The organism is Cutibacterium sp. (assembly GCF_030525615.1).
GTDB lineage: Bacteria > Actinomycetota > Actinomycetes > Propionibacteriales > Propionibacteriaceae > Cutibacterium.
Map to the genome: position 1 here is coordinate 217,725 of NZ_JAUNEJ010000003.1, position 57,671 is coordinate 275,395.

General features: G+C 60.5%; 44 protein-coding genes, 1 tRNA gene, 1 other RNA gene and 1 pseudogene (2 of these 47 cut by a window edge). 22 read left to right on the top strand and 25 right to left on the bottom strand.

Annotation, left to right across the window (positions count from 1 at the left end):
* The 7 genes from Q4B98_RS06430 to Q4B98_RS06460 all read left to right on the top strand — a co-directional run.
* Positions 1 to 582 carry the 3' portion of a (Fe-S)-binding protein gene (locus tag Q4B98_RS06430; protein WP_303196389.1) on the top strand. It extends 225 nt beyond the left edge of the window, so only the last 582 of its 807 coding nucleotides appear in the window; the start codon falls outside the window, past its left edge; the stop codon is at positions 580 to 582.
* Between the two features lie 3 nt (positions 583 to 585).
* Positions 586 to 2,121, top strand: a complete 1,536-nt coding sequence (locus tag Q4B98_RS06435; protein WP_303196293.1) for a LutB/LldF family L-lactate oxidation iron-sulfur protein — start codon at positions 586 to 588, stop codon at positions 2,119 to 2,121.
* Positions 2,118 to 2,798 carry an LUD domain-containing protein gene (locus Q4B98_RS06440; protein WP_303196294.1) on the top strand — a complete coding sequence of 227 codons (681 nt, stop codon included), beginning with the start codon at positions 2,118 to 2,120 and terminating at the stop codon, positions 2,796 to 2,798. The genes Q4B98_RS06435 and Q4B98_RS06440 overlap by 4 nt, the downstream gene beginning before the upstream one ends.
* Positions 2,799 to 2,965: 167 nt before the next feature.
* Positions 2,966 to 3,367: a hypothetical protein gene (locus tag Q4B98_RS06445; RefSeq protein ID WP_303196295.1), complete on the top strand. Its 402-nt coding sequence runs from the start codon at positions 2,966 to 2,968 to the stop codon at positions 3,365 to 3,367.
* Positions 3,368 to 3,379: 12 nt separating this feature from the next.
* Positions 3,380 to 4,096, top strand: a complete 717-nt coding sequence (locus tag Q4B98_RS06450; protein ID WP_303196296.1) for an ABC transporter ATP-binding protein — start codon at positions 3,380 to 3,382, stop codon at positions 4,094 to 4,096.
* On the top strand, positions 4,093 to 5,331 hold the full coding sequence (locus Q4B98_RS06455; protein ID WP_303196297.1) for a hypothetical protein: 1,239 nt from the start codon (positions 4,093 to 4,095) through the stop codon (positions 5,329 to 5,331). The genes Q4B98_RS06450 and Q4B98_RS06455 overlap by 4 nt, the downstream gene beginning before the upstream one ends.
* The gene (locus Q4B98_RS06460) at positions 5,328 to 5,918 is read left to right on the top strand and encodes a hypothetical protein (protein WP_303196298.1); all 591 of its coding nucleotides are present in this window, start codon (positions 5,328 to 5,330) and stop codon (positions 5,916 to 5,918) included. Before Q4B98_RS06455 ends, Q4B98_RS06460 begins: the two co-directional genes overlap by 4 nt.
* 290 nt (positions 5,919 to 6,208) lie before the next feature.
* On the opposite strand, the gene cydC is transcribed toward Q4B98_RS06460, so the two are convergent.
* From cydC to Q4B98_RS06495, 7 genes are all read right to left on the bottom strand, one after another.
* Positions 6,209 to 7,813, bottom strand: a complete 1,605-nt coding sequence (cydC, locus tag Q4B98_RS06465) for a thiol reductant ABC exporter subunit CydC (protein ID WP_303196299.1) — start codon at positions 7,811 to 7,813, stop codon at positions 6,209 to 6,211.
* Positions 7,810 to 9,432, bottom strand: coding sequence for a thiol reductant ABC exporter subunit CydD (gene cydD, locus Q4B98_RS06470; RefSeq protein ID WP_303196390.1), 1,623 nt, complete (start codon positions 9,430 to 9,432; stop codon positions 7,810 to 7,812). Before cydD ends, cydC begins: the two co-directional genes overlap by 4 nt.
* A 27-nt stretch (positions 9,433 to 9,459) precedes the next feature.
* Positions 9,460 to 10,533 carry a cytochrome d ubiquinol oxidase subunit II gene (gene cydB / locus Q4B98_RS06475; RefSeq protein WP_303196300.1) on the bottom strand — a complete coding sequence of 358 codons (1,074 nt, stop codon included), beginning with the start codon at positions 10,531 to 10,533 and terminating at the stop codon, positions 9,460 to 9,462.
* A 13-nt stretch (positions 10,534 to 10,546) separates the two neighbouring features.
* The gene (locus tag Q4B98_RS06480; RefSeq protein ID WP_303196301.1) at positions 10,547 to 12,067 is read right to left on the bottom strand and encodes a cytochrome ubiquinol oxidase subunit I; all 1,521 of its coding nucleotides are present in this window, start codon (positions 12,065 to 12,067) and stop codon (positions 10,547 to 10,549) included.
* Between the two features lie 207 nt (positions 12,068 to 12,274).
* A complete protein-coding gene (locus tag Q4B98_RS06485; RefSeq protein ID WP_303196302.1) occupies positions 12,275 to 13,801 on the bottom strand; it encodes an APC family permease in 1,527 nt (508 codons plus the stop codon).
* A 103-nt stretch (positions 13,802 to 13,904) separates the two neighbouring features.
* Positions 13,905 to 15,899: an ABC transporter ATP-binding protein gene (locus tag Q4B98_RS06490; RefSeq protein ID WP_303196303.1), complete on the bottom strand. Its 1,995-nt coding sequence runs from the start codon at positions 15,897 to 15,899 to the stop codon at positions 13,905 to 13,907.
* Complete coding sequence (locus Q4B98_RS06495) at positions 15,896 to 17,632, bottom strand: ABC transporter ATP-binding protein (RefSeq protein WP_303196304.1); 1,737 nt, start codon at positions 17,630 to 17,632, stop codon at positions 15,896 to 15,898. Before Q4B98_RS06495 ends, Q4B98_RS06490 begins: the two co-directional genes overlap by 4 nt.
* Positions 17,633 to 17,806: 174 nt before the next feature.
* Here Q4B98_RS06495 and Q4B98_RS06500 point away from each other — a divergent pair, with 174 nt between their 5' ends.
* Both Q4B98_RS06500 and lysS read left to right on the top strand, forming a co-directional pair.
* Positions 17,807 to 19,066, top strand: a complete 1,260-nt coding sequence (locus Q4B98_RS06500) for an ABC transporter substrate-binding protein (RefSeq protein ID WP_303196305.1) — start codon at positions 17,807 to 17,809, stop codon at positions 19,064 to 19,066.
* Between the two features lie 94 nt (positions 19,067 to 19,160).
* Positions 19,161 to 20,693 carry a lysine--tRNA ligase gene (lysS, locus tag Q4B98_RS06505; RefSeq protein ID WP_368492318.1) on the top strand — a complete coding sequence of 511 codons (1,533 nt, stop codon included), beginning with the start codon at positions 19,161 to 19,163 and terminating at the stop codon, positions 20,691 to 20,693.
* 78 nt (positions 20,694 to 20,771) lie between these two features.
* Here the strand turns inward: lysS and Q4B98_RS06510 are convergent, their stop codons facing one another.
* Positions 20,772 to 21,053 (bottom strand): cell division protein CrgA, encoded by a 282-nt coding sequence (locus Q4B98_RS06510; protein ID WP_303196306.1) that lies wholly within the window; start codon positions 21,051 to 21,053, stop codon positions 20,772 to 20,774.
* A 346-nt stretch (positions 21,054 to 21,399) separates the two neighbouring features.
* On the opposite strand from Q4B98_RS06510, the gene Q4B98_RS06515 reads away from it, so the two are divergent.
* A complete protein-coding gene (locus tag Q4B98_RS06515) occupies positions 21,400 to 22,095 on the top strand; it encodes a DUF881 domain-containing protein (protein ID WP_303196392.1) in 696 nt (231 codons plus the stop codon).
* A 66-nt stretch (positions 22,096 to 22,161) separates the two neighbouring features.
* On the top strand, positions 22,162 to 22,791 hold the full coding sequence (locus tag Q4B98_RS06520) for an aminodeoxychorismate/anthranilate synthase component II (RefSeq protein WP_303196307.1): 630 nt from the start codon (positions 22,162 to 22,164) through the stop codon (positions 22,789 to 22,791).
* Position 22,792: 1 nt separating this feature from the next.
* Here the strand turns inward: Q4B98_RS06520 and pknB are convergent, their stop codons facing one another.
* The 15 genes from pknB to Q4B98_RS06595 all read right to left on the bottom strand — a co-directional run bounded on the left by pknB (position 22,793) and on the right by Q4B98_RS06595 (position 42,500).
* Positions 22,793 to 24,655: a Stk1 family PASTA domain-containing Ser/Thr kinase gene (gene pknB, locus Q4B98_RS06525; protein WP_303196308.1), complete on the bottom strand. Its 1,863-nt coding sequence runs from the start codon at positions 24,653 to 24,655 to the stop codon at positions 22,793 to 22,795.
* Between the two features lie 75 nt (positions 24,656 to 24,730).
* Positions 24,731 to 26,158 (bottom strand): penicillin-binding protein 2, encoded by a 1,428-nt coding sequence (locus Q4B98_RS06530; protein ID WP_303196309.1) that lies wholly within the window; start codon positions 26,156 to 26,158, stop codon positions 24,731 to 24,733.
* Positions 26,155 to 27,561, bottom strand: a complete 1,407-nt coding sequence (locus tag Q4B98_RS06535; protein ID WP_303196310.1) for an FtsW/RodA/SpoVE family cell cycle protein — start codon at positions 27,559 to 27,561, stop codon at positions 26,155 to 26,157. The genes Q4B98_RS06530 and Q4B98_RS06535 overlap by 4 nt, the downstream gene beginning before the upstream one ends.
* Complete coding sequence (locus Q4B98_RS06540; RefSeq protein ID WP_303196311.1) at positions 27,561 to 29,012, bottom strand: PP2C family serine/threonine-protein phosphatase; 1,452 nt, start codon at positions 29,010 to 29,012, stop codon at positions 27,561 to 27,563. The genes Q4B98_RS06535 and Q4B98_RS06540 overlap by 1 nt, the downstream gene beginning before the upstream one ends.
* Before the next feature lie 3 nt (positions 29,013 to 29,015).
* Entirely contained in the window at positions 29,016 to 29,513 is a 498-nt protein-coding gene (locus tag Q4B98_RS06545) for an FHA domain-containing protein (protein ID WP_303196312.1), read from the bottom strand.
* Between the two features lie 2 nt (positions 29,514 to 29,515).
* Positions 29,516 to 30,205 (bottom strand): DUF3662 and FHA domain-containing protein, encoded by a 690-nt coding sequence (locus Q4B98_RS06550; protein WP_303196313.1) that lies wholly within the window; start codon positions 30,203 to 30,205, stop codon positions 29,516 to 29,518.
* Between the two features lie 172 nt (positions 30,206 to 30,377).
* Positions 30,378 to 31,424 carry a glycosyltransferase gene (locus tag Q4B98_RS06555; RefSeq protein WP_303196393.1) on the bottom strand — a complete coding sequence of 349 codons (1,047 nt, stop codon included), beginning with the start codon at positions 31,422 to 31,424 and terminating at the stop codon, positions 30,378 to 30,380.
* A gap of 131 nt (positions 31,425 to 31,555) precedes the next feature.
* Positions 31,556 to 32,560: a dTDP-glucose 4,6-dehydratase gene (rfbB, locus tag Q4B98_RS06560; protein WP_303196314.1), complete on the bottom strand. Its 1,005-nt coding sequence runs from the start codon at positions 32,558 to 32,560 to the stop codon at positions 31,556 to 31,558.
* Between the two features lie 137 nt (positions 32,561 to 32,697).
* Positions 32,698 to 34,416 carry a malto-oligosyltrehalose trehalohydrolase gene (gene treZ, locus Q4B98_RS06565; protein ID WP_303196315.1) on the bottom strand — a complete coding sequence of 573 codons (1,719 nt, stop codon included), beginning with the start codon at positions 34,414 to 34,416 and terminating at the stop codon, positions 32,698 to 32,700.
* A complete protein-coding gene (treY, locus tag Q4B98_RS06570) occupies positions 34,413 to 36,938 on the bottom strand; it encodes a malto-oligosyltrehalose synthase (protein ID WP_303196316.1) in 2,526 nt (841 codons plus the stop codon). Before treY ends, treZ begins: the two co-directional genes overlap by 4 nt.
* A 105-nt stretch (positions 36,939 to 37,043) precedes the next feature.
* The gene (locus tag Q4B98_RS06575; protein ID WP_303196317.1) at positions 37,044 to 38,006 is read right to left on the bottom strand and encodes an aminoglycoside phosphotransferase family protein; all 963 of its coding nucleotides are present in this window, start codon (positions 38,004 to 38,006) and stop codon (positions 37,044 to 37,046) included.
* Between the two features lie 479 nt (positions 38,007 to 38,485).
* The gene (locus tag Q4B98_RS06580; RefSeq protein ID WP_303196318.1) at positions 38,486 to 40,687 is read right to left on the bottom strand and encodes a hypothetical protein; all 2,202 of its coding nucleotides are present in this window, start codon (positions 40,685 to 40,687) and stop codon (positions 38,486 to 38,488) included.
* A gap of 30 nt (positions 40,688 to 40,717) precedes the next feature.
* Positions 40,718 to 41,599 (bottom strand): hypothetical protein, encoded by an 882-nt coding sequence (locus Q4B98_RS06585; protein WP_303196319.1) that lies wholly within the window; start codon positions 41,597 to 41,599, stop codon positions 40,718 to 40,720.
* 382 nt (positions 41,600 to 41,981) lie between these two features.
* Positions 41,982 to 42,066: transfer RNA gene (locus Q4B98_RS06590), tRNA-Ser, on the bottom strand.
* A gap of 71 nt (positions 42,067 to 42,137) precedes the next feature.
* The gene (locus Q4B98_RS06595) at positions 42,138 to 42,500 is read right to left on the bottom strand and encodes an RNA-binding S4 domain-containing protein (RefSeq protein WP_303196320.1); all 363 of its coding nucleotides are present in this window, start codon (positions 42,498 to 42,500) and stop codon (positions 42,138 to 42,140) included.
* A 128-nt stretch (positions 42,501 to 42,628) separates the two neighbouring features.
* Here Q4B98_RS06595 and ffs point away from each other — a divergent pair.
* The 6 genes from ffs to Q4B98_RS06625 all read left to right on the top strand — a co-directional run bounded on the left by ffs (position 42,629) and on the right by Q4B98_RS06625 (position 47,837).
* Positions 42,629 to 42,725: signal recognition particle sRNA small type (ffs, locus tag Q4B98_RS06600), an RNA gene on the top strand.
* Positions 42,726 to 42,774: 49 nt separating this feature from the next.
* On the top strand, positions 42,775 to 43,131 hold the full coding sequence (locus Q4B98_RS06605; RefSeq protein WP_303196321.1) for a hypothetical protein: 357 nt from the start codon (positions 42,775 to 42,777) through the stop codon (positions 43,129 to 43,131).
* A 95-nt stretch (positions 43,132 to 43,226) separates the two neighbouring features.
* Positions 43,227 to 46,133, top strand: coding sequence for a DNA polymerase III subunit gamma and tau (locus Q4B98_RS06610; protein ID WP_303196394.1), 2,907 nt, complete (start codon positions 43,227 to 43,229; stop codon positions 46,131 to 46,133).
* Positions 46,134 to 46,256: 123 nt separating this feature from the next.
* On the top strand, positions 46,257 to 46,580 hold the full coding sequence (locus Q4B98_RS06615) for a YbaB/EbfC family nucleoid-associated protein (RefSeq protein ID WP_303196322.1): 324 nt from the start codon (positions 46,257 to 46,259) through the stop codon (positions 46,578 to 46,580).
* Positions 46,581 to 46,601: 21 nt separating this feature from the next.
* Positions 46,602 to 47,207 (top strand): recombination mediator RecR, encoded by a 606-nt coding sequence (recR, locus tag Q4B98_RS06620; RefSeq protein WP_303196323.1) that lies wholly within the window; start codon positions 46,602 to 46,604, stop codon positions 47,205 to 47,207.
* Positions 47,208 to 47,315: 108 nt separating this feature from the next.
* Positions 47,316 to 47,837: a PadR family transcriptional regulator gene (locus Q4B98_RS06625; protein WP_368492319.1), complete on the top strand. Its 522-nt coding sequence runs from the start codon at positions 47,316 to 47,318 to the stop codon at positions 47,835 to 47,837.
* Between the two features lie 75 nt (positions 47,838 to 47,912).
* On the opposite strand, the gene Q4B98_RS06630 is transcribed toward Q4B98_RS06625, so the two are convergent.
* On the bottom strand, positions 47,913 to 49,385 hold the full coding sequence (locus tag Q4B98_RS06630; RefSeq protein ID WP_303196395.1) for a threonine/serine exporter ThrE family protein: 1,473 nt from the start codon (positions 49,383 to 49,385) through the stop codon (positions 47,913 to 47,915).
* 457 nt (positions 49,386 to 49,842) lie between these two features.
* Here Q4B98_RS06630 and Q4B98_RS06635 point away from each other — a divergent pair, with 457 nt between their 5' ends.
* From Q4B98_RS06635 to Q4B98_RS06655, 5 genes are all read left to right on the top strand, one after another.
* Entirely contained in the window at positions 49,843 to 50,643 is an 801-nt protein-coding gene (locus Q4B98_RS06635) for an HAD hydrolase family protein (RefSeq protein ID WP_303196324.1), read from the top strand.
* Between the two features lie 9 nt (positions 50,644 to 50,652).
* Positions 50,653 to 51,468, top strand: a complete 816-nt coding sequence (locus Q4B98_RS06640) for a Cof-type HAD-IIB family hydrolase (protein ID WP_303196325.1) — start codon at positions 50,653 to 50,655, stop codon at positions 51,466 to 51,468.
* Between the two features lie 290 nt (positions 51,469 to 51,758).
* Positions 51,759 to 55,055 carry an isoleucine--tRNA ligase gene (gene ileS, locus Q4B98_RS06645; protein WP_303196326.1) on the top strand — a complete coding sequence of 1,099 codons (3,297 nt, stop codon included), beginning with the start codon at positions 51,759 to 51,761 and terminating at the stop codon, positions 55,053 to 55,055.
* A 342-nt stretch (positions 55,056 to 55,397) separates the two neighbouring features.
* Positions 55,398 to 56,279, top strand: a complete 882-nt coding sequence (locus Q4B98_RS06650) for an ABC transporter ATP-binding protein (protein ID WP_303196327.1) — start codon at positions 55,398 to 55,400, stop codon at positions 56,277 to 56,279.
* A 37-nt stretch (positions 56,280 to 56,316) separates the two neighbouring features.
* Positions 56,317 to 57,075, top strand: coding sequence for an ABC transporter permease (locus Q4B98_RS06655; RefSeq protein WP_303196328.1), 759 nt, complete (start codon positions 56,317 to 56,319; stop codon positions 57,073 to 57,075).
* Positions 57,076 to 57,238: 163 nt separating this feature from the next.
* On the opposite strand, the pseudogene Q4B98_RS06660 reads toward Q4B98_RS06655, so the two are convergent.
* Positions 57,239 to 57,671, bottom strand: a pseudogene (locus Q4B98_RS06660) (hypothetical protein); it runs 129 nt beyond the window's last position.

Consider the following 57,671-nt stretch of genomic DNA (forward strand, 5'->3'; position numbering starts at 1 on the left):
TTCGACGAGAGCGTTCCCACCGTCCGCCAATACGTGCGGGCCTTCGGGGATTACGACTATGTGGTCGCCCCGTCGGGTTCCTGCGTCGCTGCCGTTCGCGACCAGCACCCAATGCTCGCCGAACACGCCGGTGACACCGGACTGCTCAAGGAGGTAGAGCAGACCAGCCGGCGCACCTACGACCTGCCGGAGTTTCTCGTGGACATTCTCGGGGTTACTGATGTCGGCGCTTACTTCCCGCACCGCGTGACGTATCACCCATCTTGCCACGGAAAGCGTCTGCTCAACCTGGGAGACCGCCCCTACGAGTTGCTCAAGAACGTTCGCGGCATGACCCTGGTTGACCTGCCGATGGCCGATCAGTGCTGCGGGTTCGGTGGCACTTTTTGTATCAAGAACCCTGACATGAGCGCGGCAATGGCCAATGACAAGGCCCGCCACGTTCGTGAGACGGAGGCGGAGTACGTCGTCGCCGGCGACAACTCCTGCCTCATGAACATCGGCGGTGTGCTGTCTCGCCAGAATTCGGGCGTCAAGCCGATTCACATCGCCGAAATCCTCGCCAGTACTGAGGAGGACTGACCCATGGGTACAGAATTACGTCGCGTTACATACGGAAATCACGGCGTCGCCCGGCTGACCCCAGCTCCCGACAAGCCCGGCCCATATATGGGTATGCCGAAGTTCTCGAAGGCGGTGAAAGGGGAACTGAACCTGTCGGTGCAGCGTAAGAATATGCGCAATGCCACGACGACGATTCGCAACAAGCGCGCCCTGCGTGTTTCCGAGTCCCCGGACTGGGAGGATCTGCGCGACGCCGCCGAAGCCATCAAGAACCGTGTCGGTCGTCATCTGGACCACTATTTGGTCGAGGCTGAAAAGAACCTCACCGCCAACGGCGTCCATGTTCACTGGGCTCGCGACGGTGAGGAGGCCAACCGTATCGTCGCCCAGATCGCCAAGGACAAGGGTGTCGATGAGGTCGTCAAGATCAAGTCGATCACCAGCCAAGAGACCGATCTCAACGAGTACCTCGAGGAGCAAGGCATTGCGGCGTGGGAGACTGACCTGGCCGAACTCATCGTGCAGCTTGGACATGATCGCCCGTCCCACATCGTCGTGCCAGCCATTCATCGTAACCGTGCTGAGGTCCGCGAGATCTTCCTGCACGAGATGAAGAACTATGGTCGTCCGGCACCTGAGAACATTTCGGAGAACCCGCCGGAATTGGCCAATGCCGCTCGTCTGCACCTGCGCGAAAAATTCCTGCGCGCCAAGATGGCGATTTCGGGTGGTAACTTCGTCCTTGCAGACACCGGGTCCCTGGTGATCGTTGAGTCAGAGGGTAACGGTCGGATGTGCCTGACTTTGCCCGATACCCTCGTTTCCATCGTCGGCATCGAAAAGGTGTTGCCGAGCTTCGATGACCTCGAGATTTTCCTCAAGTTGCTGCCGCGCTCGGCTACCGGTGAGCGGATGAACCCGTATAACTCGGTGTGGAGCGGCGTGACGGACGGTGACGGGCCGCAGGAACAGCACGTCATCTTCTTGGACAACGGGCGTACCAATGTTCTGGCTGACACCCTCGGTCGGGAGGTGCTGCGCTGTATCCGATGCGCCTCCTGCATCAATATCTGCCCGGTATACGAGCGGGCCGGCGGCCATGCGTACGGGTCGGTGTACCCCGGGCCGATCGGTGCGGTGCTCAACCCGCAATTACGCGGCGTCGAGCACCCGGTTGACCGGGGTCTGCCGTACGCCTGCTCCCTCTGTGGCGCCTGTACCGAGGTCTGCCCGGTGAAGATCCCCTTCACCGACATCCTCCTCAAGCTGCGTAACAAGGTCGTTGAGTCCGAGAAGGCCGACAAGATTCCGCAGGACTACGAGGTCGCTGGCGAGATGGGTCTCATGAAGACCGCCTCCTGGGCGTTTAGCGATTACAGGCACTTCGAGGCGATCCAGGTCGGTTCGCGCGGTGTGGGACGTGTACTACGCGGTAAGAAGATGGGACCGATTCCGGTGCCGGTGGCTGAACGGTGGCTGAAGTACCGCGATGTCGACGCACCCCCGACAGACACGTTCCGTACTTGGTGGAAGAAGAACAGGGAGGAAAAGCGATGACAACCATCAGTACTGATTCGGTCGCGCGTACCGAGATCCTTTCCCGGATTCGCCGCGCCACCCAAGACATCACAAACCCCGACCCGGTTGCCGATGTGCCGATTGAGTGGGAGTACGGCACCGGTATCGAGATGGACGATGTTGTCGGAACTTTCGTCGAGAAGGTCACCGATTACAAAGCCACTGTCGTGCGAGTCAAGGGGGCTGATGTCCCCAGGGCTGTCGTTGAGGGGCTCAGAGCTACCGGCGCCGAGCACAGTGCGGTCATCCCGGTCGGACTGGACAAATCCTGGGTCGAGGCGATCGGGGGCGCTGGGATCGAGGTTCGCCTTGATGAGCCTCAGCTATCCAAAAAGGAGCTCAACGAGACCGATGCCGTTGTCACCGCTTCGGCAGCCGGCATTGCCGATACCGGCTCGATCGTCCTGACCCATGTTGAGGACCAGGGGCGTAGGGCCATTACCCTCGTTCCGGATCGTCATGTGTGCGTCATCAAGGCCAGCCAGGTCGTCTCGGATGTTCCGGAAGCCATTCAGCTGGTCAAGCCGGCGGTGCATGATGGTCACCCGTTGACCTTCATCTCGGGTAGCTCGGCCACCTCCGACATCGAGTTGTCGCGGGTCGATGGGGTGCACGGACCTCGCCAGCTTTACGTCATCGTGGTTGACGACCAGTGATGGTGTAGCCGTCAATTACTTCCACTGGACTGAGCAGAGAGCCAAAACATAGCTCAGTCGATTCTTCGAATCTCATGGCGCTCCGTGACAGGAATAGGGGACGATAGGTAAGGTTTGGCTAGGCTTAGGTTATGATGGTGAAACCCGTGTACTCAAAGGAGATTATGATGATTCCTTCGAAACAAACTGCCAGAGTAGCGGCAGTCGCTGCGGGTCTCGTTGTAGCTGCATCTGTGGCAGTTCCGGCATTCGCCGAAGGCAGTATCAACAGTCACATATCGAATGGGAGAGTGGGATTTGAGACTCGAAGCTGGTGGGACGGCGATTCTGATGGAGTCTCAACTAGCGTTTCACACTATTCGAAGTGCAACGCCAAATCAGTGAGCTATGAGCTCATACATGAGTATTCGTGGCGTCCTGATGCCAAGTTGGGTACTAAGACGCTGTCATGCTCAAAGACGGGATCGCTGTACTGGGGACGTCAAGTCAAGGGCGACTACCATGTGGTCATCCGCGGTATCGGGGGGAAGGCCTCGGTCTCGGTCAACGACTTCCGCATTAAGTACTGACAATTAGTGGCCATGATTGTCCGTGACGTCTCTTTCTCCTACCGGAGAAATCATGAAGTCTTGCATGGTGTGAATATCGAGTTCACGCCGGGTAGGACGGCATTGCTTGGTCCTAATGGGGCGGGTAAGTCCACCCTGTTTGCGCTGTGTTCGGGAGTCACGGTGCCTCAGTCAGGGAAGATCACATTGGGAACCGTTGAGGCTTCATCTCGGACGTTGCGTCGTCGCGTGGGATTCATGAGCCAGGCCGTCCGGCCCATGCCGGGGCTGACAGTGCGCGAGCAGGTGACGTACTGCGGGTGGCTCAGGGGATTGAGCGTTCGTGAGGCTTCCGTCAAGGCTGAGCGGGTGATTGAAGACGTCGATCTGATGGAGAAGGCCGACGAGCGCTCCTCCCAGATCTCGGGTGGCCAGCTGCGCCGGGTGGGCTTGGCTCAGGTCCTCGTTGGACAGCCAGAAGTATTGCTGCTCGATGAGCCGACTGCTGGGCTCGATCCGTCTCAGCGAATGCGTTTTCGTGAGGTTCTTGAGCGGATTCCAGATGATCGGGTCACCGTCGTCTCAACTCATCAGGTTGATGATCTCGCTAACGGGTACGACAGGGTGATTGTCTTGTTCGCGGGGCGAGTTGTCTTTGATGGGACTCCTCACGAGTTCCTCGATCTCGCACCGGAGGATTCGCAGCATCGTGCTGAGGCGGCTTATCTGAGACTGGTGACCGGCGAATGAGGTTTACGACACGACTGCGAACTGCGCCTGGGATCTGGCTGGCACCTCTCGTCGCGCTCGTGTTCATCATGGTCGACCAGAATGCTTCTAGCGAGCCGTACTGGCTTGCCGAGGTGGTTCAGGACACGGCCAGGGTCATGGTCGCCAATGGGCTATGTGCTTTTGCGGGTGCTTTGGAGGGTAGACGACTTAACGCTGTTGCCCTTACGGGTAACCGAGCGAGGCCGTGGTGGCGTGTGTTGGCGGGGCCCATAGTGGTTTCGGCGACAGTAACTACCGTGCTGACGGTAATCTTCATGGGCAAGCATGGATTTGCCTCACATCCTTTGGGGTGGGCCATCCTCGGCGTGACCCTGTTGTCGGTGTGGTCCTGGACGATTGTCGGGGTCGCGTTGGGGATCTGGCTGCCCGTTGCCGTGGCCGCGCCATTGGCTCTGGCGATACCCGTCGCGTGGATGATCTTCCCGCCTGGGATGTCGATTTACTGGCTCCGTCACCTCACTGGCACGTGGATGAGCTGCTGCACCATCACGCAGACACTGAATCCGGTCGTCGTGACAGGAACCCTGGCTGTTCAGCTTGGTCTTCTGGTCGGAGGTGTCATCGCTGCATCGGCTCGGGTGGTACTGCGTGGACGCTGGCTGTTTCTGTACCTAGGAGTGGTGGTCCTCGTCATGGGGTTCATCGTCGGTGCCGTCCAGGTCAGAGGTCTCAACGCCTTTCCGACCCTTGCGCGTGAAACTGCCGTGAACTGCCATGTGGTAGACGACGTGGGCATCGACCTGTGTCTATTCCCGGAGCACGAATCTGAGCGGACGACGATTGAGGCAAGCGCCAAGCGTGTATTTCCAGTCTGGAGGCGTGCCGGAATAACTCTCCCGGATGTGTATTCCGAGCAGGCCCTTCCAGGACGCACGGACGTCGTCGACCTCAGTGTTGCCTCAGGGATGACGGGAGAGTCGGAAGTCGTTACCCGCCTCGCGGCAGCTACGGGAAGCCCGTTCTGCTCGACCCCAGATGACGAGGGGACTTCGCCCATCGAGATCATCCAGTCCAGCGGTCGTATTGACGCGTGGCTGCGGCAAGTGGCGCATACGGCTGGAGTTGAGGTTACGCAGGCGGGGGTAGCGGCAGATGATTCTGCCTGGGCCACACAAATGCGGACCAAGGACGCCGCAGTTCAAGCCAGTGCAATACGGAAGATGCAAGAATACCTGCGTGGGTGTCCTCGATGAGGTACTGGTTCCGCAATCGGATGGCAGGACTTCAGCTTGCCGTGACCGGTGTCCTCGCGACGGTGTGTATTCTCACCGACCCGGGGGAGGTGGCCGTGCCTCCCATTTTCGGCAGTATCAGTGCGGTGATGGTGTTGAACAACGTGTTCGGCCTGGTACTTGCGATTATTTACGCTATCGGTCTTGCTCGGGCTGATCTGACTGTCGAGGACAGATCTGTGCGTGGCACAGGGGTTCTTGACGCCAGCTTGGGGGTGACGATGTCAGCGATCATGCTGCTGGGGCTCCTCGGCGGGCCGGGAAATGCCAGTGTTGTTCGCGATGTCCCGATACTCCTTGGCATCACGATGGTCGCGGCCCGCTGGATGCCGCGCAGTCTGGCCTCACTGCCTTCCATCGCCTACTTCTTCGTTGGCCTCCTCGTGGGTCGCAATTACGATGGCGAAACTTGGTGGAACTGGCCAGTGTCCAGTCCATCGGGATGGGTGAGCCAGGGATGGATTATTTCCTCGGTTGTCCTCGGGGTGCTTGCCCTCGTGATTCCGACTCGGAGAGTTCGGCAACATTTCGGCGCGGATGCCGATTGAGCAGCCGTGGGGCTGGGTCACCCTGTGAGTTGTTTTCTTGACGGCGGATCGTGTCGCAGAAAAACCGATGCTGATCTGTCGGTGCTGACTAGTCATCGGGTGCCGTGACGCTCATGCCACTGGCGTTTGGGTTCGGAAAACGACGTGTGTCAGTTGAGGTGGCAGCGCTGGGCTTTGTGCACCGGTTTTCCACGGCAGGGGTCGGGGGGACATCGCCTCGGTGGGCACGGTTGATTAGCGGGGTGGCATGGGCCGGTGTGACGAGGGTGCGGACAGCTGGATCAGCGCCGTCACCTGATGTGCCACACCCGATCACACCGAGCCATGACGGCCGGGTCGTGGGTGATGACGAGTTTGGCGGCTTTGGGGGTGGACGCCCACAGATCGTCCATAATCGCGGTGGCCGTCTCGACGTCGAGGTGCTCACTCGGCTCGTCGAGGATGAGGACATCATGGGCCGAAGGATCTTCGGATGTGTCGTGGTTGACGAGCACCCTAGCCAAGGCGAGCCTTTGCGCCTCCCCACCGGACAAGGTTCCGCCGTCTTCGGCCACGACTCTTTCTGGCGGGATGGTCAATCCGGCCCGATCTAGAGCAGTGACGACCTCGGACTCGGTGGCGTCCTTGCACCCAATGCGCACGTTCTCGCTGATAGAGGTCGCGAAAACGTGGGCGTCCTGGGCCAGATACCGTACCCGCCCAGTTGCCCTCACGGTTCCGGCCAGCGGCGGGATAAGCCCCATCACGGTAGCCGCCAGGGTCGTCTTGCCGACCCCTGATCGACCGACAATCGCCACTGATTCCCCGGCAGCGACGTGTAGATTCACATCGGACAGCACGGGGTGGCCGCCCGGCCACCCGACCGTCAATCCCTCGATGTCGAGGGCGGGTTCCTGCTGTGAGGCTGCCGACGTCGGGGAATCGCCCATCCCGACTTGCGGGGCGTCTAACACCTCGGCGACCCGAAGCAGGGCTGCTTTGGCGCGAGTGTGAGTCTGGGCCGCCCCGGTGAAGGCACCGAAGACCTCGTGCAGGGCCAGCGGGGTCAAGACCAGCACAGCGAGTGTCCGCCCGCCGATCCGTCCATCTGCAACCGCAGTGCCACCAATCCACAGCGCCGAGACGACGGCTAACCCGGCCGCCAAGATCTGACCGGCAGTTCCCAATCCGCGTCCCCAGGCGGCTTTTCTCTCCGCCGCTCGTAGCCGGGTATCAACATCAAGCACCCCGGCCAGGATGGTGTCCTGGGCTCCGTAGGCGACAAGGTCAGGGGCGCAGTGGGCCAGCTCGCGGGTACGGTTGGCCAGTTCACCCCGCAGCGGCACTAGGGAGGAGTCAGCTGCCTTCGAGATCCGCTTGGTGATCGCCGGCATGACGACAGCGGCCAGCAGAGCCGACAGCAGTAGTACCGCCGCCGACGCCAGTGAGAACCGGGCCAGGACAGCGGTCGTCCCAATGATGACCAGGCTCGATGCACACGTCGGCACGACGACACGTACAACCATGTCCAGCACCGCGTCAACGTCAGCGGTCACCCTCACCAGTAGGTCTCCACGACGTCGTCCCAACAAGGTGGTGCGCGAGAGACGGTCGTAGGTCCGCATTCGCAGCGCGCCTTGCATTCGTAGAGCCAGGTCATGGCCAACGAGACGCTCGGTGTAACGGAACACTCCTCGGGAGATACCGAAGAATCGCACCCCGACAGCTGCGGCTTGCAAGTACAGCACCGGTGGCAGCTCCGCAGCCCGAGAGAGCAACCATGCCGAGACCCCCATGAGGGCCACCGACGCGCCTGAGGCACACGCAGCAAGCGCGGTGGACAGCGCAAGTAATGCACGGCCGCGTGGGACATCCTTGAGGAGAGTTTTCAGCAGCCGGGTGGTCCGCGCATTCATGCGACCACCTCCGGCGTGAGTTCGACGACCGTATCAGCCGCTTCAATGACATTGTGGCGATGGGTCACGACCAGAATTGACGCTCCCGTGGCCCGCACGGCTTCGAGAACTTCCGCCTCAGTGGTGGCGTCCAGGCCGGCCGTCGGTTCGTCGAGAACAAGGAGACCAGCTCCAGCCTGCTCCACCCGCACCAGAGCACGTGCCAAGGCGACACGTCGTCTCTCGCCGGCTGACAAACCTTCGGCGTCGTCATCCACCCTCTTGTCCAACGGGATGGAGTCGCCACCGCACCGATTCAAGGCATCCCGCAGTACGGCCTCGGGGGCGCTCGGGCACCCCAGGCGCACATTCTGGGCTACCGTGCCTGCCATCATCGCCGGAATCTGCGGCACATAGGCCAGCTGGCGACGCCACGCCTGCCACACCGACTCATCAGCTCCGACGAGTTCGCGGTCGCCAACGAGGATTGATCCGGAATCGGGGTCGATGAACCCCAGCAGACACGACAGGGCGGTTGTCTTGCCCCCACCCGAATGCCCCGCCAGAGCAACGAGGCTCCCCGGATTAATGCGCAGGGAAAGCCCATCCGGGGCGGGGAGATCGGCTCCCTCATAGGTGTGGGTCAACTGATGAACGACCACCGGTACATTCCTCGGGGAGGGCACCTCGACATCACCGGTGGAATCCTTCCGCCGCCCGGACTCGATGAGGCCGAAGGACACCTCTGCGGCAGCCATGCCGTCGGCAGCGTCGTGGAAGAGGACTCCCACCTGACGTACCGGAAGGTACACCTCGGGGGCAAGAATGAGGATGAACAGAGAGGTTCGCAGGTCCATACCACCGGCGGCTACCCGGAAACCGATGGTCACGGCGACTAGAGCGACTGACAGGGTCGCCAGCAGTTCGAGGACAAACGAGGACAGGAAGCTGATACGCAGGGTCCGCATGGTCTCGTCATGATTGGCCGCTTCGGTGCGGCGCAATCCTTCCAGCTGGGCACGGGCCCGCCCGAAGACCTGCAGGGTCGGCAAGCCGGCCACCAGATCGGCGAAGTGGTTGGCCAGTCTGGTGGCGACCTTGAACCGTTTCGCCACGGCCGCCTCGGTGCGCCAACCGATGAGGGCCATGAAGATCGGAATGAGGGGGATCGTCACGACGACGATAATCAGGCTCTTGATGTCTTGTAAGCCGATGGTGGTGGCCAAGACCACTGGCACGATGGCAGCCAGCACGAGCTGCGGAAGGTACTTGGAGTAGTAGCCGTCGAGGGCGTCAAGACCCGTCGTCACCAGGTTGATGAGGGTTCCCGACGGCATTGTTGCGTCGGTGGGACGCGACAACCTAGCCGCCAGGATGTCTCGGCGCAGCTGGGACTTCACTGACGCCGACGCCCGATGAGCCAGAGACTCCTGCAGCCACCCCAGAGCAGCACGGCCACAGAACACTGCGGCGAGCAGCCCGCACCAACCAGCTACCCCGTCGAGACGGTGAGTGGTGAAGACTGAGGAAATGCCATGGGACAGCAACCAGGCCTGTGCGAGGATGAGCACGGCGGTAGCCACGCCCACCACGCACAGACCTACGAGGAAGGGAAGAGTGGCCCGCGCCCGGCGAACCAGGCGCGGGTCAAGCGGAGCTGCCACGGATCAGGCGGCCACCGCAGTGTCCGGAATGGCCTCACGGGTGAGGCGCTTGCGGAACACCCAGTAGCTCCAGATCTGGTAGGCCAGCACGATCGGCACGAAAATGCAGGCGCAAATCGTCATGATCTTCAAGGTGTACGGGGTCGAGGAGGCGATCCACATATCGAAGGGAATCCCCGACGGGCGGTAACCGAGGTTGCCGTACATGGCGATCATGCTGGCAACGATCATGAGGGCGATACCCAGACCGGTGAACAGAAAGGCCAGACCCTCACGGCCCTTGGCGACGACTGCCGACGCAGCGGCCAGCAGCACGACGACCAGCAGGCAAAGAATCCAAGTGAACACCTGGCGTCCATCGTTGGTGACGTACATGATGTTGAACATCAAGGCCCACACCAGAGCAACAACGGTGGCGATCCAACCCAGCTTGGCCGAGGTCTTGCGAGCCCGGTCGTGCATATCACCCAGTGTCTTGAGAGCGATGAAGTTGGCTCCGTGAGCGCAGAAGAGCACTACGAACAGGATGCCGCCGATGAGGGCGAACGGGGTGAACAGTCCCCAGAAGGAGGTCGTCACCAGCGGTGCGACTCCACCATCAGGAGTGGGGTGGGGGCCGACGGCCAGGCCGCGCACAAAGTTCGCGAAGCCGACACCGAGTACCAAGGTGGGCAGGAACGACCCAATCGTGGCCATCCAGTCGAAGGTGTTGCGCCACTTCGACGACGGGTGCTTCGAGCGGTACTCGAAGGAGACACCACGAATAATGAGGCCGAGCAGCACCAGCAGCAGTGGCAGGTACAGGCCGGAGAACATCGTCGCGTACCAGCCGGGGAAAGCTGCGAAAGTGGCACCGCCAGCGGTCAGCAGCCACACCTCGTTGCCGTCCCAGGTCGGCCCGATGGTGTTCACCATGAGGCGACGGTCTTTGTCGTCACGTCCCAGGAAGGGCAACAGCATGGCGACGCCGAAGTCGAAACCCTCCAGGAAGAAGAATCCAACCCACAGGACGGCTACCAGAATGAACCAGACGATCGTCAGGGGTGAATGAGCAGCAGTTTCAAGTACAGGAAGCATGTCGTTGACCTCCTCAGTATGCGAAGGACACCGGGGTGTCCTCGCCCTCGATAGCAGGTTGACGACGTTCTGGCAGTTCAGGCAGGCCCTTCTTGACAGTCTTCAAGAACAGACTCACCTCGACGACGGCCAAAATGCCGTACACCGCCGTGTAGACGATGGTCGAGAAGAGGACGCTGCCGGCAGAGACACTGGGGGAGACAGCTGCCGAGGTAGGCAGCACACCCGCGACGATCCATGGCTGACGTCCCATCTCCGCGAAAATCCAGCCGAAGGAGTTACCAAACAGCGGTAGTAGTGGCAGGCAGACCATGAAGAAGGTCAGCCAGCCGTGCGGCTTCGGGTTGCGGTCACCGCGCAGCGAGATGAGCATGATGAGGCCGATGAGGCCGCCGATCATGCCGAGGGTAATCATGATACGGAACGTCCAGTAGGACACCGGGATGTTCGGCTCCAGCTTGATTCCGTTGGCCTCGACCTTCTGGCGCAGCACGTCTTGGTAAGAGGACTGCAAGGAGGTCTGCGAGCCGTCCTTGCGGGTGTAGGTGTACTCGTGAACGTCGTAGTTCTTGAGTTCGTTAATACCCTTGATCTGCGAACCCCACTCGCCGTTGCCGAGGAATCCGAGCATTCCGGGGATCTTGATGGCCCACACCTCTTCGGAACCGTCCTTGTTGCCGATGGTCAGCACCGAGAAGTCGGAGGTGTTCTCGTAAGCGCCCTCGGCAGCGGCCATTTTCATGGGCTGGGCGTCGGTCATGACTTTGCCCTGGTAGTCGCCGCTGAGCACGATTCCGACGCAGGCGACGATGAGCACCCAGGCTCCAAACTTGGAAGCCCAATGCCAGGTGCGCACGGTCTCAGCCTCATCGGCGTCGGAGATCTGGGAGGTGCGACGCCCCTTGGCGACCTTGGCCAGGTGCCAGAAAGCGATTCCAGCGATAAGGGCTCCCGCGACCATGTAGGAACCGGCAAGGTTGTGAAGGAAGGTCGCCTTGAAGACCGGGTTGGTGAGAACGGCACCGAAATCGGTCAACTCAGCGCGATTCGTGGCGGGATTGTAGGTAGCACCCACGGGGTTCTGCATCCACGAGTTAGCAGCCAAGATGAACACCGAGGAAATCATGGTGCCAAGGGCGGTCAGGTAGATACACGCCAGGTGAACTCCCTTGGGCAGCTTTTCCCACCCGAAAATCCACAGGCCGATGAAGGTCGACTCCATGAAGAAGGCGAGCAGGGCCTCCAGGGCCAGCGGAGCGCCGAAGATGTCGCCGACGAATCGTGAGTACTCCGACCAGTTCATGCCGAACTGGAACTCCTGCACGATTCCTGTGACGACGCCGAGGGCGAAGTTGATGAGGAAGAGCTTGCCGTAGAACTTGGTCAGGCGAAGGTAACGGCTGTTGTGGGTCTTGAACCACACCGTCTGCATCACTGCCACGAGCATCGACAGCGCGATCGTGATAGGGACGAAGAGGAAGTGGTAGACCGTCGTGATCCCGAATTGCCATCGGGCGATCAGTTGGGCATCCATGCCGCGAACCCTACTACCCCATGAGGGGCGTTTGCGAGCCATGTGATATAAGGGCGCGTCAAAATCGCGGAAAATCTTGTATCAGCGCCAGCCGACAGCAGCTCGACCAGCACACATGGGCCGACACGGCGCAGGGTCAAAACAGCGCAAACTGGTCGACGCAGCACCAAGCGGTTTGGCACAGGGTATAGCGGGGCGCAGCCCAGGTTACATCCCGTTTCCCGTAGTCGGCTCATCATTCGCCGACGAGGTTCGGGCCCGGCGCAGTGGCGCTCCCCGCCAGTACCCGACCAGAGCCACCACGATGATGAATCCGAGGGTTCCCAGCGTGAGGGCTTCGAACGAGGCGTAGGACACGCCTTGGGCCTGGGAGAAGTCGTGCGGCATACCAACGAGGGCCTCCAAGGTGCCAGGGAAGATACTCACCCATGACCCGAGGGCGACGAAGGTCGTCGTCACCACACACATGAGAACGAATAACCAGTTCGGTCCGGCGCGGAAGGGACGCTCGACGTCGGGCACGGTCAGGCGCAGCTTGGCAGCTGCCGGAATGACGAGCAGGTAACTGAACAAGTAGGTCGTCACGGCAACCCCCAGGACGACATTGAACAAATCGGCGCTGGAACCTGTCAGCTCCATCGCAGCCAGCATGAACGCCGTGGAGACGATTCCCGACAGCAGATTGACGTGTACTGGCGTCCCGAGCTTGGGGTGGAACTTGCCGAAGAATCCACCGAAGAAGGAGCCGTCTGCGGCAGCCATGGCCTGCATTCGGTCGGACATAATCATCCAAGCGGCACCCTGACCGATATTTGCCAGCGTGAACATCACGACGGCGAGGATCATCATCGGTCTGGCGGCAGGACCGTATACCGAGAAAACGGTATCGACGGCGTTGAGCAGACCGGAAACCCCGTCGATGTCGGAGGGTGGCAGGACGAGCAGGATCGTCGCGACCGGCAGCAGGTAGAAAATTCCGGCCATCGTGGCCGAGCGCAACACTGACACCGACACGTCGTGCTGGGCGTTGTGCATTTCACCGGACGCACTCGAGCCGCTCTCAAAACCGAGGAAGGCGAAGAGCAACAACGGGGTCAGCGTGATGAACCCGCTCAGAGTGGGGGAGAAATCACCGAAGCTGAGGGGCTGGACGCCATGCCGGGCGGCATAGACGATGGCGGTGCCCATGAAGAGGCAGAGGAAGGCAATCTTGAAAAAGGCACCTGCGGTGGGAATCCACTTGGCTTTGGCCAGGGACAAAATCGCAGCAAGCACCGTAACCCAGATGAAGGTCAGCTTGAACAGGTAGTCACCAGCTGACCCTTCGGAGAAATGAACGAGATGGTTGCGAGCAGCCTCGGCGTTGAGGAAAGACATCGAGCCGCCTACCCACACCGGCTGGGTGATCCATGTCAGGGCGCTGGCGATAGCCGCAGCGGGACGTCCGAAGGCCCGTCGGGTCCACAGGTACACACCGCCTTCACCGACAAAAGCTGACCCCGTCTCAGCGAAGATCAAAGAGTACGGAATGAGGAAGACGATGATGAGGAAAACCAGCCAGGTGAAGGTTTGAGGGCCTTCAGCTGAGACTGATCCCAGCATTTCCAACCCGACGACCGCCGAAACGATGAGGAAGACGATGTCGAATCGGTTGAGGGTACGCTGCAGGACCTTTGTCTGGTCCTTTGCCATGTCAGTGTCGTTGCGGGCAGTGAGCTGTTTGACCTCGGCCATGGGTCTCTTTCGTCGCTGAGAACGACCGGCTGGGGGCTGGCCGGACGCTGTGTCCCGGTGGACACTTCACTCAGCTTAGGACCTTGGGATCAGGTATGGCGTCTCACTCGGTAGCGGCTGCATTGAATTGCGCTTGATACAACTCGTAGTAATGCCCCTTGCGCTGCAGCAATTCGGCATGGTTTCCCTGCTCAACGATGTCTCCGTGCTCCATGACCAGGATGAGGTCTGCGTCCCGAATGGTGGACAGGCGGTGGGCGATGACGAAGCTGGTTCGTCCTTTGCGCAGGTTCGCCATCGCCTCCTGGACGAGCATTTCCGTTCGCGTGTCCACCGAGCTGGTGGCTTCGTCAAGGATGAGCAGATCTGGTGTCGCAAGGAAGGCCCGAGCGATGGTGATGAGCTGTTTCTGACCGACGGAGACATTGGACCCATCCTCGTCGATGACTGTCTGGTAGTCGTCGGGCAAGGAGTGGACGAAGTGGTCGACGTGCGCGGCACGGGCGGCATGGAGGATCTCCTCCTCGGATGCCTTCGGACGGCCGTAGGCGATGTTGTCGTGGATTGTCCCGCTGAACAGCCAGGTGTCCTGTAGCACCATGCCGAGTCGAGAACGCAGTTCGGCCCGAGGAACCGTGGAGATGTCGATACCGTCGAGGGTGATGGCCCCGCCGTCGATCTCATAGAACCTCATGAGCAGGTTGACCAGAGTCGTCTTGCCAGCACCGGTAGGACCCACGATCGCCACCGTCTGGCCCGGTTCGGCGACCAGCGAGAGATCGGTGATGAGGGGTGTGTCAGGACGGTACGAGAAGCGCACATGGTCGAAGACGACGCGCCCCTTCGTGGCGGGCAGACGCCCGTCGGCCTCTGCGGACAATTCGTCGGCGTCGAGGACTTGGAAGACGCGCTCAGCTGAGGCCACCCCCGATTGCAGCAGATTCGCCATGGAAGCGATCTGGGTGATCGGCTGGGTGAACATACGTGAGTACTGAATAAAGGCTTGGACGTCGCCGAGTGGCATTTGACCCTTCGCCACCCGCAGACACCCGATGAGCACGATGATGGCGTAGTTGGCGTTGCCGAGCAGGAACATCACCGGCTGGATGAGTCCGGAGATGAATTGGGCTTTGGCGGTGGCCTGACGCAGCTCCTCGTTACGCGCGTGGAATTCCTGGGCAACAGCCTGGGTGCGGCCAAAAGTCTTGACCAGAGCGTGACCTGCGTACGCCTCTTCCACATGGGAGTTGAGATCGCCGGTGGCCTTCCACATCTGGGTGAACTGGCCTTGCGCCTTTTTGCCGATAGCCCCCGCGATTACTCCGGCAATCGGGATGACGACGAGGGAGATCAGCGCCAGCAGCGGGGATATCCAGAACATCATGATTAACACCCCGACGATCGTCAGCAGGGCGTTGAGAAGCTGCTGGAGGGTCTGCAACAGGGTCTGCGAGACGTTATCGATGTCGTTGGTCATCCGGCTCATCAGTTCGCCGTGAGGCTGGCCGTCGAAGTACGACAGCGGCAGTTTTTCCAACTTGGCGCTCACCTGGCGACGCAGGTCGTACATGGACCGCTGAATGGCGGTGTTGAGGAGGAACCCCTGCAGGAACATCAAGAGGGCAGCGCAGGCATACAGGCCGAGCACCCAGGCCATGATGATGCCGAGGCGGTGGAAATCAATCCCGGAACCGATAACAACGTCGGGGTACTGCTGCAGCAGAGTGATGATCTTCCCCCGATCTCCACTCTGGGCGGCTTGGCCGATGGCGTCGATGAACTGCCCGGCCGTCATCCCGTGTGCCTGCGGGATGACCTTGCCAAGCTGTTTTCCAACAATTCCGCCGAAGATGACGTCGGTTGCCCGTCCCAGGATCTTCGGGCCGATGACATTGAAGGCCACCGAGACCGCAGCCATGACGACGACGATGGTCAAGACGAAGCGGTGGGGTTTGAGCAGGCTGAGCAATCGTTTCAAAGAAGGGCCGAAGGAGATGGGTTTCTCGGCAACTCGGGCACCATGGCCGCGCCGTGATGAAGCTCGCGCAATCTCGGCGTGCGCGTTGCGATCGGGAGCTTTCTCAACCTTGCTGCTCATGCCGCCTCCTCGACGGACAGCTGGGAATTCACGATCTCGACGTAGGTCGGGCAGGTCTCGACGAGCTCGTCATGAGTTCCCTTGCCGACGATGTGGCCGTCATTGAGGACGAGGATTTGGTCGGCATTGCGGATCGTCGAGACCCGCTGGGCGACGATGAGCATGGCAGCCTGGCCCTGATGGGCCTCCAGTGCAGCCCGCAGCCGAGAATCGGTGGCAACGTCAAGGGCGCTGAAGGAGTCGTCGAAGACGTAGATATCGGGAGCTTTGACCAGGGCCCGAGCAATGGACAGCCGCTGCCGTTGCCCGCCGGAGACGTTGGTCCCTCCCTGGGAGATGGTGGCATTCAACTGTCCGTCCATCTGAGAGACGAAATCGTCGGACTGAGCGATACGCAAAGCCTCCCAGAGCTCCTCGTCGGAAGCGTCGGAGCGGCCGTCACGCAGATTTGACCCCACCGTGCCGCCGAAGAGGTAGGGTCGCTGAGGCACGAGGCCGATACAGCTCCACAGCGTCTCGGGGTCGTAACGGCGAACGTCGACACCCTTGACAAGGACCTGGCCGGCGGTGACGTCGACCAGACGCGCGATGAGATTGACCAAGGTCGACTTGCCCGCACCTGTCGAACCGATGATGGCCGTCGTTGAGCCGCGCTCCAGCGTGAAGGAGATGTCGTCGAGTGCCGGTGCGCTGGCCCCCGGGTAGCTGAACGTGACGTCGCGGAACTCCAGCAGAGTGGAATTGTGGGGCAGAGTCGTCACCGGCTCAGGATCGACGGCAAGGGAGGACGAGGTGCGCAGGACTTCCATGATTCGGTTGGCACACACCGAGGCTCTCGGCCACATCACAACGAGCATGACGGCCATCATGACGCTGATGAGAATCTGCATGAGGTAGGTGGTAAACGAGGCCAGCACACCGACTTCGGTCTGTCCGCTGTCGATTCGCTTTGCTGCGAACCAGAACACCGCGATCTGGGACAGGTTCATGATGAGCATGACGAGCGGAAACATCGCCGCCATGGTGCGGCCAACACTGACCTGGATGTCCCGCAGGGAGGAGTTGGTGGCGTCGAACCGGGCTGCCTCGTAGCGCTCCCGTGCGAAGGCTCGTACCACGCGGATGCCGGTGATCTGCTCGCGGACGACACGGTTGAGGTCGTCGATACGTTGTTGCAAACGCTTGAACAGCGGACCCATCCGGGAGACGATCAGACCGGCACCGATACCCAGCAATATGACCGCCACGAGGATAATCCACGACAGGGAGACCTCGGCCCGGATCGCCATGACGACTCCAACGATCATCATGATCGGTGCCCCGATGAGGACGGCCAGGGTCATGAAGACCAGCATTTGCACTTGCTGCACATCGTTGGTGGTGCGGGTGATGAGGGACGGAGCCCCGAACTGGTTGACCTCACGAGCCGAGAAGCTGAGGGTACGGGTGAAGACGGCGTCGCGGACGTCGCGTCCCATCCCCATGGCCACCTGAGCTGCCAGAAATACCGCGATGATCTGGCAGACGGCCTGCCCTAGGGAGACAGCCAGCATGAGGAGTGAGTGTGACGTGACGTACTCGGTATCGACCCGTACAACACCCTCGTTGATGATGTCGGCGTTGATCGTTGGCAGGGTCAGCGCGGCGATCTGGGCACAAATCTGTGCCACGACGATGACGATGACCTGCAGGCGGTAGGGCCTGAGGTGTCGAGCGACGAGTTTGTTCAGCACGGGTGCTCCTCAACCAGGGACATGTGCAACCGGTGTCAGAGAATATGCCGAACATCCAAGAGTGACGCGATCGGCATTCCGATCATGGGCAGCGGTGTGACGAGATGGCCGTTGTCCGCTCAGAGGAGCCATCTTGTCGGTACGCTCAGAAATACCGGATATTGAGGGGTGACGATGAGACGCGCGCTGGCCCTTGTGACGGTAGGGGTGCTTCTGCTAGGCGCAGCTGCGTGTTCAAAGCCGGGATCGACTGACTCGGTGGCGGTATGGCACCGGATGTCCATGACACCCGACCTGCCGAGCCTTGAGAGTGTCGGCGAGGAATACCAGCGCCGCAATCCCAGTGTGAAAGTACATCTGCGTGCGATGTCGTCACCGACTGACGATTACCTCACCAGTTTGGAGTCATCGGTAGACAAAGGTACAGCCCCCTGCATGGCCCAGGTGCCCAGCACCTCGGTGCCCGAATTGGCTCATGACGGGGTATTGGAAGACGTCACCCAGTACGCCGAGCAGTACCGCGACCAGTACCACCGCGGCTCAATGTCGCAGGTTTCCTACCGGGGGCGCACCTACGGCCTGCCGATCGACACCTCACCGATGGTGCTGTTCTACGATTCCGACGCTTGGGCTAAGGCCCATGTGTCGCCTCCTGCCAGCTGGGAGGAGTTCCGAGCCGCAGCAACGGTTCTGGCGGCTTCGGGCAAAGCGGTCTCAGATTTGCCGATTGAGGACGTGGGGTGGCTGGCAGCAATGTCTAACTCCTTGGGATCGCCTTGGTTCGTTGCCCTCGATGACATGACCTGGCGGGTCGGCATTGATTCGGACGGGGTGCGCAAACTTACCGATGAGCTGCAGCAGATGGTTGCCAGCAAGCAGCTCGTCGTTTCCGGTGGGTGGGATTCCGTGCAGGCTGATTTCTCCTCCGGCAGGATCGTCGGGCATATCGGCGCTCCCGCCGATCTTCCAGACCTCAAAGCCGCTGTTGGGGCTGGCCAGCATCACTGGAAGGTCGCCGCCATTGCGCCATTTGAGGGCCGTGATACTCGGGTGTCGTCGTATCAGGGTTCCTCGTGGGTAATCCTCAAAGGTTGTCAGAATCCCCGGGAAGCGCTGGACTTTGCTGGTGCTCTCGACAGCCAGCCCGAGTTGCTGGCAGGACGCGGCCTCATCCCGGCCGAGAAGGACGCGACGCTGACGACGCCTGCGTCGTTCAAGACCTTGGTGGGTGACGCAGGCGTGGTTGAAGACCTGGCTGATTTGGGCAGCAAGATTGACGACGACTCCGTCACGTCCCCGGTGTGGGACGAAGTCGCGGCGGCGTGGCACCCGGGTTGGGGAACAACAACGAAGGTCTCTGGGAACCTGACTGATCTGGCCTCCACAGCAAAAAGTGCCTTGACAGCCGACGGGCTGAAAGTGGCGGAAGGGTAGTCGCCCCTACCGCGCTATCAACCTCCTACACATCGCGAAGTGCCGGTTTCTCCTCGCCGAGCTAGGGAAGTCTTCTCTTCGATAGAATTGCCCGGTGAGTTCTGACACCGTTTCCAGCCAGTCCCCTGATGTCTCCGAGCAGATGCAGGTCCGTCTCGACAAGCGCGCCCGGATCATTGCCGATGGAGGTCAGGCCTACCCGGTCGATCTGCTGCGTGACCACACCCTGGCCCAAATCCGTCAGAAGTACACCGACGACAACGGCGAGTTGACTCTGGCCCCAGGCGAGGAGACCACCGATGAGGTCACCATCGGGGGCCGCGTCGTCTTCGTCCGCAATACCGGCAAACTCTGCTTCGCCAGCCTGCAGGACGGGTTCACCGAGACGTCCAACGGCGAGCGTCTCCAGGTCATGCTCTCCAAGGCTGAAGTGGGTGGTGAATCGCTGGCGGCCTGGAAGTCCGACGTCGATCTGGGTGACCACGTCTGGGTGCGCGGTCGGGTCGTCTCCTCCCGCCGTGGCGAGCTGTCGGTTATGGCCTCGCAGTGGCGGATGGCCTCGAAGGCTCTGCGCCCTCTGCCGACCCTCCATAAGGAGCTATCGGAGGAAACCCGAGTGCGCCGTCGCTACGCCGATCTCGTCGTGCGTGAGGAATCTCGCCAAATGGTGCGTACCCGCGCCATCATCACCCGAGCGGTGCGTCATGCTCTCGACGAGCGCGGCTTCTTGGAGATCGAGACCCCAATTCTGCAGCTGGTCCACGGTGGGGCTGCGGCCCGCCCGTTCAACACTCACCTCAACGCTTTTGACATCGACATGAGCCTGCGTATTGCCCTTGAGCTCTACCTCAAGCGTGCGATGGTGGGCGGTACTGATCGCGTCTACGAGATGGGGCGTGTCTTCCGCAACGAAGGTATTGACTCCAGCCACTCGGCTGAGTTCTCCATGCTGGAGGCCTACATGAGCTGGGGCAACCAGTTCACCATCGCCGAGGTCATCAAGGACATCATCATGGAGGTGGCCGACGCCCTCGACATTCACCAGATCGAGACCCCCAAGGGCACCATCGACCTCGACGGACCGTGGCGCTGGGTGAGCGTCTACCCAGGGTTGTCCGAGAAGTTGGGACGCGAGGTCACCCTTGACACTCCGCTGGAGGAACTGAAGGCTATTGCGTCCGAACACGACGTCGAAGTCGACCCCGCCTGGGAAGCTGGCAAGGTCGTCATGGAGCTGTTCGGGGAGTTGGTCGAACCCGAACTCATCAACCCCACCTTCGTATGCGACTACCCGGCCATCGCCCAGCCACTGGCCCGACCGCACCGCGACGACCCCCGCATGGTTGAAGCGTGGGATCTCATCATTGGCGGCATGGAACGTGGCACTGGATTCTCCGAACTCGTCGACCCCGTGATTCAGCGTGAGGTACTCACGAAGCAGTCTCTGGCCGCCGCAGCCGGCGACCCCGAAGCCATGCAGCTCGACGAGGACTTCCTGGAGGCCCTCGAGTTCGGGTGCCCGCCCATGGGTGGTCTGGGACTCGGCGTCGACCGTCTGGTAATGCTGTTTACCAATGCCGGTATTCGCGAGACGATCCTCTTCCCCCTGCTCAAGCCTGAGCGTTGACACGGAAGGCCCGTCGGGAACATCCTGACGGGCCTTTTCACAAGCGAGCCTCCCCGAGCTATTCGGGTTCGCGGCAGGTTACTTCCACAACGTGGCGACGATAAATCCGGCGGCCATGAGGCACATACCGATGAGGACATTCCAGTCGCCGAGTTCTTTGATCCCGGGGATTTGATTACCGGCGATGTAGTAGACGATCAGCCACAGCACACCGAGCAGGAAGAGAGGGACGAATACCTTCGGCACCCAGGAACGGTCAACCGCTGCGGCCTTGTTTTCGGCGCGCCGCTCTTCGATCTTGGCCCGGTTCTTAGCCTGCGCCTTCTTCTTGGCTTGCGGTCTGACCTTGGATACCGGCACGGTGACTACTCCTGGGGTTTCGAGGACACGCCCACCGAGCGTGATGGGGCATTACGTGGCTAGCCTAGAGGACGATCGCTCATTTGGGCGACACGGGTGAGTCTACGAGGAGGGAACGATGAGCGACGACAACGACGCCGAGAATAGCCATCGCGGCGATCCTGCCCGCCAGCAACCCGATTCGCAGCCAGCTGACGAATCCCCCTCTGACAAGGATAAAGAGCCCCCCGCCAGCTCAGATGACGTCCCTGAGATCGACCAGGATGACACAACCGAGCGGGCAGGGGAGGACCCCGACAGCGAACTCCTCATCCAAGACATCCGTTCAGGTTCCCGTCATCCACGTATGGCCCGATGTGCCACGGTGCTCGTCATGGTGGTGGCCGGTTTCATGATGACGACGGCGGCGGTCAACTCGCGTGGTCATGACCTTCGGCCTGAACGCGACACCGACATGGCGACCCTCGTGCGCAACCAGGCCAGCCACAATGCTGCCTTGCAGAAAGAGGCTGCCAGTCTGCAATCCCAGGTCGATGAGCTGTCCAAGGCCGACCACACCGTCATCTCTTCGGCTGCGTCCTCAGCCTCAGCCATGGCCCCCTCAGTGGGTCTGGGGGCGGTTAAGGGCAAGGTTCTTCGGGTCACCCTCGACGACGCCCCTCTCAGTGAGAATCCCGAAGGGGTTGACGCCAATATGCTCGTCGTCCACCAGCAGGACATCCAGATGGTTGTCAATACTCTGTGGGCTGGGGGAGCAGAGGCCATGACCATTCAGGGTCAGCGGGTCATCTCTACCACCGCTGTGAAATGTGTCGGCAACACCGTCGTGCTGCACGGGGTCGCCTATGCCCCGCCGTACGTCATTGAGGCGATTGGGGACCGCGACGCCATGGAGGAAGCCCTCGACACGTCCGAGGCGGTGGGTATCTACAAGGAGTACGTCAGCGCCTACCAGCTGGGATGGTCGGTGGAGCGGGTTGGCACGGTCACTATGCCGGCCTACAACGGCGCCGTTGCGATGAAATACGCCACCCCCCGATGAGCCGGTGCGCCTGACACAACCTGAACACGATGGCGTGTCAACGTCGGCCTGCGCGACAATGACCTCATGACAGCCAGGATCCTCGTCGTCGACAATTACGACTCTTTCGTGTGGAATCTCGTGTCCTATCTGGGGCAAATCGGGGCGGACACCACAGTAGTTCGCAATGATGACGAACTATTCGAGGACCCGCAGTGGTGGCAGCCTTATGACGGAATTCTGCTTTCACCTGGCCCCGGGCACCCCAAGGACGCTGGGGTTTGCGTGGATATCCTGCGGAGCGCTCACCGGCCCATTTTCGGCGTGTGCCTGGGTATGCAGGCCATGGCTATCGCGTGGGGAGGTCATGTCGGGCGCGCCGACGAACAGCTGCATGGCAAGACCTCGCCGATTCACCACACAGGTAAGGGAGTTTTCGCTGGCCTGCCGGACCCGCTCGTCGTTACCCGATATCACTCCCTGGCTGTGGACGAGGTGCCGACAGAACTGGAGGTGACAGCTCGCACCGACAGCGGGGTCGTCATGGGTCTGCGCCACCGCAGCTTGCCGGTCGAGGGAGTCCAGTTTCACCCCGAGTCGGTGCTTTCCGAGCACGGTCACCAAATGCTTGCCACCTGGCTGGTGGAGTGCGGGGACCCGGAAGCTCCCGCGCGCGCCAGCCAGATGACCCCGCTCATGAGCGCCGCAAAACGCTGACCTAGGACGACGACTCGGTGGTCGGTGCCGGGGCAATCGACGTCGCGGGGTCCTCATTCGTACCAGAGCTTGCCGGTGGTTCCTGACTTGGTTCTGCTGGTGCCACCGCGACGACAACCTTGATGGCGGTCGACCTGGTGGCGGTGGCGCCGTAACCCGGGTTCTGACTGAACACCGTATCCGGAGTAGCTGAGGACGTTTCCCGGCGCTCCACGGAGATGGAGAATCCGCTTGAACTGGCAGCGTCATTAGCCTCTTGGACGCTCATACCCTGGAGGTTGGGCACCACTGACTTACCAGTCGCGATCGTCAGCGTCACCTGCTGTTCAGCGGTCAGAGAGGTTCCTGCCCCTGGGCTCACGGAGTCAACTGTGCCTGCCTTGGCGGTATTCGGCTCTGTCTTGGGGTCATCGTTGGTGATCTTGATCTGATTCTCGGAGAATCCAGCGTCCCTGAGGGCTGCGACGGCATCTGACTTCGACATTCCCACGATGTTCTGCGGGATCGTCAGCTTCTTCGGCCCATCGTTGACGGTGATCGTCACCTCGCTGTTCTCGGGAGCCTTCTGGTTGGCAGCAGGGTTTTGGGAGACGACTTGGTTGGCAGTCGCCTCATCTTTCTGGACGTGCTCGACCTTCACCTTGAGACCGGCATTCTCCAAAGTCGAGGTAGCTCCCTGTTGGCTCAGACCAGTGACGGCTGGGACATCCACCATCTTGATGGTGTTCGACGGTGTTGGGGATGCAGCGGGGTCCGAGGAAGACCCCAGCATTTTGTACAGCCCGAATCCCAGCAGGGCGAGGAGCGCCACAGTCACGATCGTCACCAGGACCACCGGCCAGCGCCTGCGACGGGGTTCTTCAGGTTCCGAGGGAGTTTCGGAATAGGTTGCTGCGCCGCGCTGAGAAGTGGGAGTCGGCGGAGTCACAGGGGACGCTGCTGCGGCCGCCGGGATGAGGTGGGTTTCCTCTTCCGTGTCGGCTTCGGGATCGGCGTGAGTCTGCATCGCCAACGGTTCGCGTCCTGACAGCAGACGCTCAATGTCGTCACGCATCTGCTTGGCGGTCTGGTACCGGTCGGCGGGGTCCTTCGCGAGCGCTTTGAGGGCGATGGCGTCCATCTCGCGGGTGATCTCGGGATCCAGCGAGGACGGCGGCGCCGGGATCTCGCGGACATGCTGGTAGGCCACCGAGACGGGGGAGTCTCCCACGAACGGCGGACGCCCCACGAACAGCTCATAGAGCAGGCAGCCGGTGGCATAGATGTCGGCCCGGTTGTCAACGGTCTCGCCACGGGCCTGCTCTGGCGACAGGTATTGGGCGGTGCCGATGACGGCGGCGGTCTGAGTCATGGTGGCGGAGGTGTCGGCAACAGCGCGAGCGATGCCGAAGTCCATCACCTTGACATACCCCTCGCGGGTCAACATGACATTGGCCGGCTTGATGTCCCGGTGAACGATGCCGGCGGCGTGGGAGTAGCTCAGCGCATCGAGCACACCTTGGGTGAATTCCAGGGCACGGCGGGGAAGAATCTTGCGACCGTCGCGCAGCACATCACGCAGGGTGTGACCATCAATGAGCTCCATGACGATGAAAGGCACCTGCAGGCCGGTGGTGGGGTCCTTCGTCTCACCGGTGTCGTACACGGCGACAATGTTCGGATGATTGAGGCGTGCAGCCGACTGTGCCTCACGCTGGAACCTTGCCTGGAAGATGTCATCACTGGCAAGGTCGGCGCGCAACCTTTTCACAGCGACGTCGCGACCGAGACGGTGGTCGCGGGCCTTCCAGACATCGGCCATACCGCCACGACCGATGAGGTTCTGTAGTTCGTAACGCCCGGAGAGCCAACTCTCAGTGCTCATTGAGGGATCTCCTTTGTGGTGAGACGTAAAGAAATGTGCTGGATGGTTGTCCCGGCCTGGATGGTTGTATACGTGTCATCTCATCGCCTCGATGACATCTTTGGCGATCGGCGCCGCGAGCCCGCCTCCGGTGACCTCATTGATGTCGGTGTCGGAAGATTGGATGAACACTGCAACTGCGACGTGCGGCTTGTCTGCCCATGCCACGAACCACGCGTAGGGGGCCTTGCCCTCCACCGTCTCCGCCGTACCTGTCTTGCCACCGACAGTGGCCCCGTCAATGCGGGCCCTTTTACCAGTGCCATTGTTGACCACCGAGACCATCATTGACTTCAGCTGCTCGGCCGATTCTTTCGTCATCGGTTGAGACATCTGCTTGGGATGATGTCGAGAAACCACCTGGAGATTCGAAGCCCGAACTTCGGCTGTCAGATAGGGGGTCATGAGCTTGCCGCCGTTGGCGATTCCGGCAGTCACCATGGCCATCTGGAGTGGAGAGGCCGCGACATCGAACTGGCCGATGGAACTTTGGGCCAGCTGGGCGTCGGTGAGATTCTCGGGGAACTTCGAGGCGACCGACGAAATGTCGGAGTCGACAGCCTTGCCAAAACCAAATCGTTCAGCCTGCTCACGAATCTTGTCTTGACCCAGCCCCACTCCGAGCTTGCCGAAAGCGCTGTTGCACGAAACCTCGAGGGCATGGGTCAGAGTGATTTTCTCTCCCCCGCAGTCGCTGTCGTTGGGCAGTGGAGTGCGGGTACCGGGCAGGATCCAATTGTCCGGCGCGTCGACCTTGGAATCGGCTTTGTATCCGTTCTGCAGGGCTGCTGCGGCCGTCACCAGTTTGAACGTTGAACCGGGGGCGTAGATCTCACGAGTGGCGCGGTTGGACAACGGAGACGACTCGTCCGCAATGAGTTTCTTCCATGCCTGGGTGGTGTCGTCGAGACGATGGGAAGCTAGATCGTTGGGGTCATAGGAGGGTGAGGACGCCATCGCCAGCACGGCACCGGTGGTGTAGTCCATCGCCACGACGGCCCCCTTCTTGCCCTTGAGACCCTCCCATGCGGCGTCCTGGGCCTTGGCATTGATCGTCGTGGTGATTGAGCCGCCCTCAGGTTTGTGGCCAGACAAGGTTCCGGTGATACGCGAGAGCCACTGGGCGTCTGAAGTCCCCGTCAGCTGGGCGTTCTCGGTCTGCTCCAGCATGGAACGCCCGTAGTAGTACGAGTAGTAACCGGTAATCGGGGCGTACTCCGGGCCGGAGGGGTAGACGCGCTGGTAGGCAAATTTGCCATCGCTGGACTTCGTGGTCGCGATCGGCATGGAACCGACGAGGATATCACCCCGGTTCTGGGAGAACTCGGCGTCGCGCACGCGAACATTGCGAGGATCGTTGTTGAGGCCAGCCTGCCGGAAGATTGCCGATCCGGTGAGATTAATCATGAGGGCCAGGAACATGAGTCCTGCCAGCAATGAGACTGCGCGAATCTGCTTGTTCATCGCGTGCCTCCATTCGGGATGACGGCGGTGGCTGTCTGACCTTGAGAATCAGCAGGAACGGTGGCGACGAAGTCGTCAGCTGGTTTTCGATTCCGGTGTGAGACGATCATGATGATCCCGACGATGACCCAGTTGGCCACCAAAGACGACCCTCCCTGGCTCATGAAAGGCGTCGTCAATCCGGTAAGAGGCAGCAGCCGGGTGACGCCGCCGATAATGGCGAAGACTTGGAGGGCGAGGGTGAAAGACACGCCAGCGACCATGAGCTTGCCGAACTCGTCTCGACAGCCGAGGGCGGTGCGCATACCGCGAGCGGTGAGGATGAAGAACATCACGATGACTGTCATCAGGCCGGTTACGCCGAGCTCCTCGCCGATAGAGGTTGCGATGAAATCGCTCCAACACAGTGGCACCATAGCGGGACGTCCCAGCCCCCAGCCTCGCCCGGCGAGACCACCCCAGGCCAGTCCGAACTGGGCCTGAATGATCTGGTAGTTCTGGTCGTAGTTGGAGAAGGGGTGCAGCCAAGAGTCGAAACGTACCCGCACGTGCCCGAAGAAGGTGTACGCCAAGGCAGCACCGCCAACGAGGCTGACCGCTCCCAGGATGGCCCATCCGATCCGCTCGGTGGTGATGTACAACATCACGACGAACATGCCGTAGAAGAGCATCCCAGTGCCCAAGTCGTTTTGATAGACGATGACGAGCATCGTCGCTACCCACATCACCGCGATTGGGCCGAGATCACGGGCGCGCGGCAAGGTGATACCCAGGATTCTGTGACCGGCACGCGAGAGCACGTCGCGGTTGTCCACGAGATAGGCCGCGAAGGCGATCGCCAGCACCACCTTTGACACCTCGGCGGGCTGTAAGGTGTAGGAACCGATGTGGATCCACACCCGCGATCCCAGCACCGTTTTTCCTAGGCCGGGAACCAAAGGAAGCATGAGGAATCCCAGGCCGATGATGAACAGCACGTAGGGGTACTTCTGCAGCTTGCGGTGATCGCGCAAGATGAGCAATGTCGCCACGAACAAGATGATTCCCAGCGCCGTCCACAGTGCCTGGGTCTCCATGCGGTGATAGTGAGGGTCGGGAATGAGGTCAATGCGGTGAATCATCGCCAGACCGAGTCCGTTGAGGGCAAAGGCGATGGGCAGAATCACTGGGTCAGCGTAAGGAATGACAATCCTGACGAAGATATGGGCGATGACAGCGATTCCCAACCAGATCCCGCCGACCATCATCCAGGTATCGGGCAGCTCGTGGTTGATATTGAGTTCGGTGAGTACCCACCCGCCGAAGCCGATGGCCCAGGCGATGATGAGCATGAACAGCTCGGTCCAGCGCCGCTTGGCTTGGACGACGACGGTGCCGTCATCGAATTCTTGTCCGACACTCATCAGCAGTCCTCCGAAGTGACGGCAGGCAGGTCCACCTCATGTCCCGAGGCGCTCGGGGAAGCAACCGCTGCGCTGGGCGGTACTGCGGAGGGAGTACCGAACGGCACACTGCTGGCCGACGGCGATATCTCCGGAGTGGTCGACGGTTTGGTCGGGGCAGTAGGCGGGGTGACAGCCATCTCTCGGATGGCCTTGCACTGCTGCGCGCCGGTACGCAGTTCAGTAACCGTCACGCGGGCGGACTCCAGCGAGGAGACGCGGATGTTCTCCGAGACCCGCTCCCGGTAATAGCGCGGAAGATCACTGGTTTTGACGTCGGTCGTCTCAGCGACGTGGGAGAGCCGGACCCATGCCAGGCTCTCGGGTGACCCCTGGTAAATCGCCACTGCGTTACCGTCAGTACCAACGTAGTACTGGGTGTTGAGGTAGGCGCGAGTGCCGAAGATACCGCCAGTGACGACGATGACGACAGCGAGGACGACGATCGCCCACAGCCAGTAGCGTCGGCGGCGGTTCTGGGAATCCACCGGGGCATAGCGCATTGACTCCTCCGCTTCGGAGTCGAACAGCACAGGAGACTTTCCAGCCCCTTTCACCGCAGCTGAGCGCTGGTCGACTGACAGTGGCGCAGTGACCTCGTGTTCTGGCACCTTGCGGGTGGTCGCAGCCCCGATGATGTGGGGTTCGCAGGTATCGAGGACCGGATCAGCTTCGACGACCTCGGCAACGACGATGGTGATGTTGTCAGTGCCGCCGCCAGCATGAGCGTCAGTCGCCAGCAGGTCAACGACGTCATCCAAGTTGGTGGTGTTGAGGTGCTCGGCAATGGTGCTGTCGTCGACGAGGCCGCACAGTCCGTCAGAGCAAAAGAGAATGCGGTCTCCCAACCGCAGGTCGACGATTTGGGTGTCCGGGACGTGCTGGGGCTGGCCATTGAGCACCTTGAGAAGGAGAGACCGGTGTGGGTGGACAGCGGCCTCTTCGGGGGTGATACGTCCTTCATCGATGAGGGACTGCACCCAGGAGTGGTCATGGGTCATCCGCTTCATGTGGCCCTGACGCAGCAAGTAACCTCGGGAATCACCGATGTGGACGATACCGAGTTGGGTACCTGAAAACATCGCGCCGCAGAAGGTCGTCCCCATACCTTCCAGGGAGGAGTCCCAAGCCACCAGGTCAGCCAGCTCGTCGTTGGCCTCTGCTACTGCACCGGCCAGAACGGTGAGCATTTCCTCACCCTGGGGCCGGTCCGGAGAATCTTCGCCGGAAAACCTCTCATCAGCTTTCGCCACGTGACGCACGGCAACAGTGGACGCCAGGTCACCAGCCGCAGCACCCCCCATGCCATCGGCGACGACGAGCATTCTTGGAGAGACGTATCCCGAATCCTGGTTATTGCGCCGGACCAAACCAATTTCGGAATGGCACCGGATATCAAGGGAGAAAGCCATGGTTCACCGCCCGCCGGTGACGGTCAGGACGGTCCTGCCAACTCGCACCTCATCCCCCACCGACAGCCGCGTCGGATTCTCGATGCGCTCACCGTTGACATGGGTGCCGTTGGTCGAGGCGAGGTCTTCGACGAACCATGCCCCGTCAATTCCCTGGCTGAACTCGGCATGGTGAGTTGACGCGTAGTCGTCGTCAATGGGAAGGGTGCAGTCGTTTCCTCGCCCCACGGTGACGCCGTTGGCCAGCGGGACATACGTGCCGACTTTATTCCCCGAGATAACTTGCAGACCACTGGGAATCGGAGCGACGTCGCGACGACGAGTCTTGCGGGCCTTGCGACCTTTGCCGCGCCGTCCAGACCCGACGGCAGCAACTTCGGCATTGCGAGGTACTCGATGGCCGTAGATGTCGGTACGGATGACATTGGTGACGAGGAGGATGAAGATCCACAGCACCGCCAAATAGACGATGCGTAACAGTGCGACGAGAAAACCGCTCACGATCACATCCCCGTTGGAGAGTGGACCAGCATACGTGTGGAGCCGATTTCGATGCGTGACCCGTCGTGTAACTCAGTGCTGGAAATCTTGACACCGTTGACCGTCACACCATTGGTGGAGTTGAGATCCTCAATCGACAGACCGATTCCGTCTCCTTGAGGCCAGACATTGATACGTGCGTGGAGTCGAGAGATACCCGGATCGTTAATGCGAACGTCGGCGTCGGACCCGCGACCGATCGTCAGCCCTGGGGGAGACAGGGGATGACGCACCCCATTGACCTCCAGTACCAGCGGTGCCTGCCGTCCCCTGGTGGCTTTGGCGTGGTTTTCGCCGGTCAGAACAGTGAATTTGCCGACTGGTAGGGACTCGTCCAGGTCGTAACTGATGTGGATGGGGCCGTTGAAGACGTAGTGCCGCTCGCTGGCGTGATCGCGCAGGGTCGGAATGATCTCAGCGTTGAGGGTCTTGGTGTAGGGAACCAAGCGTTCGTAGTCGTGGCTGGACAGCCGGACAACGAAGTCGTTGGGAACCAGTGACTTGTCGCGGGACAGGATCTGTGCTTCGGAGTCGAGTTCGCGCTGCAGCCGACCGGCAATCTCCACCGGCTCAACCTCGCCTCGGAAAGCGCGCGCAAAGACGCCGTTGACGGCGCCTTCGATCGACTTCTCGACCTTGTCCAGGAAACCCACCCGGCTTCTCCTTCCGGCTTATATCTTGGGCTTGGTGTCCCGTTTCCACGGGCTACCACCATGCGAGTTTACCCAGATGGTCTGACGATGCTTCGCGATGACCTTGTTCCGCGTGGCGAACCGTCGGCTCTAAATCGGCTTTACAAGCGCCGCTGAGGCCGTTGATTAAGGGTCAACGGCGGTTACGCCTGACGTTGAACATGAGGTCGAGCCATGCGTCACCGATGGTAGAACCGTCATGGTCGGCAAGGACCTCGGCAGCAGATTCGCGCTGGATTCGGCGCAACGGAGCGTCGGCCATCCCTTGAGACAGGGAGCTGGCCAGTTCTTCCGTCGTCGTGGCCGGATACCCGCAGCGTGACAGGAGGTCGGCTGCCGCCGGAGTGTCAGCGTAGGCGACTGCCGGCAGGCCAGCACCAGCGGCGTCAAGGATTCGCGAGGCCAAGTCCTCCTTACGGGTCAGCACGAGGGCCAATTCGCTCTGATTCATGACGGTACTCTCAGCGTCTGCCGGGTGAATACCGACGTCACGACGAACAGCCACAGCCGAACGAACCCGAGTCTCGTCGTCAAGACAGACCTCTAGGGACCAGCCCGGGACGACCTGGCAAGCATGGTCAAAGGTGAGCAGGGCGTCGGAAAGCTGCGCATCGGTGCATGGGCCAACCAAGGCGACTCGCTTGGGGCGCTCGCCGGGGGCTGGGCTGCCAGCTGTGGCCGGTACACCAATGGAGCACACCGGAACGCCGAGGTGCTCCCAGGGGCCAGTCTCAGGATTCGGGGTCACGACGAGATCAACGAGCTGGGGGAGTTCGTCAGGGACCTCATCCGGGTCGGTGGCCAGAAAGACGACGACCGGGCGATCCAACCGGCCAGTAACCCGCAGGTCAGCGACCTCATCGAATCGGCTGGAATCGGTGACAATGATGGCAGACTGACGATCAAGGCCCTCGTCGAGATTTTGACGAGCCTTCTCCTGGCGGCGGCGCGGCCATTTTATGAAAGCTGGTGCGGATGTGGAGGGCGTAGTGTCCTCGGACCCGGTAAACGCTAGCTGTGTGACCTCGATTCCACGGCGAGAGAAGTTGTCGGTCAGGTCGGCGACGAGACGATCAGGAAGGCCGTCTCCGGCGGCGGTCACCATGACGATGCGACGGAATCCACGGGTGACGTGGGTCGCGCGGTTGATGGTCTGGGTGATGCCGAGGTCCAGGTGCATGGTGCTCATTCTGCCGTCCAAGGGGCCTTTGTGGGGGGCAGCACGTGTTTTTAAAGTTCGTCCTGTCGGTGCGGGCGCGCCCAACCTCGTCGCTGCGTCTTTGAGCATGTCGTTCTTGTCAACACTGCTCTTTAGCCGCACAGCCCCTTAGCCGCATAGGCGGCCTCGGTGGCTTCCTTGTGGGGAAGCCACCATGATTCGTTGGCGCGGTACCAGTCGATGGTGGCCGCCAGTCCGGCACGGAAGTTGGTGTACGTGGGTCGCCAACCAAGCTCCTCGCGCAGTTTGGTGGCGTCAATGGCGTAGCGCAGGTCGTGACCGGGACGGTCGTTGACGTGGTCGTAGGCGTCGGTGGGCTGACCCATGAGCTCAAGGATGAGCTGGATAACGGTCTTGTTGCTGAGTTCCCCGTCGGCACCGATGAGATAGGTCTCGCCGATCCGGCCAGATTCCAGAATCGTCCAGACGGCAGAGTTGTGGTCGTCGACGTGAATCCAGTCGCGGACGTTGAGGCCGTCCCCGTAGAGCTTGGGGCGGCGTCCCTGCAGAATCTCAGTGATTTGGCGGGGTATGAACTTTTCGACGTGCTGGCGTGGGCCGTAGTTGTTCGAGCAGTTCGAGATGGTGGCTTGGACGCCGAAAGAGCGCACCCAAGCGCGAACCAGGAGGTCTGACGAAGCTTTGGAAGCGGAGTAGGGGGAGGACGGGTTGTATCGGGTCTGCGGGGTGAGCTTTGCCGGGTCGTTGAGGCCGAGGTCGCCGTAGACCTCGTCGGTAGAGATGTGATGTAGACGGACGTCGTGCTTGCGGACCGCCTCCAGCAGAGTGAAAGTGCCGACGATGTTGGTTTCGATGAACGGAGCCGGGCCAGCGAGGGAATTGTCGTTGTGAGATTCGGCGGCAAAGTGGACGACGGCGTCGTGGCGGGAGACGAGGTCATCGACGAGGTCAGCGTCACAGACCGACCCGCGCACCAGCTGGAAGCGGTTCTCGGGCAGTTGGGCCAGTGACGCCTCGTTGGCGGCATAGGTCATGGCGTCGAGGACGGTGACGGTGGCGTCGGTGTTGTCGAGGACCCAGTGGGTGAAGTTACTGCCGATGAAACCGGCCCCGCCGGTCACCAAGAGGGAGGGCATGGTCGTTAGTCTACGGAGAGTGAGGCGTTAGCTGCCTCACTGGCACCAGTTCTCGCCGTTATGAGTTCTCAGTGCTGCGAGGTTGTGTGTTTCATAGCTGCTCAGCGGCAGGAACGCTGCGGTACCGGTGAGACGAGTCACTCGACAACAACGACACAACCGGGGCACGTCAGCGTGACCGCCGTCCCGTCACACTGTTGGTGACCTCTCACCAGCGAAGGTTGTGCGGGAAGGCCTGTAACGGTCACTGGAGTCTCGCTTCGGCTTGCGATGACGGTTACTCCAGGGCGCTTCATGGCGACAGCGTCGGGGGAGAGAACCTCCATCGTCGTGGAACCGAGACTGCTGGCATTACGGCGTGGAAAAGACGAGCGGATCTCTAACAGTTGTCGATACCACTGCAGCATGTGCGCATGAGTGGGGTCGCTGCGCTCGGCCCAGTTGAGTTGAGCTGACCTGAAGGTCTTCTCAGATTGAGGGTCAGGAATATCGCCTTGCCATCCCATCTTTGTGAATTCCTGGCGGCGACCGGTGGTGACCATTGGACCAAGGTCGGGGCCAAGATCGCTGAAGAAGGGGAACGGGGTCGACGCCGCCCATTCTTCACCCATGAAGATCATTGGGGTGAACGGCCCGAGCAGATACAGGGCTGCAGCTGCGGCCTGAAGATTCGGGTCGGCACCGTTGTGGCCCAGACGGTCCCCGATGGCGCGATTTCCCACTTGGTCATGGTCCTGGATGAAACTCACAAAGGACGCCGCGTTGTAGTGGGAGCTGTTGACGTCGACCGGGGCTCCCCAGTTTTGTTCCCGGAAAGATGACCATCCTCCGTCGTGAACAAAGACCTTGGTGAAGGCCTTGGCGAGAGTCTCGGCGCTACCGAAATCGGCATAGTAACCGTCGGTCTCGCCGGTGAAGAAGGCATGTAGCGCGTGGTGGATGTCGTCGTCCCATTGCATTGTCATGCCGCGCGCCCCGTCGGTGGTACCGACGGCAGTGACCATGGTCGGCTGGTTGAGATCGGACTCGGCGATGAGCGCCAGCGGGCGACCGATCTGCGCTGACCACTCGGCGACCCTGGTGGAAAGCTCAGCGAGGATATGGGTTTCAGACTCATCGACGAGGGCATGAACGGCGTCCAATCGAAGTCCATCGAGCCCGTAGTCCACCAGCCACTGGTGGGCATTGTCGATCACGAATTGACGAACGGGCCTGTTGTCGTCACCGTCGAAGTTCACCGCGTCACCCCAAGGAGTTGGGTGACGATGGTTGAAGTAGGGGCCGAAGTTGGCCAAGTAGTTCCCCTCCGGCCCCACATGGTTGTAGACAACATCGAGGATGACCCCGAGTCCTCTGGAATGGGCGGCGTCGATGAACTGCTGGAAGTCCGCTGGGCCGCCGTACGTGTTCTGCGTCGCATAGAGGTCAACGCCGTCGTACCCCCACCCCCGGCTACCGGGGATCTGGGCGACCGGCATGACCTCGACGGCCTCCACTCCAAGCTCGACGAGATCGTCGAGGTGGTCGATGGCGGCGGCGAAAGTGCCCTGTTCGGTGAAGGTGCCGATGTGCATCTCGTAGAGCACGCGGCCCTTGAGATCCATACCTTTCCATGGGGCTGGTTCGCGCGGGAGGTACATCTGCGAGGGGCCATGGACACCGTCAGGCTGGTACCGACTGCGTGGGTCAGGTAGCGGGTCGCCACCGTCGAGCACGAATTGGTAGCGCTGGCCGTCCTCAACAGGCTGGGGGAGTACCCACCATTGCCCCTCCCGGGTCATGTCGAGCAGATGTCCGTCAAGAAGGGTCTGGGCTTTCTTGGCGTTGGGGGCCCAGACCGTCACGTGGTTCGTCATCTCTTCTCCTCCCCGACCAGCAGCGCAACCGGCATATCGTCGAGCAGATCGGCAAGTTTCACCATGGGTCCCTCAACCGTCTTTCCGGTGATGACATCGGTGAACGTCCCTTCGGGCAGCACGACTTGGTGATCGGCCCAGCCGCCGCGTCCCTCCAGCGCCCCGGCCAGGCGGGTGGCAACGGTGATGGCAGTTGGGGGTTCGTCGTCGATACTGCGGGCAAAAGCGACAGCGTGGCCGGTGGTTGTCGCCACGGGACGGTAGTTCGCATGGTCACCTCGGAAGGCGTCGGGGTGTCGGCGTCGGACGTGGAGGGCTCGGTGGACAACAAGCAGTTTTTCCGCATCCAGGCGGTCCGCTGCCGCTACTGCGTCGAGGTTCTCCTGCACCGCCCGCAGCAGTCGATCGGAACGATCATGGTCAACTGGACGGCGATTGTCTGGGTCAACCAGCGATAAGTCCACGACCTCGCACCCTTGGTAGGTGTCGGGAACCCCAGGCATGGTCAGCTGCACCAGTACACGCCCGAGGATCGCCGCTCGGACGGCAGTCCTGGTCGTCTCGGTGAAGGTGTCGAGGGCTTCGGCTACCGACTCGTCAGTCAGACAGAACGTGGCGAGGTCCATCAGCGCCGATTCGTAGTCCTCATTCGGATCGGTCCAAGTGGTGTGGGATTTGGCCTCCCGCACGGCTTTGGTTAGGTATGCCACCAGCCGGTCCGCGCTGATCGGGGAGGCACCGGCGGCAGCCCCGGGGAGCCGCCATGTTCCTGCCAGGGTCTGCCACAGCAGATTGACGGCTGCCCCGTCGAGTAATTCAGATCGCTGGTCTGCAGTAGCGGTCTCCAGAGTCGCGACGGTCTGATCCCACTCGTGCGGGAATTCCGTGAGACAGGCCAGTCGGGCACGGACATCGCTCGACCTCTTGGTGTCATGGGTGGACAGGGTTGTCATCGTGGTCGGGAACGTCTGCCCGAGAGTCGTTGCGAAGTCGTGGAATTCGTCGACCGAGATTCCCGCTACCTCGGGGTCGCAACCCACCTCGTTGACAGCGATGAAGCGGGTGTAGCGATAGAAAGCGGTGTCCTCCTTGGCCTTGGCCATGACTGGGCCGCAGGTCTGGGCGAAACGCACCATGAACTCGTCGCGGCTGGCCTGTACTGCTGGGTCGGTCGAGGGTCCAAGACGACCGCACACCATGTCGACGACCAGTTCAAGGGTGTCGTGTTCGTCTTCCGGTAGCTCCATGCGCGCCAGGTCGGCAGCAGTCTCGATGACTTTGACCTCGCCAGGTCCGGGAATCCGGCCAGGCTCCAGGTAAGCGCGGTACCGATCCATGGCCACCAGTAACTCGGTGATGGCCCGGGTGAGCTGACGGCGCGTGTGGTCACGCAGCATGATGTCTGAGGCGCAAATGTCCATCGCGACATTCGCCAACCTATTGAGCTCGGTGACGAGCATGTCATCGAGCACCTCTCGCTTGGCGCGGTCAAGCTCGGCGGGGAAGGACCCCGTCGATTCGTCGCCAGAGCACATCCGCTCATAGAGGGTGCTCAACGGCACCATTCCGGCCGGGTCAATGAACAGTCCGTCGACGCGCAGCAGTGAGTCGTAGCCTGTTGTACCGGCGCATGACAGTTCGGTTGACAAGGTTTCGGAGGGCTCGAGGATTTTCTCGACGACGACCCAGGCGCCATCAGTGGCCCGTTGCAGGTCCGCCAGATATTTGCGTGGATTGGCTAGGCCGTCCGGGTGGTCAATGCGGAAACCGTCGATGAGTCCGTCACGATAGAGCTGCAACAGCTTGGTGTGGGAGGCCTCGAAGACATCGTCGTCCTCGACACGGATGGCAGCGAGAGTGTCAACGTTGAAGAAGCGGCGGTAATTGAGTTCCTCGGTGGCGACCTTCCAGTAGGCCAACCGGTACCACTGCTGGTCGAGCAGCTCGGCCAGTGGCAACGATTCGGTTCCCGGTCGCACCGGGAAAACATGGTCGTAATAGACGACCACGTGCTCCGGATGGGTCATGCCGTCTTGATCTGGGATGTCCCGGGTCTCAACGTGGATGGTGCCAGCCGTCAGCTCAGTGCCGATACGATCCCCAAGGATGGGCATGAGGATTGACAGGGAGCTTGAGACATCGACGTCGAACCAGGTTGCGAACGGGGAGGACGGACCATCTCGCAGGACGCTCCACAGCGCAAAGTTGTGCCACAGCGGGGTCGGCACCGCCATGTGGTTGGGAACGACGTCGACGACGATTCCCAGTCCGGCCTGATGTGCCGTCGTGCACAGTAAACGGAACCCATCCTCGCCGCCGCATTCCTGGGAGATATGGGTGTGGTCCACGACGTCATAGCCGTGGGTAGACCCTGGTGCGGCCTGCAGGATAGGGGAGCAAAAGAGGTGAGTGACGCCAAGAGCAGCCAGGTGGTCAACGTGGGCGAGGGCGTCAGCGAAAGTGAAGTTCTTGTTGAACTGCAGACGGTATGTGGAGGCGGGCGCGGGCGTGGAAGTCGTCACGTGGTCCACTGTAAGGGGGTGCGCTGACACGTTTGGGACTCCCGGTGTTCCGGGCTGTGCTCTGGGTCAGGGCCTTACTGTTCTGGGTTGGAACGTGCTCAGTGCTTACGCGAGGTGTACGGAGGCCCACAGCCAGGCTCGCAGCCGACTTGCCCTTTCCCTCTGGAACTCGCGCAGTTGCGGCATTCCGGCAGGATCAGGCTTGCGGCATTCGCGCTCCGAAAGCCCCAGCACGGCCACCATGAGGTCGACTATGGGTTCCGTGGCAGGTTCGCCGTGAGTGGACGGGGAGAACTCAGCCGCAACGCGGTTCACAAGGTCATCTGCTCGATTCCACTTCGGGGCGTCCAGGGGATCAGTGTGGATGATGTCGATGATGAGGTCGGCAGCGTCGACCCATGCCGGTCCTACGACGGCGTGGGACCAATCGACGAGGACGGCCCCTTGGCTGCTCAGCAGAATATTGTCGGAGCGAGCGGCACCGTGGATGATCGTGTCACCGGATACGTGATAGGCGAGCCTCTCGACACGTCCGGCAAGATCGGGCATACGTTCCGCGAGCCACGGATCAAGATCAGTCGGAGGGTTGTCCATGAAGGTGTCCCATACCGATAGATAGTTCTGTAGCTGTGCGGAAAATGGTTCCCATTGCTCATGGAAGCCTGCGGTCGTCTCGGCCAGTCGGGACAATGCGGCCAAAGTGGTGGTGATGTCTTCGTCGGACCAGGGCAGTTCGGGGTGGGGGCCTTCGACGTCAGAGGTCACGATGCCGGCCCAGCCGTCAACGTCGATCTGGCCCAGTAACCGTGGTGCGGGGGCGGCCTCGGGAAGAAATGACAACACGGCGGCTTCGCGACGGTTGAGGTTAGGGATGTCCGCGTTGATGTCGGGATGACTGATTTTGACGAAAGCGTGGGTGCCGTCTTCAGTGACGACCCGGGAGGCAAGGCCCGGAGTGGTGCCATGGGTTTGAACGGTAGTGACGGTGACTGGAGAACCGAGGATTTCGGCAACACGTTCGCGGACCGGCTCGGGCAGTTCATCCCAGCGGACTCGTGACGGTTTCATGGACGCCTCCTTATAACCCTGCCTCCTACGATAGTTCACACGGTGGCGGCACCGTCATCGTGGTGTTCAATAACGCGGCGAACTCGGCGGGATAATATGAATTAAGCCTTTTGGGGTCAGGGTGGCCAGAAAGACGATGAGAAATCGTAGGTTTCTTGTCGAGATGACTGAGATTCCGCGTCATTTTTGTATTGAGATGGTAGGAATCGCTATTCGAGACGCTCTCGTTGCCAGTGGGTGAGCAGGGCGGCGAGGGCACGAAAAACGATGTCACGACGTCAGCGCTCCTGAAAAAAGCGGGCTACTCATCAGCAGATGAATAGCAATATTCATCTGGCAACGAGTAGCCCGCCCGCCGTTAGCACGTCATGCCTGGCGCAGGTCAATGCTCAGTGGTTGTAGTCGCGGCGTACAGCTTAGGCCGCGCTGCTGACCACCGGGAGTGTTACTCCATCTACCAACAATCCAGGCAAAGGCGTTTACTTCTCGCCGGAACTGCCGGTGGCCGGAAGTTTTGTCGGAACAGCAGTCACCTCAGCAGACGATGGTGCAGAAGCCTGTGGCTTGGTTGCAGATTGTGATGGTGCTGGAGTTTGTGGCGTGGTTTCGGATTGTGATGGCACCGGAGCCTGGGAAGTGGCAGCCGGCTGTGATGGTGATGGTGTAGTCGTTGGAGCCGCAGGCTCCTTCCCGGTGCTCACTGCACCGATGTCATGAGTGTTTGCTTCCCGGCCGAAGAAATCAGTGCCAAGCGCGAAACCGTTGTCGTCTGTCACTGCTTTGCCGTTGCCGATAGCGGGAGAACCTTCGGCCAGTTTGTACCCATCGAAGTCGGTGGAATGCGCGTCGGCTTCAGCGAAATCGACCCCCGGGAAGTAGTGGTTTCGGGCAGCCATGTCAGCAGCTGGGGCGGTGGGTCCTGTACCAGGGTCAACCATCACTTTTTCGCCCTTGTCAAGGGTGACGGCAGCCTTGTCGCTGGCCGGGGTGTTTGCGTAGTTGTAGTAAAGATTATTGGAGTAAGTGACTTTGGCATTTCCGTCAATGTCAGAATTATTCCAGGTGATTTTACCTATTGGCTCCCAAGATTCGGTGCGTGGTTTGTCACTCATGTTGTAGAAGATGTTGTTTTCTACCTTCATGGTGCCCTGCTGGGCCTGAGCAGGGTGCAGCACCGAAGATCCTTCTTTGAGATAGAAGGTGTTGTTGTAGACGTGCGCGTTCGGGTACAAACCGGAATACGTTGGCACCCAGTAGGTGGGTGACAGCGCACCCAGCGAATCGTTCTGTGCAATGTTAAATCGGAAGGTCGAATTTGCTGCTTGGTGACCGCAGAACATGACGGTTCCGCCAGAGTTGTTGGCAGAGTAGTTGTATTCGTAGAGGGTGCCGTCACCAGAATCAGCATCCCACGGCATTCCGTCGCCGTTACCTTTGTCGGCTCCGAGGGTGTTGTAGGCCTCGTTAAACCGGAACTGAGCGTTCTTGGACTTCCATGGCCAGACAGAAGCCGCCACCCGGCCGCCAGTCTTGTCGAACTTACCTTGATGGCCTTCTGAGGCGAAGAGGTAGTCCGTTGTGTTTATCTGTGCAGCGATATCGGTAGCCACATTCGATTCGATGATCGGCTTATAACCGTACATTGCCGTGATCGCGTCGCCGCCAATGTTCTTAATGAAGTTGCGGCTGATCTCCATATTGGTTGAGCCATAAGTAGTGATCGCGTCATCTGGAATCTGGTCCAGCCCGTCCAGGGCGGCCGAGCCGTAGGCGCTGTAAACCGCTGCAATGCCCCAGCGGTTGGAGTCTTCCACGCGGTTGTCGACGATCTTCAGATCGTTAAAGCGCGGATACCCGTTGGCCGGCTCAGTCAATTCCGGTACGAAATTGGCATCCTTGCGTTCGCTGTCAGGGGCGATGTCGCCCGACGCGATGAAAGAGCTGAAGTATATTGCGCCGTTGAGAGAATGCTTGTTATAGACATTGCCCTGAACGGAATGTACATAGAGGTCTTGAAGGGTGACGTGATCGAGGGTTCCCTTATTTTGAGCTACGCCGGCGATGCCGGTGCGATCAAGCGCGCAGTTATCGTTGTATGCGCAGCCATTTTCCAAGCCAGATGCGTCCTCGACACGGGCGTTGGTGATTTCCAGGTCGGAAATCTCGATATTCTCGGCGTCCTTGAGAAGGATCGTCGACGATACTGCATCTTTGTTGAGGTAGTGCTGAGCGTGCGAGAGTGTTAAGCCGTAGTCGAGTTTCCACTGGCCGGAACCGTTGGCAGCAATGACGGGCTTAGCTGTTCCGTCACCGTAGGCGGAGACGGTTACCGGGGCACCGTTGGTATCAGCTTGGAACGCACAGCCAGTGCCATCGTTGAAGGAGAAGTTCTCATCTCCGGTTATGCATAGGTGCTGGTCGTTAAAAGTGTCCCCGCGTTTGAGGAGGATTTTATCTCCCGAATGCAGAGTGAGCTTATTGACCGCATCTAATGTTTGGAATGGTTTATCCTCAGATTTTCCATCGTTGGTATCGCTGCCTGAGGCGCTGACATAATACGTTGCTGTCGGTGTCAGCTCGGTGCTGGTGGGACTGGCAGACGCTAGCGGAGGTGAGAGCGTCACAAATCCTGTCGCCATGGCTGCCGCGACGGCGAGGGAGCCAAATCTTCTCCTAGTCATTTTTATTTCCTATCTAGTAATGCGTGCTGACTATCCTTGGGTATAGGTAGCCTGCACAAAATCAACAACATCGTTGGGGTCCGCAACCGTGTGCATATGCTTCACGGTTGAGGCTCGAAGCTGGTCATATATCGTGCGTCGCAGATCAGTCTCTACCAGAGGAGAAATGACCTTCCATTTCTCAGATTCTGAACTAATACCCTCGATACTTGGTCCGAAGTTCCAGGATCGTGATTTATAATATGCGCGAACCTCCTTGTCCGTTACGTCCATGCCAGGAGCGTCATCGTCATTAATGTACTGATTGGCGAGTTGGGTCTGGTACCGCTCAACCAATGTGGGGAAGATATCGGTATCTATACCATAGGTTGTTGGACCACTTGTCTTATCGCCGAGATTGGGTGGAATTAGCTCACGAAGATTGCTCAGAACGTCATCCCATGTGGCGTTTTCCGTCTGCCCGGCGTCGGCTGCTAGGTGGTATGTCGACTGTTGTTTTTCTAGCAGATGTACCGCGAGACAGGCCGCATGGTGTGCTGGGTCCTTGGCGTCTTGACACAGTGCGGAGGTCGCCGTAGACAATGCGGAGTCCACCTGAGTTTCGAGCCGTTCGGCCTGGCTGCGGGGTTTGGTCCGCAAGGCGGTGGTGCACGTTTCTTCTGTGCTTTGCCAAAAGTCAGAGCCGATGGATCGTTGGCCGTCGCCACAGTCGGCAACGACCTGAGTCTTCACCTCACGCAGGGCATATCTAAGCTGCCCTGCCTGCACGGGCTGGCCATCAATGCTGAGACTCGTGGGTGCATTATCGGAAAGCTTTCGCACTGACATCGCCGGTGAGGTCGAACCATCGACGCGGCCTAGGTGGCTGCGAAACCCGAAGATCGTCAAGGCAACAATGGCTGCAACGAGCACGATAGAGCCGCAGGTTATCCAGATCAGAGTGGAGCGGTGCCTTGGGGTGCCCCGTCTAGTGGAGCCGGAGCATAAACCCTTCATGAGGGCGAATATATAGCACCCGCGAAGTTCCGTGTGCAGCACCCCAGGGGGCTATTCGGCGTCATTTAACCAGGTCGATCCTAGTAATAATAATAGTTATAGCAGGGATTGTGTTGTCTGTGACGGAAGAGGAGTGCGACGTGTGATGGCGTGGCGGCGTTGAGATGGTGACGCCTGGGGTGCCTATGAACCTATCGTTGCTGCTAACGCGCTGATGAGAGGGCCTCCAGGCCCGACGAATTGATGTGCGCAGAAATCAACAGCCCGCCCCAAGGTAGACCAAGGGGCGGGCCATCCGCGGAGGATACGAGATTCGAACTCGTGAGGGCGTGAACCCAACCCGCTTTCCAAGCGAGCGCCATAGGCCTCTAGGCGAATCCTCCGCCGAGTAACATACCTGCACTTCTCGCATGGCGCCAATCCGGGCTGTCAGTTGTGTCGTGGTCAGTTTTCACTAGTGGGCGTCGCGGCCTCGGAGCCGATCTATCGCCCGGCGGTCTTTCTTGGTGGGCCGCCCGGCTCCACGGTCGCGACGGGCGACGGGGGTAGATAGGTAGGCAGGTCGAGGAGCTGACAAATCCTGGTAGGCCTCGACCGCGAGTTTGGCCCCGACTCGTTTGGCGATGGGATCGATGACTTTGAGCACCCTGTCCCAGCCGGGGGTGTGGATAGTGACGACATCACCGGGCTTGACGCCATGGGACGGTTTGACTGGATCGCCGTTGAGACGGATGTGACCGCCTTTGACGGCCTCGGTGGCCAGCGACCTTGACTTGTAGACACGCACCGACCACAGCCATACATCGATCCTCGTCATCATGCCTCCCCGCACCGTGGAAAACGTGACAGTAATGCTAGGGCGAGCCATGCCTCGTTGCAGACGATGGTAGTTCGTGCAGCAATACCACGGCTTGTTCCTCGGATAGCGCGTCGGATAGAGTGGAACTCGGTTCCTCGTGCGGCGGCACCCGACTGAACTCCCCCAGGACCGAGAGGTAGCAAGGGTAGGTTGGCTCTACCGGGTGCGCGGGGAACCCTTTTTATGTCTGTGCATATCTGTGACAATGCTTCGGCACCGAGAGGGGGTCGCTATGGACGATCAGCGGCGCATTATCACCACTGACCGTGCCGGTTCCATCTGGGCAGGTATCACCTGGTGCTCGCTGCTGCTGTTTATCGTCTCCGGTCTGCTCGCGATGATGGCCCAAACCGTACTGCCGGCCAATCTCGGTTACCCTCAGCTTCACGACAGCGGGGTGCCAGCATGGTTGACGTGGACGGTGGTCGGGGTAGACATCGCCGCGTTTTTCGTCCCGCCCTTGGTGACGACCTCTTGCGGGCGTAAAGCCAAGAGGCTGGGACATCCAGTGCGTTCGGCTGTTCGGATCGCCTGGGTGACTTTCGCCGTCGTAACCCTCATCAGCCTGCTGTTGGTCCTCTTTGGCTGAGGTTGTTCCGCTCACAGCCCCCCGGACCGAAGAGAATTGTGTCGTGATCGTCAACTAGGGTTCTTCCCGTGGATGAAAGGGTGCCTGAGCCGGGCATGGAGGACGAGGTCGTCGAACCTGAAGCCTTCGAGCAAGACGGTCCGGATCTTTTTGGCGACGAGCAGCCGCCGCGCCCCCTCATGCCCCCTGACGAAGCCACCCCTGACGACGATCTCCCTTCCGATCTGCGTGACCCGGGGCCGCTGGACGGTCCGGAGACCCCTGCGGAACCTGATGGCCTCGAGACCGAGGAAGATGAGATGGACGCCGACGTCATTGCGGGGAGCCAAGAATTCATCACGGAAGGCCCCGGCACCGTCCCCGATGATATGCCAGAGCCCCCGCTAGCCCTCTACCGGCGTTACCGTCCCGAGACTTTCGACCAAGTCATCGGTGAAGACCACGTCATCGAGCCTCTCAAGCGTGCCATCCTCAACAATCGCGTCAACCATGCCTATCTGTTCTCCGGGCCGCGTGGCTGCGGCAAGACGACGACTGCCCGGATTTTGGCCCGAGCGCTCAACTGCGAGCAGGGACCGACGCCGACTCCGTGCGGAAAGTGTCAGTCGTGCCGCGATCTAGCCTGTGGTGGTCCCGGGTCGATCGACGTCATCGAGATCGACGCGGCCTCCCACGGAGGCGTTGACGACGCCCGTGATCTGCGGGAGCGGGCCTTCTTCGCCCCGGTCCATTCGCGCTACAAGATCTACATCATCGACGAGGCCCACATGGTCACCCCGCAGGGATTCAACGCCTTGCTGAAACTCGTCGAAGAACCGCCGCCGCACGTCAAATTCATCTTTGCGACGACGGAGCCTGAAAAGGTGATCGGGACAATCCGCTCCCGAACCCACCACTATCCCTTCCGCTTGGTGCCGCCGAAGATTCTTGTCGACTATTTGGGTGGGCTGTGCGCCAAGGAGGGGATCGACGTTGACCACGCCGTCCTTCCCCTCGTCGTGCGTGCTGGTGGCGGGTCGGTGCGAGACAGCCTGTCGGTACTGGATCAGCTGCTCGGCGGTGCCGCTGACGGTCACGTCAGTTACGAACAGGCGGCAGCTCTGCTCGGCTACACTCCCGAGGCCCTTCTCGACGAGATTGTTGACGCTTTTGCAGCTGGCGACGCTCATGAAGTCTTTGCCACCATCGACAAGGTTATTGAAGTCGGTCAGGACCCGCGTCGTTTTGCTGAGGATCTACTGCGCCGGATGCGTGATCTTGTCATCATCTCGGCGGTCCCGGACGCGTGTCGTACTGGACTCATTGACGTCTCTCCCGAGCAGGCCACTCGATTGGCTCATCAGGTGGCTGGTTTTGGAGCCGGCGAACTCACTCGTGCTGCCGAGGTTCTGGCTACCGGCCTGACGAATATGCGCGGCACGACCGCCCCTAGGCTTCATCTGGAGCTGATGTGTTCGCGGATTTTGCTTCCTGCAGCTGACACTGACGGTCGAGGTATCCATGCCCGTCTGGAGCGGTTGGAACGTAGACTCGGCGTCTCGGGTCCTGTTGACGAAGGTGACCGCAATACGACTCAGAGTCGGTCTGGTCCCCGCCCCGCCGAGCGGCCTCAGCGCCCTCCCCAGCACTGGCCGGGCGGGGGTTCCGCAGCTGCCGATCATGCCCAGCAACCTGCCGATCACCTCCCGGAACGCAACGAGACTCAGAACGTGCCAGGTGATCGTCGCTCGGGTCCTGCGCAGACCGCTCAGCCGGAGACGCGTGTCGGCACGTCCGGGCCGTCGGCTGAGTCCCGTGGCCCCCAGCAGCCCGCCCGGCGTCCTTCTGGACGTCCGCGTCCCAGCCGTAGGGACTATCGGCCAGGTAATCAATCCGCTGGCCAGCCGTCGCCGGTTCCGAACCATCCGGGTGAGCAAGGCAGTCATGCAGAGGGTGTCATCGACATCACGACCCTGCGTCGTGAGTGGCCGCAGGTACTGGACGCTGTCAAGGATGGCGGACGCGTTGCCTGGATGATTCTCAGCGGTTACGCCCAAGTCTTGGAGGTTCACGGTAACCAAGCCACTCTGGGATTCTCCAACCCGGGCGCTCGGGAAGGGTTCGTCAACGGTAATTACCCCAAGATCCTGCACGACGCCGTCGTGAAGGTGTTGGGGGTGGACATGGCTTTCACAGCGGTAATTGGAGAGCCTCCGGCGGCAGTACGTCCCGAGTTCCACCAGGAACCGACGGCTCCCGAGCCTCCGGCAGATCACTCCTGGGCTTCGTCGCCGCCTGATAGCTGGGTCAGCGATCCGGGACGCAGCGATCGTCAACCGGACCCTACTCCACCTGGCCGGGCTTCTCAGGACCGACCGGGTGATCGTCAGCCGGGTTCTGATGACGTCTCAGTCGAGTTCGCGAACACGTCGTCCAACAGTTCCCGCCCCACCGACCCGAGCGAGAACGCCTCCGTCTCTGGCTCCACCGTCGAGAACCAGCCCGGAGAGGTTCACGATAAGGTCGGGGAGTCCGGGCTGGTAGCTGGCGGCCAGGGGTCAAACAGTGCCGAGGGTCCAGTTAGTGCCGAGGACCCAAGCAGTGCCGATTCAGGCGGTGCCAAGGATTCAGGCAGTGTCGAGGGTCCAAGCAGTGCTGAGAGTCCAAACACTGCCGAGGCAGCTGATCCACCCCCAGATATGGTGCCGACCGACCCTACCGAGAAGGCTGGCAGCAGTGAGTCCCAAGAGCCAGACCAGGGTCAGAGGGACTCCGGCGTACCGCCCCAGACCGGCTCATCATCCCACGCCATCACCCATCGCTGGAGCGAGCGTGTCAAGAGCAGTGTCCGTCCGCTCGAGACCGGCCGTCATCGTCTGGTCCCGGTGGAGGAGCCTCCTGACGAGGAGGGCGAATGGGACGATACGATCTTGGAGGAGTCCAATGAGAGTCCAGTCGACCTCATCATGCGTGAGCTGGGCGGGATCGTCATCGATACTTCCGGCGATACAGCTGGCACATGAATGTGTCGGAATTGACGCGCAGATGTCTGACTCACAGACTCGTCGTCGCTACCGGCTACTGTGGATGACGACATCAGGCTGCCCCACAGATAGAGGACCAGGGGCCACACACAGGGAGACATCATGACCACTGGAGGATTTGACCTCGGCGGACTCGACATGGGTGCCTTGCTCGCTCAGGCCCAGTCTGTCCAGAGCCAACTCGAGGCGGCCCAGAATAAGCTCGCTGAAAGCAGTTTCAAGGGCACCGCTGGCGGTGGACTCGTGTGCGCGACGGTCACCGGAGCCGGTGAACTCGATGGCCTCACGATCGCACCCGAGGCCCTTGAGGACACCGACGCCGAGACCCTGGCTGATCTCGTCGTGGCCGCCGTCAAGGACGCCACCGAGCAGGCTCGCACCATGCAACGGTCCCTCATGCCGCAGGTGCCCGGCATAGGACTGTGAACCCCACCGACAGGAGGATTAATGTACGACGGTCCGCTGCAGGAACTCATTGACGCCCTTTCCCGGCTGCCTGGGATCGGGCCGAAGGGCGCTCAGCGGATCGCTTTCTACATCCTTGACGCTCCTGTCGACGAGGTCAACGAACTAGCCGACGCCCTCCGTGAGGTCAAGGAGAAGGCCAAGTTCTGCAAGGTCTGCTTCAACGTCTCCTCCGATGAGGTGTGCCAGTACTGCCGTGACCCGCGTCGGGACCAGTCGATGATCTGCGTCGTCGAGGAGTCTAAGGATGTCATCGCGGTGGAGCGTACCCGGCAGTTTCGTGGTCTGTACCACGTGTTGGGCGGGGCCATCTCCCCGCTGGATGGCAAGGGTCCTGCTGATCTCCACATTCGTGAATTGTGCCAGCGGCTGGCCGACGAGACGGTGACCGAGGTGATCCTTGCTACCAACCCGAACCTCGAGGGGGAGGCCACGGCGACGTACCTGTCTCGTCTCATTAGTCCCATGGGCGTCACGGTGTCGCGTCTGGCCTCGGGTCTGCCGGTCGGCGGCGACCTGGAATACGCTGACGAGGTAACACTGGGGCGTGCCTTCGAGGGCCGTCTTCGCGTCGGCGTCGGTGCCTGATGTGTGTTCTGTCTCATCAGGTGGTCAAAAAACTGATGTTTATTTGACCGACGGATAGCGTGTATACGGCTTCTCAACGACGATTACATCACGGTACCCGGAGGTCGTATGTCCATTAAGTTTGCCATCCTCGCCTTACTGGCTGAGACTCCTCGTCACGGGTATGAGATCAAGAATGAGTTTGATCGTCGTACAAATCACACCTGGTCCCTCAATATCGGACAGGTTTACACAACTTTGGACCGCCTTGAGCGTGACCGATTGTGTTTCCGTGGCGACGAGACTCCCGATGGCAGGGTGATTGCCACCATTACCCCAGCAGGTCGCGAAGCGGTGCGTCAGTGGTTTGCCACCCCCATTGCGCCTCGTACCCCGCCGCGCAATGAGCTGGCCATCAAGATTGCTCTTGCTGCTACCTCGAAGGATATTGACGTTGCTGCCCTGATCCAGGATCAGCGCCGCGCCACCACGCACCAGCTGCAGGAATACCGTCAAGCCCGTGACGGTGTGGCCGGAGATGATCTCGCCGGTCAGCTCCTTATCGACGGAATGGTTTTCGCTGCGGAGGCCGAGCTGCGCTGGCTTGACCACTGCGCGGCCAAGGTCGCCGAGAAAGTTGGGGCTGACTGACCCGCAGACTGCCCTGGTTAACCAGCGGTTACTGTCCTGCTGGGGTGACGTGCGGGTACTACCGCGTTGTCGTTACTACCGTGCCCAGGTTCCCGTCATGGACGGGTCGTTGTCAGGATTGTTGAGAGCCGGATGGTGCGGATCAGCCGGGGGCTGGGAGCGACGACGCCGCCGTTCGCGGGGAACAGCCTGGCCAGCACCCCAAGACGCCAGAGTCGCCAACCGGGAGCGCAGGTCTTTCGGCAAGGTGAAGGGGCGAGCAATGAGGGCTCCGAAGCTGCCGCCCACCGCCAGCGCTACCCCTACCAGCAGAGCTTCCAGGAAGAGGGTCCAGCCATTGTCGGTGGTCCCGGTGGTGTCGGTCTGGGAGTTGACGATCATGTATAGCGCTCGGTACATCATGACGCCAGGCATTAACGGGACGATGGCGATCGTCACCAGACCGAGTTGAGGTATTTTCCAGCGTTGCGCGCCTAGGGCGGCAATGATCCCGGCGACCATGGCGCCAAGTCCGGAAGCGGCAGACACTGATCCTGTCAGCTGCATTCCGAGGAGATAACCGGCCCACGCGGCAGCCCCCAGCACCGCACAGATAGCCAGGGTGCGGTATCCGGCGTGGGAGGAGACTCCGAAGGTGACGGCGATGACAGCCGCGCAGATCATTTGCAGAATGGGGTTGGTCGAGAACCCCAAGGCTGGCGAGATGTACCCCGGCACGCCTAGTCGTAGCCCGATCCACATGACGGTGATGATGCCCAGGATGATGCCGCCTGTTTGTACAAACCCCTCCAAGAATCGTCCTGAACTGGTGACGACGTAGCCGTCGAGGGCGTCCTGGGAAGCGGTGACGAAGGAACCTCCTGCCAGCAGGGAGACGATTCCGGCCGCAACGATGAGGGAGGGGGAGAGGGGAAGGGGTTCGTGAGAGGCTGCCATGTACACCATTACGAGCAGGGCGAATGCAGTGGCGACGGCTCCGCCGGCAGCTTGGGTGAAGAAGTTCGTGATCCTTTTGCGCGCCATCGCCTGAACGGTGGCGTCGACGAGGCAGGTGGAGAAAAAGCTCAGCACACCGTCCATGACGGTGCCGCCGAACAGAGTTGACAGCCCGGCACCCATAAGACCCATGTTCATGGTGACGAACCATTGCCGGTAGAGACGCGGGCTTCGGGTGATGGCCGCAAGTCGATCGGCGGCCTCCTCCAGTCCAACTGGTGTGGTCTTATCGCAAATGTCGTCGACGAGGAGCTGGAGTTCGCCCAGTCTCTGGTAGTCGTTGCTGCTGGAACGCACTACTCGCAAAGCGGTGATTGGGTCTTCTTCCAGGCCACGGTGCTGGGTGACGATGACAGAGGTGTTGGTGATGTCGATGTGGACGGTCACCCCGTAGGTTGCGGTGATTCGCAGGGCCATCGCGATGGCTTCCGAGACCGAGCCTCCGACCGAGATCGCCATGACGGCGACCCGTGTTACCAGGTCGACGACTCGTCGTGCCTGCTGTTCCGCCATGTCGGCGTCGCCCGGGTTGAGGGCGAGGGTGGTCTCCATCGGGGTTTCCGCACGGAAAAAGCGCTCCAAGGGCACACGACGTGCGCGGTGAACCTTGGGAGGCCGGGAGCGATGGTTTTTGCACGCGCTGGTCTGCGGTGAGGTCGTCACGGACGGCGGCAAGGTCCATGACGTCGAGGCGGTGTGCAGTGAGCCGAGTCGTGTCGGGCTGTCGTCAATCGCTGGGGTGGAGGGTTTCGGGCGGACGCGGCTTTGGGGTGCGGGCTGAGCCGACGCTTGCCCGGGGCGAAAGATACGCGCGTCGATACCGTCAGCGGTGAGCGGGATGGGTTCGTCGTCGTGCCAGGGGTGCTGAGGTGACGCGGACCCGCTGCGAGTGTTCTTCCGCTCATCCGTCATCGCCAGTACCCCCTCTGCACAGGAACACCCCGCACAACCATTGTGGTGGTCCCCGCCGACGGAACCCAAACTAGGCAAGGGTCGATAGGCTGGCTGGGTGCTTATTGCCACCGATCTTGACGGAACCTTTCTCGGCCCAGACGCGCGGGTATCTGCTCGAAATCGTGCTGCTGTTGAGGCTGCTGAGTCAGCTGGTGTGCATGTCGTCCCGGTGACTGGGCGGGCGATGAGCGGGCTGCGCAACCTTGGTCCGGTTTTCCGTCGATACGCTCTGGTGTGCAATGGCGCGGTTGGCCTGGATCTATCTACTGACGAAGTTTTGTACACCATGGCGATGTCGCCCGAGACGGTGAGGACTTTTGTCGAGACGATGACCGCTCATCTTCCGGGCTGCCTGTTTTGTGCGGCAGTCGAGGATTCTTCGGTTTTCGCCCTCGAGGCTGGCTATGACGATCTCACCCCGCCGTACGAGGCCGAGAACGACCCGGCTGAACACGTCGTGGTCACCCGGGAGGAATTGTGTTCCCGGGAGGCGTTGAAACTCATGGTCGCCCATCCGACGGTGCCGGCAGGGGAGGTTTTTACGCTGGCTGAGCGTCTCGCGATTCCGGGGGTCCACACCACATGGGCTGGATTCTCGCTGGCCGAGGCGAACCGGGCTGACGTCAACAAGGCGGTAGGGCTTAGCGAGATCTGCAGGGTTCTTGGCGAGGATCGCGCCGACGTGGTTGCTTTGGGAGATGGGGCTAATGATGTCGAGATGTTGCAGTGGGCCGGCATCTCGTACGCTATGGCCGACGCCAACCCCCTTGCCGTCGCAGCTGCTGATCTGCGCGCACCTTCCTGTGCCGAGGACGGATTTGCCGTTGTCGTCGAGAAGATCTTGGCAGCCGGATAATCTCGCAGTGTGCTCATCGCAACAGATCTCGACGGAACCCTGCTGACCCCGGAGGGCGCCATCAGCCCTCGTACCCGCGACGCCATCCGCGCGGCCGAGAAAGCCGGGGTGCCGGTCGTTCCAGTGACGGCCCGACAGATCTACGGGATTGACAAGTGGCGTGACGATTTGGGTCGGTGGGCACTGTGTTCCAACGGCGCGGTCTGTTGGGATCTTCCGGCCCGCACCGTGCTGTTCCGCCAACTCATGCCGGCTGCCGTGGCCAGGGAATTCGCTCACCGTCTGCTTGAGGCCGCCCCCGGCACCCGCTTTCTGACCATCAAGGATGACGGCTTTACATTCGCCTCTCAGCGCGGTTATGCCGAGCTGACCACCTTTGCCGATCACTCCCGTGAGCCTTCCGAGATGCCGGCTCTAGACCTCGATGAGGTCCTTACTGGTGACTGTCTCAAGATGGTGGCCCGTCACCCCAGCCTGGCCATCGAGGATCTAGCCGCCCGGGCCGCTGGGGTCGGGATGGGTGACGACGTTCATGTCACCACTTCTGGCAAGCCGATGTTGGAGATCAGCGCCAAAGGGGTCACCAAGGATTCTGGGCTGGCGATGTTGTGTAGGCACCTCGGTATCGATCAGCGCGACACCGTTGCTTTTGGGGACGGGGCCAATGACGTCGAGATGTTGGAGTGGGCAGGGGACTCGTATGCGATGGCCAACGCGGTTCCATCCGCCGTGGCAGCGGCCCGCCATCGAGCACCGTCAAATGCTGAGGATGGGGTTGCTCACGTCATCGAGGGTCTGCTGGCCGGGATGGCTGATCGTGGCTGACGGCTGGGCGGCACTCTGACTCTCGCCGGGTGCTCGTCGTCTGGAGCATGTCGGTCTGGTGGAGTAAACTGCCTGCCGATTACAAGGCAGTGATGGGGCGATCACCCCGGAGCCGCCGGAAGAACGGGCAGGTGCGCACACCGTTAACGACCTCAGTAGAACCGGCAGTGATCGATGAACCGAGAGGCCGACGTTGCTGACGTCGTGCAAGGAGGGTGGTACCGCGGGTGCCCGGAGAATCCGGTGTGCTCGTCCCTCGGAGACCCGAGACGAAGGATCCACCCGCCGCGATGACCGATGAGAATTCAGTCCGCCCTGACGACTGTGGGCAGCACAACCCTATGCAATACAACCACAACCCTATGCAATACAACACTGTGCCGCCTCAGATTGACCTTCCCGCGATGGACCACGAGATCATGGATTTGTGGGCCAGGGAGCACACGTTCGAGAAGACTCTGGAGGCCACCAAGAACGGCCAGCCATGGACCTTCTTCGAGGGTCCGCCGACCGCCAATGGTCAGCCTGGAACCCACCACGTTGAGGCCCGTGTCTTCAAAGACATCTTCCCCCGTTTCAAGACCATGCAGGGGTTCCGTGTCGACCGTAAGGCCGGCTGGGACTGCCACGGTCTGCCGGTTGAGCTGGCCGTTGAGAGAGAGCTGGGATTTACCGGAAAACCGGACATCGAAAAGTACGGTGTCGAGCCTTTCAACGCCAAGTGCCGTGAATCGGTGAGCCGTCACGTTGACGCCTTTACCGAGCTGACCGAGCGGATGGGCTATTGGGTCAACATGGACGAGGCGTACTGGACGATGAACCCGTCCTACGTCGAGTCGGTGTGGTGGGGTCTGAAGCGCATCTGGGACAAGGGTCTGCTCGGTGAGGACTACCGGGTCGCCCCCTACTGCCCGCGTTGCGGCACCACCTTGTCAGATCATGAGCTGGCTCAGGGTTACCAGGACGATCGTGATCCGTCGATCTTCGTGCGTTTCCCGGTGACTTCGGGTCCGTTGGCCGGACGCGCCAAGCTGCTGGTGTGGACGACCACTCCGTGGACCCTGGTGTCGAACACCGCCGTCGCCGTACACCCAGATGTGCGTTATGTCGTGGCCCACCAGAACCCGGTTCCGGAGGGTTCTGACGCCCTCGCTACCACCTCTGCCGACGACCCGGTCTCCGAGGACCTCGTCATTGCTGAGCCGCTGTTCGAGAAAGTACTGGGCGAGGGTTGGAGTCTCACCGGCGAATCCTTCATGGGCACTGAGATGGAGTTTTGGACCTACGAGCGCCCTTACAACTTCTTGGAGTGGCCCAAGACCGAGCGTGTCACCACAGATGGTCGTCCTACCCCTGCCGACGCTAACTACATCATTCTCGCTGATTACGTCACCACTGAGGACGGCACCGGCCTGGTTCATCAGGCCCCCGCTTTCGGTGCCGACGACCTGCTGACGTGCCGCCGCTACGGTCTGCCGCTGGTTAACCCGATCCGTCCTGACGGTACCTTCGACGAGTCTGTCCCGATGGTCGGCGGGCTGTTCTTCAAGACGGCTGACAAGCCGCTGTGCGAGGATCTCGACAAGCGCGGAATCCTCTTCCGCCTTGAGATGCACTGGCACTCCTACCCGCACTGCTGGCGCTGTGACACCCACCTCATCTATTACGCGCAGCCGTCGTGGTACATCCGCACCACACGGGTCAAGGAGCAGCTGCTCGCGCAGAACGAGGGGACCACCTGGTATCCCGAGACGATCAAGCATGGCCGCTTTGGTGACTGGCTGGAGAACAACATCGACTGGGCCGTCAGCCGGTCGCGTTACTGGGGAACCCCGTTGCCGTTGTGGCGCAATGATGACGATCCCTCCGATGTCATCTGTGTGGAGTCTCTGGCTGAGCTGTCCAGGTACGCCGGACGTGACCTCACCGGAATGGACCCGCACCGTCCGTTCATCGACGAGGTGGCTTTCACCCGGAACGGTCACACCTACCACCGTGTCCCGGAAGTGGCTGACGCCTGGCTGGACTCGGGTTCGATGCCCTTCGCCCAGTGGGGGTACCCGCACGTGCCCGGTTCCAAGGAGAAGTTCGAGTCCCATTACCCGGGCGACTTCATCTGTGAGGCCATCGACCAGACTCGCGGCTGGTTTTACACCATGATGGCGGTCGGAACTCTCGTCTTCGGCGAGTCCTCGTACCGCAACGTGCTGTGTTTGGGCCATATTCTCGCTGAGGACGGGCGCAAGATGAGCAAGCACTTGGGCAACATCTTGTTGCCGATCCCGCTCATGGATAAGCACGGTGCCGACGCGGTGCGCTGGTTCATGGCGGCTGACGGCTCGCCGTGGAGCGCTCGTCGGGTTGGTGACGAGACCATCCAGGAGACCGTCCGCAAGGTCTTGCTGACCTACTGGAACACCGTCAGCTTCCTGGCTCTCTACGCCCGCGCCAATAACTGGTCCCCGGCCACTGCTCCGGCTGCCCCGGCGGAGCGTCACGTGCTGGATCGCTGGCTGGTCAGCGCCACCAACGTCCTGGTGCGCGAGGTCACCGAGGCACTGAACAATTTCGACACCCAGCGCACCGGAGCCCTTATCGCCCAGTTCGTCGACGACCTGTCCAACTGGTATGTGCGTCGCTCCCGTCGTCGCTTCTGGGATGGCGATCCGAGTGCTTTGTGGACCCTGCATGAAACCATCGAGACCCTCACTCGTCTGATGGCCCCGATGGTCCCGTTCATCACCGAGCGCGTCTGGCAGGATCTGTTCGTGACGACGAACCCGGAGGGTCCACAGTCGGTACACCTGGCGAGCTGGCCGGTTGCCGACGAAACCGTCATCGACGAGTCCTTGACCGAGGCAATGGAACTGGCCCGACGCATCGTCGAGCTGGGGCGTGGTGCCCGCGCCGAGGCCAAGGCCAAGATTCGCCAGCCGTTGTCACGCGCCCTCATCTCAAGTGCCGCGCTGGCCGAGCTGGACGAGGATCTGCAGGCCGAGATCCGGTCCGAGCTCAACGTCATGGCTCTCGATTCCTTCACTGCAGCCGGCGACCTCGTTGACCACACTGCCAAGGGCAACTTCCGCGCCCTCGGTAAGAAATACGCCAAGGCCACCCCGAAAGTCGCTGCCGCCATCGCCGCTGCGGACCCGGAGTGGTTGGCCTCTGAATTGTCCTCCAACGGGTCGGTCGTATTGGATGTTCCGGAGGCTGAGGGTGGCAAGGCCGTCGTGACTGCCGAGGACGTCATCGTCTCCGAGCGCCCCCGCAAGGGCTGGAGTGTCGTCAACGAGCAAGGCGAGACGGTGGCCCTGGATTTGGAGATCACCCCTGAGTTGGCCCGGGCTGGCCAGGCTCGCGAGGTGATTCGGTTCATTCAGGACAGTCGGAAGAAGGCCGGGCTGGATGTTTCCGACCGTATTTCCTTGTCATGGCAGGCTGACGGTGAGTTGGCAGAGGCTGTTGAGGAGCACCTCGACGAGATCGCCGGCGAAGTGTTGGCTACCTCGGTCAATCGTGGCGAGGCTGATGACCAGTGGTTCCGTGACGAGCAGTCCGGCCTGGCGGTGAAGGTCGAGAAGGCCTGAATAGTTCTGGATTCTCCGGGTACGGATAGTTCCGACTGGCTGGGCCTGGATGCTCTGAGGTACGAATAACCCCCCTGATAAACTGATAATGTCGGGCGGTCACCTTTCGCGGGTGGCCGCCCGGTGTTCGTGACTAGCTGCTTGTGGTTCATGCCCTGGCTATATCAGTCCAGCCTGGGTCGCTCTTTCCGGTGAGCGATATTTATTTGCCTTGCCTTATATTATTGGTGCCGGAATTGGGTGTTTTTGGAGGTCAAAATACTCATCGAGTGACTCTGTTCACAGGATGTGTCGAAGAATTTGCTGAGAAGGAGGCTTGGATATGCGAGAGGTTTTTTATCTATGAATCCTGTTATCCGCGTTGAAGAGTTACAAAAGCGTTATGGTGAGAGTCTCGCTTTAGACATCCCTCATCTCGCGATCAACAAAGGTAAAATTGTTGGACTATTGGGGGAAAATGGAGCCGGAAAGTCCACTTTCATTGATTTGATTAGTGGCGTGTCTGAGCCTTCACGGGGACAAGTTGAAGTTGGAGAAGGGCGCGTTGGATGGTGTTCTCAACGGTTGGTCATTGATTGGTTTGTTAGCGGCTGGATGAACGTCTGGCTTGGTGCTTGTCTAGGTGGTTTGAGAGGACGCCAGGCAAAGACTGTGACTGATGAAGCAATAGCCCAGGTCGGTTTAAGTGATGCTAACCTTAAGGATACTCCTGAAGTTCTTTCCGGAGGCCAGCAGCAGCGGTTGATGATTGCGCGGACGTTTGCTATGCGCCCGGATGTCTATTTGCTTGATGAGCCTACTGTGGGATTGGATGTCCAGAATCTCGAGCATTTCGTGGATCATGTAAGAAACGTCAGCCAGGCCGGCGCTACCGTTGTGATTTCCTCGCATGAATTCGAGGCTGTAGAAGACCTTATTGACGATGTTATTTTGCTTTCGGGTGGTGTCGTTAAATTCTTCGGAAGTAAATCGGATTTTATGGACAGGTTTGTCACCAAAGAAACGGTTCGGATTGTCTTGGATAAAGCGATTTCGATAGATGATTTGTGCATGGCTGAAGGATTCTCTGCAGAAGTTCAAGGATACACCGTTGTATTGGACGTTCCGCGTGGCACGGAGTTTAAGTCAGTTTTGAGGTGCTTGCCATCTCATGCGGACGTTTTGGAGTATTCGCGACAGACGGTGGGACTTCGCGAAGCAGTAAAGTGGGCGGGTCGGCATTGACGTGCGGTTGAGAGTTCGCAATTTAAGGGGTTTTTAGATGTCTGTTAGTTGGACGAGCTCGTTCAATTCATTGGTTCGACTTGAAATGTTCGGTGCTGGTTTAAATAGTTGGCGGCGTTGTCTTTCCTTTTGTGTGTCGCCGGTTGCATATTTTTGCCTGCTAGGGTTGGGGTTATCAGGTATTCTCGGCGGCGGTGATTATTTGCGCTTTGTAGGGCCTGGGATCGTCGTGATGCAGGCGCTGTCGGCCTTGTCTCAGATGATTTATCGAGTGGTTATCGAGCGGCGTTGGGGCCTTGCTGCTATGAAACTGCAATCGGGAGTTCCGATGTCGGCTTATGTTGCGAGCCTTTTAGTTCCGCGCTTAATTGTGTTCGTCATCCAGGCGGGCGTCGTTGTCATTTGCATGTTTGTCTGTGGCTCTGGCGTTTCTATAGCTCCTCTTGTTCTTGGGGTTCTTGCTGCTGTTTGTTGTGCCGTTTTCTGGAGTTTAATTGGCATCGTTATCACGGGTTTCGTTTCTAACTATCAAACCAGAGACTTTATTGTCAATATCATGATGCTTCCGCTAAGTTTTTCGGCACCTGTTTTTTATCGTCTTGACGGTGCTCCGTTATTTGTAAGAATACTTGCAAGAATCAACCCATTGAGTTATCAAGTTCAGTGGGTTCGTGGGGTTTTCAACGGCGATTTTCTTTTGTGGGAGTTTTTGGTGGTTTTAGCTCTGCTCGTCGCAGCGGGTATTTTCTCTCTCGTAGCCGTTAGGGGTCTTCGTATCGCCAGCTTTGAGGGGTAAGAGGCTATCGACAGATAAGGGTGGATGAGGGGTTTCAATCCTCGGTTGCGATGAGCTTGTCTAAGCCCTCGTTCTAACGATCTGTTGAGAAAATAGTGATGTCGGGCGGCGGTCGTTCAAGGGTGGCTGTTTGATGTTCATGGTTGTTCAAGGAGCGTCAGGCTCAGCACGGTAATTCCATATCGTCGTGATTCTCCACGCCCAGCTGGTCGAGGATGGTGGCCATCGTGCGAGCCACCGTCAGGGTGTCGTCGAGCGGCATGGTCTGACTCTCGGTGCGCCCAGCTCGCAGGCACTCGCACACCGCAATGAGTTCGTGGGCATAACCACGTCCCAGGGCGGGAGTGTTGTGGACCTCGGGGATGACCCCACGGCGATGGATGAGGATACGGCTGGGATGGTGGAATCTCGGTTCCACCTCAATCCATCCGTCGTGTCATACGTCCTGGACCATTGGAGGTCAGGGAAATCGCCAGCGTGGCAAATTTGTTCGTCAGGAAGGTCAGCAGCATGGAGGCTTCGGAGTCGACCCCGTTAGGGAAGTGCTTGCCACGGGCGAAGGCACCGGCGCGTGCGAGCGACCTCGACGCGACGGC

Coding starts and splice junctions, on each gene's coding strand:
- Q4B98_RS06435 (WP_303196293.1), top strand. CDS start 586: ATGGGTACAGAATTACGTCGCGTTACATACGGAAATCACGGCGTCGCC.
- Q4B98_RS06440 (WP_303196294.1), top strand. CDS start 2,118: ATGACAACCATCAGTACTGATTCGGTCGCGCGTACCGAGATCCTTTCC.
- Q4B98_RS06445 (WP_303196295.1), top strand. CDS start 2,966: ATGATTCCTTCGAAACAAACTGCCAGAGTAGCGGCAGTCGCTGCGGGT.
- Q4B98_RS06450 (WP_303196296.1), top strand. CDS start 3,380: ATGATTGTCCGTGACGTCTCTTTCTCCTACCGGAGAAATCATGAAGTC.
- Q4B98_RS06455 (WP_303196297.1), top strand. CDS start 4,093: ATGAGGTTTACGACACGACTGCGAACTGCGCCTGGGATCTGGCTGGCA.
- Q4B98_RS06460 (WP_303196298.1), top strand. CDS start 5,328: ATGAGGTACTGGTTCCGCAATCGGATGGCAGGACTTCAGCTTGCCGTG.
- cydC (WP_303196299.1), bottom strand. CDS start 7,813: ATGAATGCGCGGACCACCCGGCTGCTGAAAACTCTCCTCAAGGATGTC.
- cydB (WP_303196300.1), bottom strand. CDS start 10,533: ATGCTTCCTGTACTTGAAACTGCTGCTCATTCACCCCTGACGATCGTC.
- Q4B98_RS06480 (WP_303196301.1), bottom strand. CDS start 12,067: ATGGATGCCCAACTGATCGCCCGATGGCAATTCGGGATCACGACGGTC.
- Q4B98_RS06485 (WP_303196302.1), bottom strand. CDS start 13,801: ATGGCCGAGGTCAAACAGCTCACTGCCCGCAACGACACTGACATGGCA.
- Q4B98_RS06490 (WP_303196303.1), bottom strand. CDS start 15,899: ATGAGCAGCAAGGTTGAGAAAGCTCCCGATCGCAACGCGCACGCCGAG.
- Q4B98_RS06500 (WP_303196305.1), top strand. CDS start 17,807: ATGAGACGCGCGCTGGCCCTTGTGACGGTAGGGGTGCTTCTGCTAGGC.
- Q4B98_RS06515 (WP_303196392.1), top strand. CDS start 21,400: ATGGCCCGATGTGCCACGGTGCTCGTCATGGTGGTGGCCGGTTTCATG.
- Q4B98_RS06520 (WP_303196307.1), top strand. CDS start 22,162: ATGACAGCCAGGATCCTCGTCGTCGACAATTACGACTCTTTCGTGTGG.
- pknB (WP_303196308.1), bottom strand. CDS start 24,655: ATGAGCACTGAGAGTTGGCTCTCCGGGCGTTACGAACTACAGAACCTC.
- Q4B98_RS06530 (WP_303196309.1), bottom strand. CDS start 26,158: ATGAACAAGCAGATTCGCGCAGTCTCATTGCTGGCAGGACTCATGTTC.
- Q4B98_RS06535 (WP_303196310.1), bottom strand. CDS start 27,561: ATGAGTGTCGGACAAGAATTCGATGACGGCACCGTCGTCGTCCAAGCC.
- Q4B98_RS06540 (WP_303196311.1), bottom strand. CDS start 29,012: ATGGCTTTCTCCCTTGATATCCGGTGCCATTCCGAAATTGGTTTGGTC.
- Q4B98_RS06555 (WP_303196393.1), bottom strand. CDS start 31,424: ATGCACCTGGACCTCGGCATCACCCAGACCATCAACCGCGCGACCCAC.
- rfbB (WP_303196314.1), bottom strand. CDS start 32,560: ATGCCCTCCCTCTTGGTGACCGGCGGGGCCGGTTTCATCGGCAGTAAC.
- treZ (WP_303196315.1), bottom strand. CDS start 34,416: ATGACGAACCACGTGACGGTCTGGGCCCCCAACGCCAAGAAAGCCCAG.
- Q4B98_RS06575 (WP_303196317.1), bottom strand. CDS start 38,006: ATGAAACCGTCACGAGTCCGCTGGGATGAACTGCCCGAGCCGGTCCGC.
- Q4B98_RS06580 (WP_303196318.1), bottom strand. CDS start 40,687: ATGACTAGGAGAAGATTTGGCTCCCTCGCCGTCGCGGCAGCCATGGCG.
- Q4B98_RS06595 (WP_303196320.1), bottom strand. CDS start 42,500: ATGACGAGGATCGATGTATGGCTGTGGTCGGTGCGTGTCTACAAGTCA.
- Q4B98_RS06605 (WP_303196321.1), top strand. CDS start 42,775: ATGGACGATCAGCGGCGCATTATCACCACTGACCGTGCCGGTTCCATC.
- Q4B98_RS06610 (WP_303196394.1), top strand. CDS start 43,227: ATGGAGGACGAGGTCGTCGAACCTGAAGCCTTCGAGCAAGACGGTCCG.
- Q4B98_RS06615 (WP_303196322.1), top strand. CDS start 46,257: ATGACCACTGGAGGATTTGACCTCGGCGGACTCGACATGGGTGCCTTG.
- recR (WP_303196323.1), top strand. CDS start 46,602: ATGTACGACGGTCCGCTGCAGGAACTCATTGACGCCCTTTCCCGGCTG.
- Q4B98_RS06625 (WP_368492319.1), top strand. CDS start 47,316: ATGTCCATTAAGTTTGCCATCCTCGCCTTACTGGCTGAGACTCCTCGT.
- Q4B98_RS06630 (WP_303196395.1), bottom strand. CDS start 49,385: ATGGAGACCACCCTCGCCCTCAACCCGGGCGACGCCGACATGGCGGAA.
- ileS (WP_303196326.1), top strand. CDS start 51,759: ATGACCGATGAGAATTCAGTCCGCCCTGACGACTGTGGGCAGCACAAC.
- Q4B98_RS06650 (WP_303196327.1), top strand. CDS start 55,398: ATGAATCCTGTTATCCGCGTTGAAGAGTTACAAAAGCGTTATGGTGAG.
- Q4B98_RS06655 (WP_303196328.1), top strand. CDS start 56,317: ATGTCTGTTAGTTGGACGAGCTCGTTCAATTCATTGGTTCGACTTGAA.